Origin of the sequence: Actinomyces oris, from assembly GCF_001929375.1 — a bacterium.
Taxonomy (GTDB): Bacteria; Actinomycetota; Actinomycetes; order Actinomycetales; family Actinomycetaceae; genus Actinomyces; species Actinomyces oris_B.
The window spans coordinates 1-57,671 of record NZ_MSGO01000036.1; the positions used below are offsets into that span (position 1 = coordinate 1).

Consider the following 57,671-nt stretch of genomic DNA (forward strand, 5'->3'; position numbering starts at 1 on the left):
GGCCGGTGCTCTTGGCTCCGTCGGTGGCGGCGTCTGCTGCGTGGCCGGTGCTCTTGGCTCCGTCGGTGGCGGCGTCCGCCGCATTACCAGCACGCTTTGTGCTGGTTGCCGCCGCGCCTGCGGCGCTGGTAGCTCCCTTGGCTCCGTCGGTGGCAGCGTCTGCTGCGTGACCGGCTCCCTTAGCCCCTTCGGCCGCATGGCTGGCGCTCTTGGCCCCGTCGGTGGCGGTGTCTGCCGCTTTGCTGGTGCTCTTGGCGGTGCTGGCGGCGTCGTCGAGTTTTACTCCCCAGCGGCCTTCGTTGGGGTTGGGGCGTGGGGTCTTGGGGGGTGTGGGACCTTTGCTGGGTCTGTATACGGTGGGTTTGGCTCTCCCCATGTCGCCGGCCTGGCGCATGTTGAAACCTGGTAGGCCGGCCAGTGCGTACTGGGGGTTCCTCAGGGAGGACGCGAGGTCCTTGGCGGCCTCCACCTTCGTGGTGACGGCCTTGCTGACCTTGGCCGGGATACGGGTGAAGGCCGCAGCGACGTCGTCGAACAGGCGGCTGGCCTTGCTCAGCAGGCCCTTGAGGTTCTTGGCGGAGGTCACCACGTCGGTGACTTCCTTGGTCAGGCGGGTGACCCAAGAGGACACGTCGGTGGTGATCGAGGTCACTGCCCAGGGGGCGGCTGCGCCTGCGGTGAGGACCGTGATGGCTGCCTTTGACATCAGCTTGCCGATGACGTCGGCGATCGCGTCGCGGACCAGGTCGTGCACCATGCGCACGATCATTGAGGCCACCGTCAGTCCCCCGGAGATCGCGCCGGCCAGCTCGCTGGTCATGCGCAGGTGGGATGCGGAGCCGGCTTGCAGGGTCTTGAAGGTCGCCACCGCCAAGGACTCCTGACCGGCCAGACGACTGGAGCACACCGTATCCAGATTGGTGGCGCACGAGTTCAGCTTGGTGCCGATATTCGTCCACGTCGAGGCAGCCGCAGCCACCGCGTCACTATCGCCGGCAAGCTCATTGAGCCAGTCCTTCAAGGGAGACAGGTGCTCAATGACCCAACCTAGCCCGGAGGACAGCGCCTCACCCAGAGGATCCATCACCGCCGCAGCCGCGTCAGCGACTGTGGCCGCCGTCGCCAGACCACCGGCGACCCAGCTCTTGGACTCAAACGCCTCCTTAAGGTCGGCGCCATCCTCCAGTAGGCGAGAACCAGTCCAAACGGTCTCCGACTCTTTGACCTCAGCGACAAGCTCGTTACCCATCGTCGATCACGCTCCCAGTCGGCGCGCACCGGCGGCGGAGTTGGAGTCGGCGCCCTCCAGGGCGGTGGCGGCGCCACGCAGGGCGGTGGCACTGTTGCGCAGCCCCTTCTCAGCCGAGACCATCATGGCGTCGGCCGCCGTCTTCACCAACGTGTAGGTCGGCAGGAACAACGGTGAGCACATGAGGCCGAACGCGTTATCCGCCAGTGCCGCACCGGAAGCATCCCGAGCCTGAGCCACGCCGGCGGCCACCGCATCCGTATCCTTCGCCCCCGAACGCAAAGTCTCTCCATTAACCCGAATATCCGCCATCACAGGCCCTTTCTTCTCTCTCTCGTGTCCTTGATGTGATCCCGTTGAGAACAGTCAGTACCGCCCTGCCCGCCCAGATCCTCCTGAGCAGGCGGAAGGCCACCGGGGCTACATGCCGGGGAAGATGAGGCCGGGAGGCGCGCTGCGCCTCTTGTTGCGGCTCTCCTCGGCCTGCTGGGCACGCCGGGTCGCCCCCACCTTGGGGCCGGCCATCTGCTCGTAGGCCTCCAGCATCGCCTGGCCCAGCCCCGTGTCCGCACCGATATGACGATCCACGATCGCGTGGATCCTGGTCGCCGCATCGCGGCGGCCGGTGTCGATGGCCTCCATGACCGCTGCGGAGAGCTGGGACGGACTGAGCACCTGGCTCGCCGCCGTGAAACGCACATCCCGCACGCGCCCTGCGGCGTCAACGACCACCGTGACCTCGCCGCCCTTCGACGTGCCCTCAACCTCCAGCGAGTCGGCCTGCTCACGCACCCGCTCAGTCGCCTCGCTAATGCGCTGCGCCTGAGCGACCTGCTCAGCAATCCGAGACAAACGCTCCTCAACCAACCGATCAGACATGAGCCCCACCCTAACCGCAAACCGGATGCGGGAGCCTCCCACCAAACTGTCGGGTAAATAACAGGGGGCAAGTCCCCGCCTTCCTCGACACCTCGGGCGCTGATCTGCTACGAACCGTTGGTAACAAAGCCCTGCGAACGCGATAGGGGTGCTCATGGCGAGGTGTCACGGCCCCGCCCAGTGACAGCAAGCCCACCCGCCGCCCGCTCTCAGGGCTGTTCCCGGCCTCGAATCCTGCTGGCCACCAGACCCAGGGACAGCGCCACCAGTCCCGCGGCCCCGATGCCCCCCGCGAGCCGGGCCCGGCGCCACGGCGCAGGGTCGGGAACGATCGGCTTCAACAGGCTCGGTGACGGCGTCGGCACCGGGTGGGCGCCACGCGGGTTCTCCGGCCCCACCGCCGTACCGTCGTTGACGAAGTTCAACGCCGCATACGGAGCAATGAGCCCCCAGCCGGTCGCCGGGCTGGACTTGGTCGGCTCCGGCCGGATCGCCGTCGCCGTCAACCGGTACTTCCAGTCCGCCGGCGTCTCCTTCGGGTGCGCGGCCACCACGAGCGCCGCAACCCCCGCGGCGTACCCGGCCGCTAAGGCGGGGGAGGGGCGGTTCTGGGAGACCAGGCAGTCCCCCTCCCCGAAGAACGTGGTGGGAACGGCCTGGGCGGGGACCGCCACGTCGACGTGGGAGCCGTGCAGCATGTCCTTCGAGACGCCGCCACTGGCGTCCAGGCTCGTCACCCCCAGGACGTTCGGGTAGGCGGCCGGGTAGCGCACCTCGGCCCCGTTCGCGTCCGTGGCGGGTGGTGGAGTGGAGGCCGTCGCACCCCCGCTCGGGCGCTTCGTGCTCTCCGCGGCGCCGGCTCCTGCCACCACGAGTGCCCCGACCTCAGTCGCGTGATTCACCGCCGCCTGAACCTCGGGCTCGTCCTGAGTCAGCATGTGGCCGACGACGATCACCTTGGCCCCGTTGTCAGCGGCCCACTGAATCCCCTGGGCGGTGCGCGTCGGCGTGGGGCCGACGCCCTTCTTCACCTGGTCGTCGGAGGTCCCCTGGTACACCCGTACCGGCATGATGGTGGCGCTCTTGGCGATCCCGACGACGCCGGAGCCCTCCACCTGGCGGGCGGCGATCATCCCCGCCACCGCGGTCCCGTGGCCGCTGTCGTCGACCTGGCCGTCTCCCCGGCCCAGGAGATCGATCCCCGGAGCCATCGCTCCTTGAAGGTGGGGGTTGTTCGCATCCACGCCGGAGTCGACCACGGCCACGACGACGCCCTGTCCCTCTGTCACGCCCCAGGCCTGCTCCACGCCGATCTGCTTGAACACCGGCGGGCTGGTCGTCAGCAGTGACCCCTCCCCGCGCTGGCAGTCGGCGACCTCGGCATCGATCGGCGGAGGGCCGGTCTGAACCTGCGGGGCGGTGGTCGGTGTCTGCTCCGATGCGGCTGACGGTGCGGACGAGGGCGCCGGTGCCGCCGGGGCCGCCGCATCCTGCGGGGCGGGGGCGGCTTCCTGCGTTGAGGCCGGTTGGGGATTCGGCATGGGAAGCCGGGGCAGGAGCGCGCCGCCGGCGACGCCGCTCACGCCCGTGACCGCGGCGGAACCGGCGAGTGACGTCGTCCCCATGACGGGCGACGTGGCCAACAGGATCACCGCGGGAACGCACGCCGCCAGGCGGCGCGGGGAACGCTTCACTTGTCCTGCACGCCCTTCCACACGGCGGCCTTCGACAGCTCCGGCCCGGCCGGGAACAAGGAGATCCATGGGGAGGGAATGTTGGACACGTTGCTCATGGTGTAGCCGAGCTGCCTGACCGTGTCAGCGGTGGTGCCTCCCAGCGCCCAGACGCGACCGGCGTCCGTGAGCAGGAAGACCTGACCGGCGGAGCCACCGGAGGTCGCTCGCACCAGAGCGCCCGTTCCTCCCTTGACTGTCACGCCTCCCTTGTCGACCTGATTGCTCGCGCTGATCGTCGAGGTCATCTGACCCGAGGCGTTGACCTGGAGGACGGCGCAGGCGCTCTGGTTCTCAGTGACGCCCTTGCCCAGCGTGTCGGGCCAGTCGGAGGGGGCCGACGACGTCGTCGTGCTGGCCTGGCTCATGTCGGAGGCGTTGACCTGCTGCTCAGTGACGTTGGGGGAACCGAGCTTGTACATGGCGAGCTCGACCTCGTTGAGGCGGGCGACCCGACCGTCGGCTCGCACCAGGTAGTGGCGCTGAGACCCCGAGCCGTCGGACACCACGAGCAGGGAGCCGGCGATGGGGTTGGAGATCGAGGAGGACAGGGTAGTCACCGGGGTGCCGGCGTCCGACAGGGAGAAGGGCTTGATCGTGCTCCCCTGGGGAAAGAGGTTGATCCAGGTGGCGTCGACCGGGACCACGGGATCGGCGTCCAGATTCAGGGCGTGGAGGGCGGCGTCCAGGTTCTCGGAGGGAATCGGGTAACGGTGGCCGTTGGCGATGAGGTAGTGGCTCTTGCCCACAGACACCAGCGCATGCCCCACCGAGCCCATGCCCGAGGGCGCTGAGCCGACGAAGGTCGAGGTCGCGCCCGCGGTGGAGGAGCAGGCGGCCCATCCCCGGGGCACCAAGGACTTGGCGGCGGGCAGCGATTCCGGGGCATCGGCGATCCCCACCTGCGAGCCCCTCTCGATACCGTTGAGCGTGTCAGCGCCGGCGGTGGTCTGCTTGAAGGAGCCCGGGTCGGACAGGAGGCGGGCGCTGGCGATGTTGGTGACCGGGCGCAGGCGTCCGCGGATGGTCACGTAGCGCGTCCCCTCGTTCTTCACGACGACGAGGGTGTTGTTCTGCCAGTCATTGGGCAGCGGGGAGGTGAATCGGCCGATGACCAGTGAGACCAGAAGGATGACCAGTGCGATCGCGATCCCGCCGATCACCGGTCGGAGCATATTGCGCGGCTCCAGCTCCCGGCCCCCCGGTGTCCCCGCACTGAAGGCCATGACAAGACGCTGGCGGTTGAATCGCTGCGCACTGAGGATGTCCTTGTTGGAAGCCATCACAGCACTCCGATGACCAGGGCGGCCAGGGGCGCGATGGACAGCAGGACCAGGATCTCGATGACATCGGTGAGGCGCGCCAGCCTCGGACGGTACGTGGGCCCGAGGACATTGAGAAGAAGGACCACGACGCCCACGACCCCGACCAGCACGACCATGGGCATGACGACGTCGGCCCGCTTGAGGACGATCACGAGCACCAGCGTCGCCAGGATGAGCATGCCGCCCACGACGCCGGCCGTCACATCCGCCCGTGAACGGACCGCACGAGTGCTCAGCATCGCGGCGACCGCGATGGCGGCGACCAGGGCGACGCCGTCGTATCCGACCGAGGCGAGAGCCGGAACCGAGGCCAGCACGATCATCGAGCAGGCGATGCGCACGGACAGCACCAGCCCGTGCATGTTCAGGATGCGAGATGTCAGCGCCGCCTTGATCGGCCCCTCGTCCTCGGCCCGGTGATACCCCTCTGGTTGGTCGGGCAGGCTGATGGTCACCGGGACTGAGGCGAGCGCGAGCCACGGGGTCAGGAGCGAGATGCCGGCAGCGGTCGCGCTGACCAGTGCGAGAACCGGTGCCAACCGGTAACCGAGCGCCTGAGTCCCCAGCCCCGTGGCCATCATGGCCACGCACACGAGCAGAGGGCCGGCGAGCAGCGGACGATCGCGGTCCAGCAACGGTATGCAGGCGCCCAGGAGCGAGGCGCCGACGGCGCCCGCGGCCGCCATCCTCAGCCCGGTCGGCGGTCCCTGGAACCCGGTGTGGAGGGTCACGCCGGCGAGCACCGCCGCCGTGATGACCAGTGCCCAGGCCCCCTTCTCCTTCAGCTGCCTGATGGCCAGCGCGGCCAGGATCAGCAGCACCGCCGCCACCGCCGCGCACGCCGGGGTCACCCAGCCTCCGGGCCCCTGGCGTAGGAGCAGGGCGCCTCCGGCGGTGAAGAGCAGGCACGTGGCGCCCACCGACAGGGTCAGCGTGTCCTTGGGGTCCCAGGCGACCTGCTGGCGTTCCACCGCGGCGGCAACCGCTTCGGTCAGATCGTCGTAGCGGTGCTCCGCCTCCGTGCTGCGCAGGTCGAGCGTCAGCACCTCGCCCGCGCCGACTCGCTGATCCGCCAGTGACAAGGAGTCGTCAAGAACACGACCCGCCTGCGTGGTCAAGCACATGCCGTAAGCCGAGGCCTCCTCCCCCAGCCCTTCAAGCTTCTGCGCCAGGGCCGGAACCACCTCGACCAGGGGCAGATCGACCGGTAGCGAGATGTCCACCGGGATGCGCTCGTAGACGACGGTGACGGGCATGAGGGAGGAGCTGCGCCGAACACGCGAGGCGGGAGGAGGCAAGGCGATTCTCCTGGAGAAACGGGACGAGGGCGAGTCATCACCAGCTGCGGATGCAGCCGAGCGACACCCCATCGTAGATCACGAATCGGGTGTCAGGACTAGGGGGGAGGAGCGGGCAGGTGCGGCGAGGCTGACCACACTGATCTCGATCACATTACGTGAATTAATACCGCGATCGGTTGTCTTGCGCTAGTCTGGGCGGGCCAGAGAGCAGCATATGAACGCTTGAGGTCCTCAGTGCAGGTCCGTGGTTGATGCTGTTCACATACAGTGACTGTTGCGAGCAGTCCTCAGAAAAGGAGCCTCATGGCTGAGAATCTGAAGTCAGAGAGTGGCGTACTTGCCAAGGCGAGCCAGACCGTGGACACGCACCGCGCCGAGCAGAGCGCGATCGGCCAGCGGGTTCAGGCCGCAGCCGCCGAGTCCCAGTCCGGTTGGCAGGGGCAGGGCGCGACCGCCGTCGCCCAGGTCGTTCAGCAGTACGGTGAGGACAACCGTCGGATCGACCAGGCGCTGGCCAAGCTCTCGGAAGCCCTGAAGACCACCGACCAGGCCTACCAGAGCACTGAGGCGGAGTCCGCAGCCGGTGCCCAGCGCGTCGGCGCCAACGCCGGCGGCTACCACAACCTCCCCGCCTGATCCTCCTCTACGCACCACACCTTAATTCTTCCTATCAGGAGACAATATGTCGGACAACATGCTTGTTAACTACGGATCGCTGGACACGCTCGCTGCTGCGATGTCTCAGGGCTCCGCCCAGTCCCAGGCCGACCTGGACGCCATGGACGCGGAACTGCGTCCCACTCAGAGCGGTTGGAGTGGTGAGGCGCAGCAGCAGTACACCATTTCCATGAACGAGTGCCGCGCGGCCATCGCCGACCAGCAGCAGCTGATTCAGCAGCTCGGCACCCACGTGAACACCTCCTCCGAGAACTACAACTCGACTGACCAGCAGGCGGCCGGCACTTTCGCCTGATCCCCTCCGTCGTCACCCCCGACAGTCTTTCGGTGCCCTGAGCCTTCGAGGCTCAGGGCACCGTCGTGTTGTAGAGAAGAGAGAGGAGCGCGCGGCTGTCACATCGCTTTCGGTTGGCGACCTCTGGGCTGCACTGAGGGCGGTCCGGCGGGGGCGGAGGAAACCGGTCCTCCAGAGGCCGAAGGCGTCGGCGGGTACTGCCCCGAAGAGGAGGAAGCGGCGGAGGCGGCCGACGAGGGCGGTATCACCGGGGGCTGAGCGTGCTGTGGGCCGACCGGTCCACCAGGAGCATCCGGGGTGCCGCTGCGGATCCCGCGGGCAGCGGCGTACACCCCGCCGGCTGCAGACGGAGCAGAACCGACCGCTGGGGGTGGCGGGGATGCCGTCTGCTGCCGAGCCGGCTGAATGCGAGGCGGCAGCGACGGCGGCAGAGAGGGGCTCGCCGGAGCCGGAGCCTGAGGGGCCGGGGCGCTGGGTGGCGCCGACGTAGCGCTCGGAGCGGCCCCGACGGGCATCGACGACGTCGGAGGGCCGGGTGGGGCGGCGAACACTGACGGAGTGATCGGGGAGGAGCCGGGCGCCGCCGGGACGGGAGACGGGGGCAGGGAGGCCGGAGGCGGGGTCGGCGCCACCGGGGAGTGAGCCGTGGAAGGCGGTGGCGCGGGAGAGACCACAGGTGGTGCGAAGCGCGACCGAGCAGCACCTGAGCCGGAGGCGGCAACCGGTGCGGGGGCCGCAGGGACCCCGGTGCCTGCGAAGGCACCCGTGTAGGCCGGGCCGGCCAGACCGGGGCGCTCTTGCACAGGCGGCGCCGGGGGCTGAAACACGGGCGCGCCGGTGGCCATGGGGCCGGCGGAGGGCTGCCGCCCCCCGCCTTGCACGGGTCCTCGGGTCATCACCTCGGGAGCCACGGGCGGCGTCGCAACAGACTTCGAGCCGCGCCTGCTGCGACGCGGCTTGGTGCGAGTCCGCCCTGCCAGGCCTTGCTGCGCCTGCTCCGGCATCGCTCGCCGTGTCACGGTCAAGGTCCTGGTGAGACGATCCAGAAGGCGTTCCCGGTCCTTGCCCGACTGACCCGCTGACCTGTGGGGGCTGATCTGGAAGGGGAGGAGGAGGGGCAGAAGAACTCTCACCAGGGCTCGCCCGATCCCCGGGGCGGCCCCCTGCTGCGGGACCACCACCGTGGCCGACACCGTTGCCAACCCGGCCGTTCTCCCGAAACGAGCAAGAACCAGGCTCTGGGCCACGATCACCTGAGCGAGCAGGATCCAGGGCAGTGCCTTGACGTTGAGCGCCAGCATCGGGACGAGAACGACGACGATCAGCAGGAGGAGGTCGACGACGGCGGCGACCACCGCCTCCCCGGTGGTGAGAGGACGCCAGTCGCTGCGAGTGCGCGCGCGCTTCGCCGCACGTGCGACGGAGGTCGGCATGATTCTCATAGTTGCCTCATAACGTCGATCAGTCCCGCTGCGATCACGGCCGAGGGGAGGGTCACCACGGCGGCGAGCGTCTGGAAGATGTCACCGAGTCGGCCCCACCATGCCGACCGAACGGTACTGAGGAACATCCCCACCGCGAAAGTGCCCGCTGTTGTGAGGAAAATGATGAAAGCGACTGCTTGGCTCCAGTGCCGGGTGATGACTCCCTCCCCGCCGTCGACCCACAGCAGAACCAGCACCAGGACGATCGCGACGGCGACGACCAGCCTCGGCATGAGGCGCAGCACCCGCGAGTGAGCGGTACGCGGGCGTAGAAGCAGAAGCAGCATGACGCACACGATCTCGACCCGAGCCCCCCAGGCCGTCACGCCGTCGGCCAGCGCCGTCTGGATCGTCGTCGGCAGGCTGAGTAGCACCAGGCTCCCGAAGGCGATCTCCAGCGCGACCGAGGACACCGTCGTCTGAGCCACGGACTGCGAGACGGAGCGAGGAGACACCTCCCGCGAAGGAGGCATCGTGGGTTGGCGCACCGAACGCCCCATGACCCGCAGCTGAGTCATATCCAGCAGCTGCTGATTGGGGACTTGCACGGCGAAGCCCGGGATCAGCAGTCCGCCAAGGGCCCCCAGGGCCATGAGCACCACCAGGACGGGAACGCGCGAGACCCCCGTAGCCGGCACGATCGTCCCGACGGCGGCCAGGAAGAGCCAGGCGCCCGCCGAAACTGCTTCACTGGCGCCCCTGCGGGCGATCCACAGCAGCAGGGCCGCGGCTCCCGTGCCCCACATGGCGAGCAGCGCGACCAGTAACCGAGAGTCCGGGCTGGAGACGGGGGCCAGAAGGGCGCCTGCCGCTCCCCCCGCCAGGGGGACGGTCAGCGCGCCCAAGGCCTCTCGCACCGCTGATCGCTGTCTGGCGGGCCTGAAGGCCGCAGCGACCAGGAGAACCATCAGAAGGCAGGCTCCCGCGATCTGCAACGCGGTCGGGAGGAGCCGGCCGTGCCCGATCAGGGGCGGCAGCCCCCCTAAGAAGAAACAGAGAACTGCCACCAGGACGACCGCGGTCTCCCCGACTGATGCGCGCAGAGCACTCTCGAGGTCGGCGTCCGTGGTCTCATAGCTCCGTAGGCCGGCCCGAACCGGCGTGGTGATGAGAACAGTGCCCTCGAGGACGTCGGTTCCCACGGCTGCCTCGGCGTCCACCACTGTCCCGTCGGCCGTCGTGATGAGGAACCCGCTGGGCTGATGAGCCTTCGGCGGAGGCACGAGCGCACCAATGGACACTCCGGTGCGTGCCGCCATGTCGAGCCGTTCGCCCTCGTGGACGAGGGTGACGCGGGTGCTGGTCGCATTCATCCGAGGATCAGTACTCCGAGAGGGTTGGGGGGAGAGAAGGTTGCCGAGGTGCGGACAAGCGTGACTCTATCGATACTATGACGTCAGCACCCGGCTGGGTGGGCTTCACCTCGGTCGGTTACTTCTCACGAAGTCGAACCTGTCATCCCACGTGCAGTGCACCCTCCCCACCCTCATGAACACCGAGGAGCAGAACGTGACCATCGACACTTCCGAAGCGTCGACCGAGACGATCGAGCTCAAGGCCCCGCCCAACGCCATCACACCGCAGGACGCCACCAGCTCGCTGACGATGGTGCTGCCGCTGACCGGGTCGATGGGCGTCATGGTGTTCATGGCCATCTCCAATAACAACAACCCGCGCATGCTGTTCATGAGTGGCGGGATGGTCGTGGCCATGCTCTCGATGGTCGTGCTCAACGTGACCCGCCAGATCCGTCAGCACCGTAACAACGTCACGAACCAGCGCCGCGAGTACCTCGGCTACATCTCAGAGGTGCGCTCCGAGGTCCGGGAGGCGGCCAAGAACCAGCGCCGCACCGCTGTCAGCCACCTGCCCGAGCCGGAGGCCCTTCCCTACCTGGTGCAGCACGGGGCCAGGGTGTGGGAACGGCGCCAAGGGCAGGACCACCTGCTCATTCGGCTGGGGCGCTCCTCCCAGCCGCTGGCGGCGACCATCGAGGCCGAGGAGGTCGGCCCCCTGAGCACCCCGGACCCGGTGTGCCTGTCAGCGATGCACCGTTTCGTCACCACCCACACCGAGGTGGACGCCCTCCCCTTCGGCATTGAGCTGAGCGCCTTCTCCCACATCGAGGTGGTCGGCCCGCTGAGCGAGGCTCGCGCCCAGGTGCGGGCCATGCTCGCGCACATCCTGGCTCTGACCTCACCCGCCCTGGTGAGGCTGGTCGTCCTCACCTCTCAGGAGGCGGATGCCGAGTGGGACTGGGTGAAGTGGGCGCCCCACGCCTGGTCCGATTCCGTGGCGGACGCCGTCGGGCCATCACGGCTCATGGCGCACTCCCTGGACGAGCTCACGGACAAGCTGCCCGAGGACCTCAGCGCGCGGGGCACCTTCTCCTCGGCCGCGGGGGAGCCGCCGCTGCCCCACATCATCGTCCTGGTCGACGGCGGCACACTCCCACCCAGCGCCCCGCTGACGGCGGAGCGCGGGCTTCAGGGCGTGACCGTCATCAGCGTCTCCGAGCGTGCGGAGCAGCCCCTGGTCCTGCCCAACCGCCTGCGCCTGGTCCTCAGCCCCTCCGACAGCCAGTCCGAGACCGTCCTGAGCGGGACTCTCGACGAGACAGTGGTCCCCATGAACGTCGAGCTCGCCGGACAGGATCCCAGCCCGGCGCTGGCCGACTCCATCAGCATCAATGGTGCCGAGGCCGTCGCCCGTCGGCTGGTGGCGCGCTACCAGGCGGCCGGGGAGGACGTCACCCCCTCGGCCCCGGTGGGAACCTCCGACCCCGAACGCGCCGAGGACCTGCTGCGGCTCCTGCACCTGGGAGACGTGAGGGACTTCAACCCCGACACCCAGTGGGTCAAGCGCACCGGCGCCGAGCGCCTCAACGTGCCCTTCGCGGTGACGCCCGAGGGCGAGCCGGTGGCGCTCGACATCAAGGAGTCGGCGGAGAACGGCATGGGCCCCCACGGTCTGCTCGTGGGCGCCACCGGTTCGGGTAAGTCGGAGGTGCTGCGCACGCTCGTGCTGGCCCTGGCCCTCACTCACGGACCGGACCAGCTCAACTTCGTCCTGGTCGACTTCAAGGGCGGCGCGACCTTCGCCGGAATGTCCGAGCTCCCGCACGTCTCGGCGATGATCTCCAACCTGGAGAGCGAGCTGGGACTCGTCGACCGTATGGCCGAGGCACTGCGCGGTGAGATGAACCGTCGTCAGCAGATGCTCCACGACGCCGGAAACTACGCCAACGTCATGGACTACGAGCAGGATCGGGTCAAGGGCAAGCACCAAGGCGACCCGCTTCCGGCGCTGTTCATCATCCTGGACGAGTTCTCCGAGCTCCTGTCCGCCAAGCCGGACTTCATCGACACCTTCGTGGCCATTGGTCGACTGGGACGATCGCTGCAGATGCATCTGCTCCTGTCCTCCCAGCGACTGGAGGAGGGCCGCCTGCGCGGCCTCGACTCGCACCTGTCCTACCGCATCGGTCTGCGCACCTTCTCCGCCAGCGAGTCCCGCACGGTTCTGGGATCCCCGGACGCCTATCACCTGCCTCCCCTGCCGGGAAGCGGCTACCTCAAGAGCGACACCGAGACGATGACTCGTTTCCGCGCCTCCTACGTCGCCGGCAAGCCCCCGGCCCGACGCGCCTCGCGGGCGCTGCAGCTGCCGGGAGCCGCCAAGGCGGCCGACACGGCTCGAGGCGCCGTCGAGATCCTGCCGTTCACCGCCCAGGACGTCGAGGTGGAGATCCCCGACGAGGAAGTGACCATCGAGGCCGAGGAAACCGCTGCGCCCGAGCCCGAGGCCTTCCCGCAGGACGCGGCCTACGCCGACAGCACCACCATGGACATCGCCGTGGACCGGATGGCCGGCCACGGCATCCCGGCTCACCAGATCTGGTTGCCGCCGCTTGAGGTCAGTGAGACCTTTGACGCGCTCATCTCCGATCTGGTGGTTGACCAGAACCTGGGCCTGACCTCGCCGTCGTGGCGGGCGCGGGGCGACCTCGTGGTGCCCCTGGGCGTCACGGATGTCCCCCTGGAGCAGCGTCGCGAGACGCTCACCGTGGACCTGTCGGGTGCCGGTGGCCACGTCGCCGTCATCGGCGGGCCCCTGTCCGGGAAGTCGACGGCGATGCGTTCGCTGGTCATGTCCTTGGCTCTCACCCGCACGCCGGCCGAGGCACAGTTCTATGTCATCGACCTGGGCGGCGGAACCTTCTCGACGATGCTGGATCTGCCCCATCTGTCCGGAATGGCCACGCGCGATGAGCCGGACATCGTGGCTCGGATCATGGCGGAGATCGCTTCCTTGCTCGACGATCGTGAACGCTACTTCCGGGCCAACCGGATCGACTCGATCCAGACGTATCGGCGGGAGCGGGCTGCGGGGCGCGTCGACGACGGGTACGGAGACGTCTTCCTCGTCATTGACGGCTGGGCCACCCTCAAGACCGATTTCGAGGATGTGTCCATGGAGGTGCAGAACCTGGCTCCGCGAGCCCTGGCGCTCGGTGTGCACTTCGTCCTGTCCTCCAACCGATGGATGGACCTGCGAGCGTCGATTCGCGACGCCATCGGAACTCGGATCGAGCTGCGCCTGGGTGACCCCGCGGATTCAGAGATCAACCGGAAGATCGCCCGCCAGGTGCCCGAGGGCAGGCCGGGGCGCGGGCTGGATCGGCAGGCGCGCCACATGCTCGTGGCGCAGCCGCGCATTGACGGCGACCACGACGACTCCACCCTGGCGCAGGGGATTCACCACGCCTGCCAGCAGCTCGCCAGCGCCTGGAAGGGGGCACCCGGTCCCAAGCTGCGCCTGCTGCCGACCCAGATCGACCTGGCCGAGCTCCAGGCCATGGTTCCCGCCGATGCCGGCCCCGTCATCGGTATCGACGAGGCCCGCCTGGAGCCGGTCACGCTGTCCATGCAGCAGGATCCCAACCTCATCGTGCTGGGTGACGCCAAGAAGGGGAAGACCACCTTCCTGCGCGCTCTGGCCCGCGAGCTGATTCGCGGCAAGACGCCCGACGAGGTGCGGATCCTCGCCATCGACCTGCGCCGCAACCTGCTGGGGGAGATTCCCGAGGAGTTCCTGCTCGCCTACCTCTCAGTGCGTGACATGGCCATCTCCGAGGTCAATGACCTCACGGGCTACCTTCAAGGGCGTCTGCCCGGCCCCGACGTCACGGCTGAGCAGCTGCGCAACCGCTCGTGGTGGAGGGGCCCGGAGATCTACCTCCTCGTGGACGACTACGACCTGGTGGCGACGAATACCTCCAACCCGCTTGCGCCCCTGCAGCCCCTGCTGGCGCAGGCTCAGGACATCGGTCTCCACCTCGTGCTCACGCGCCGCATCGGTGGAACGATGCGCGCCATGTACGAGCCGATCATGCAGACACTCGGCGATCTGTCCACGCCGGGCATCATGCTGCCCGGCAACCCTGATGAGGGGCCGCTGCTGGGACGACAGAAGCCGCAGCCCGGGCCGGCTGGGCGGGCCCGGCTCATCAGCCGTGATGGGGTGCGCACCCTTCAGCTCGCGTGGACCCCGCCGACCATGTGAATGGAAGACCGTGCCTGCCGGCTCCTCCTGCCGGATGCGGGCGCGGGGCGGCGAGGCGTCGCGCGCCCGCACGGGGCGAACCCGTGGCACGTCAGGGCAAGTCGAACCCTGCCGGGGCAAGCCGAATGCCTCGAAGCCGTGTCCCGAAAAGCGCCGGCAGTCCACTGCTGTGCCGCCCCCGCCCGAAAGAGTCTCAGTACCCGCCCCTCCACAGCGACTGGGGCTGGTGATACTGGTTGACGGGGCTCTGCACGCCGTGGGGTCCGGTGATGCTCGCGACGCCGTAGAGGGACTGGCTGCCACCGGCCGGGGGAGCGGCGGCGGATCTGCGCCCGGCGGCCAGTGCCGAACCGATGAGGAGGGCCCCATGACCGATGATGATCGCCATCACCGTCTCTGTGCTGGATCGATTAAAGGCGTACTCGCCAATGGTAGGTAATCCGTAGACGAGGACGACGACGATGTTATAGAGCGTCAGGAGCGAGGTGGCGCTTGTGGACACGATTCGGAAGGATCTGCTGGAGGGGCGCCGCATTCCCAGAAATACGCCGATGGCGGCCAGGGAGGTGATGACGGTGAGAATGAGTAGTCCCGGCACGAGGGGGAGGCCGGCTCCCCCTGATTCCGAGAATATGAACCAGGCGCTGGTCGTGTGCTGACTGAGGCTCTTTCCCGCCGATATGTACGCGTAGGCCGTTATGCTGAAGTGTGAAATGTGCGCGGCGTTGTTGATGAGCACGAACTGGCAGGCGCCCACGGCCAGGGTGGTGGGCCATGGTTGCGGAGTCCTTAAGCGCTGATTGAGGCGCACGGTGAGAATGGCGCCTACTGCGGTGACAATGAACAGGAGTGCCGTGGTGACGTCCTGCACGCCGTCGTACGGGTTACTTTTGATGCCGTCGATGGGCATGATGAGGACCCCGTAGCCGAACCATAGTGCAAGCCCCAACATTTCGGTGACCGGCTGGTTGCGGAACAGGTTTCGCAACCCGAAGTAATGCCACCAGATCACTGGCGTAGCGATCACGAACAGGAGCGTGGCCAATATGTAGTTCATCCACATGCTGCCCAGCTCCAGATTGAGGAGAACAGTAATGTAGATGACGAGCTCAAGGGCGCAGGCAACGATCATCATGACCAGCGCCGCCGCTTTCTCGCCACGCCACGGCACGCGGTGGGCTGTGTCGATGGACCAAGGTGAGGCCTCCCCCCGGGACGCATAGCCCGGCTGCAGGACTCGGGGTGCGGTGGAGTAGCCCGGTGCGGTGACCGCCCCGCTTAAGTACGCGAACCCGGTGCCCGAGCCCGCGCCTTGCTGGTACGGCTGCTGATACGGCTGATACTGCGGAGTGAGGGTGGGAGCGGGCGCAGGCGGATTGGGGCGGCCCAGGAAGGCGGAGGCCCGGGAGGATCGCAGCACCGACTGTGTCGGAATCGCGCTTTGCTCGGGGGGCGTGTACGCGCCGTGACCGGCCGGCGTCGGCGCCCGCCCGTAGGTCGCCCCGCCCTGCGGGGCGCTCACCGGGGGCGAACCGTAGGCGGCCTGCGGCGTGTGCGGCGGGCCGCCGTGTCCCTGTGGCGGCTCTGGATAGGCGGGTGGGTAAGTCATGACAAGGTCCTGATGATCGTGGCTCTCAGTTCCAGAGCTGCGCCTGTACCCCCGAGTCCTTTCTGGGCTTACGGCCCCAAGGAGCGGCAGCTCAGCTGCGTGTGAAGTGCGAGATGAAGTTACGGATGATCTGTCCGGCGTCGTGTGTCTCGGAGGACCGGGCCTGAGTGAGGATGTCCTCGCTCATGTCCGGGTCACCGTAACCGGCCTCGTCGTAGATGCTGACGCGCCGCTCGAACTGGACGGCGTCGAGCTCGGGGTTGAACTGGCAGGCATAGACGTTCCTGCCTACGCGCAGCATCTGGACCGGGCAGTCCGGCGAGCTCGCCAGCAGGGTCGCGTGCGCGGGCACCTCTCCGACGCCCTCGTAGTGGCCGGCGAAGACCGTGACCGCCTGGGGGAGCCCCTCCAGGACCGGATCCTCGCGGCCCTCCGCCGTCAGGAACAGGTCGACGGCGCCCAGCTCCTCACCGAACTCCTCCTGCGTCCCGGTGCCCAGGTAGGCGGCCAGCACCTGGAGCGCGACGCCGGTGGCCAGGAGGGGGATGCCCTCTTTGAGAATCACCCCGAGCAGCTCACGGATCTGCTCCTCGACATTGAGCTGACTGCGGGTCTTCTCCGCTGCCGGCGTGTCCGCGTTGTAGGGGCTGGCCCCGATGAGCACCCCGGAGACATCGGCCGCGGTGAAGGAGTCGAGGAAGTCGACCTCCTCCAGGGCGATGTGCTGCAGGTCGTCTCGCGACAGACCGCTCTGAGCCAGGAAAGACTCGTACTCGTCCTGCGCCGCCTCGTGCTCGGGGCGCGTGGTCACCATGATGAAAGGCTTCACGGGACCACTGTAGGGGACCGGTTGGCCCGGTGTGGCCGTCCGGCCCCTAGCCCACGAACAGCACGAGAATGAGGAGGCAGGGCCACAGGACCACGGAGACGCCTCCCAGAATGAGCCCCAGCCAGGCCAGTCCCTCACCGGAGTCATAGCTGTGGTGCAGGCGCCGCAGCGCGCTGATGCCCAGGATGATCGCGGCGACGCCGACGAGAGGGATGAAGCTGAGCAGCCCGCACACCAGGGCGGCCGTCGCCCCGGAGTCGCTGCGGGGGCGGGGTGCGGTGTAGCCGGGGCCGGAGAAGACCTCTGCCGGGTCGAGGTTCTCGGTGCCGGGGAAGACGAATCCGGCAGGGAGCCCGTCGACGTACCGCTCCGAGCTCGGCGAGAAGCGCGGCGCGCCCTGTCCTGGCGTGGAGGTCCCGACGGTGCTCATGACCACATCATGCACCGCCGGTGCCCGGGGCGGCATCCTTCCCGCGGACGAATCGGGCGCTGCCCGCCGGGTACCTGCGAGGAGCCCGGTCCGCGTGCCTCCCGAGCAGGGGCTATGCTGAAGTCCCGGCAGGCTCTGCCGGGTCCTGCCGAGCGTCCCGCGGGTCTCCCGCGAGTGGATTTCCCACGGGACACAGTCATTCCCCTCATTGCTCAGGCAGGAGTTCACTCGTGTCCTCTTCTCCCTCTCGTGGCTGGCGCCTGCACGGCGATGGCCGGTCCATCGCTCCGGGTGAGGTCGTCGCCCCCGGTGAGCGCCTCACCTGGCCGCGCACCATCGGCATCGGTGTCCAGCACGTCGTCGCCATGTTCGGCGCCACCTTCCTGGTGCCGCTGCTGACCGGCTTCGACCCGGCGACGACGCTGTTCTTCACCGGCGTGGGCACCCTGCTGTTCCTGGGCATCACCTCCGGGCGTCTGCCCAGCTACCTGGGCTCCTCCTTCGCGCTCCTCGCCCCCATCGGAGCCGTGACCGGCTATACACGTGACAGCGGCGTCCCCCTCGACCCCCACAAGGCCGCCCTGGCGCAGGGCGGGATCATCTCGGTGGGGCTGTGCCTGCTGGTGGTGGGCGTCATCGTCCACCTGGTCGGGTCCGCCTGGATCGACCATCTCATGCCGCCGATCGTCACCGGCGCGATCGTGTCCCTCATCGGCTTCAACCTGGCTCCTGCGGCCTGGGGGAATGTCACGAAGGGACCGGTGACCGCGGTCGTCACGATCGTCTCGATCCTGGTCATCACGGTGCTGTTCAAGGGCATCATCGGGCGCCTGGCGATCCTCATCGGCGTGCTCATCGGCTACGCCACCGCGGTGCTGCGCGGGGAGGTCAACTTCGACGCCGTCGCCAAGGCCCCTGTCCTGGGGCTGCCCGACTTCCAGGCTCCGGCCTTCGACGTGCGCTACCTGGGCCTGTTCGTCCCCGTGGTGCTCGTCCTGATCGCTGAGAACATCGGCCACGTCAAGTCCGTCTCGGCCATGACCGGGGAGGACCTCGACGACGTCACCGGCCGCGCCCTGTTCGCCGACGGACTGTCCACCATGCTCGCCGGCACCGGCGGCGGCTCGGGCACCACCACCTACGCGGAGAACATCGGCGTCATGGCCGCCACCCGCGTCTACTCCACCGCCGCCTACGTGGTGGCGGCGCTCAGCGCCCTGGGCCTGTCCCTCCTGCCGAAGTTCGGCCAGATCATCGCCACGATCCCGGCCGGCGTTCTGGGCGGGGCCGCCACGGTCCTCTACGGAATGATCGGCATGCTGGGGGTGCGCATCTGGGTGCAGAACCGCGTGGACTTCTCCGACCCGGTCAACCTCAACACGGCGGCCGTGTCCATGGTGGTGGCCATCGCCGACTACACCCTGGTCTGGGGGGACATGACCTTCAAGGGCATCGCCCTGGGCTCGGCCGCCGCCATCGGCGTCTACCACGCCATGCGCTGGATCTCGAAGCTGCGCGGCACCAACCTGGAGCAGGCCTCCCCGGCCTCGGCCCCCGCCGGCACCGAGTTGGAGGGCCCGGCCTACTCCAGCCGCGCCGCCCACGCCCCCTCGGCCGCGTCGGCGGCGGAGGCTCCGACGTCGTCGAGCACCGATGGCGCTTGAGGGCGCCGGTGACAGCCACGACTGAGTCCCCTCGCTCCCCTCAGGCGGTAGGTGCTGCGGAGAGAAGGGGCGGAAGAGTGGCTGCCTGCGTCATCTGGACGCAATGCACGAGGGTGGGGTGCTACTGGAGGGAGGGCCGGGGCACTCCACGTAGGTGGGGCCTTCGTGCAGTACGCACAACCCCTGACCAGCTCAGCCCCACCCTCGTGCACATTGGTCGGCTCGGGGCGGGAGGGGGCCGGAGCTTGCGTTGAACCGTGACCTCCGGGCCCCTGCGCAGGAGCCCGAAGAGGTCCGTGCAAGGGAGAGCACGGCCGGCCCCGGGGTGAGGGTGCCGGGCTCCGCCGCCATGACCCCGCAGAGTCAGTCAGTCCCACGGCTCGGTGTCCACACCGCTGGCCCGCCAAACCTCTTTATTGGCTCGCTGTCGCATCCAGCAGAACCGCCCCATCCTGGAACCGCACCCGAGCCGGCGTCTCAGACGCAATGACGCTCGGAATCGGGAACTGCGTTTCCCGTCCAGAACGTACTTCTCCTACAGATGACTGAGGTCAGGCCCCAGTCGTCTGGGGGACAACGCAGTCCTCGTCGAAGAAGTACGTCCTCGATCGGGGCAAGGAGCCGTCGTCGGGACGCTCCCGCCCGGACTGGGCGACCCCGGATCAGCTGGGCTTCTTCGTGGCGGCCTTGTCCACCGGGACGCAGTCGCTGGGGGCGGTGATGGGCTTGCCTGCGCCGAGAAGCTTGATCTCGTCCGACTTCAGCGCGTTCTGCAGGTACTCCTTGCCCAGGACCACCGAGACCGTGGTGTCGTTGTCGGACAGACTGTTGTCGAGCTGCACCGTGGACTTGGGGAAGATCTGGGCCAGGGAGTAGGCGTTGATCAGGCCGCCCTTGGAGGCCATGATCTGGACCTCGCCGCTGTAGATGCCTCCGGGCCAGTCATTCGCCGAGGTGACGGTCAGGCCCGCCTCCTCCAGCTCCTGCTGCACCGTGGCGGCCAGCCCCACCGTTTCCGAGCCGTTGTAGACGTTGATCTTCTCGATCGCGGTGACGTCGACGGTCTTGGCGCCGCTGGGTGGGCAAGGCTGGGGCACGTAGGTCGCCGTGCTCTTGGGCTGCGAGAAGCCCGGGTTGTAGGCGGGCAGGATGCCCAGCGATACCAGGAGGCTCACGGCGACCGCGACCACCATGACGGCCAGGATGGTGCCGATGACAGTGGCCTGACGGTGCTGCATGTGCCGCCGGTACTCGGTGCGCGGATCTGCGGGACTACTCACGTGATCCAGAGTAATGGACGACGGCGCTCATCGGGTGGTGGTGGGGGCGATGTGACACGGGCCCGAGCCGTGGGCGGCGGTGCCGGGCGGGTCGGTGGGCGAGCCGGTGAGGGTCAGGCGCTCGGCGGTGCCGGGGCGAGCCGCGGCACCCCCTCCTCCGTGACCTCCAGGATGCGGGCGTGGATCGCGGTGCGCCCCTGCAGGGCGGCGCGCAGAGCCCGGTGCAGTCCGGTCTCCAGGTAGAGGTCCCCCTTGAAGGAGACGACATGGGCGAACAGGTCGCCGTAGAAGGTGGAGTCGTCATCCAGGAGGCTGCGCAGATCGAGAGTCGCGCGGGTGGTGGTGAGATCGGCCAGGCGGATTTGTCGAGGTGCGATGACGGCCCAGTCGCGCTGAGTGGTGACCCCGTGGTCGGGGTAGGGGGGCCTCTCGCGTACTGCCTTGAAGATCACGGCAACATCCTAGTGAATGAAGCGGCCGAAGGTGCATGGGGGAGCCGTGGGCCGTCCAACATCGACAACATCGACAACACCGAGTCCGCCCGGGGTCCCGGTCCGCCGGGTTCGACCTGTCCGGCCCTTCCGAGGAGGGGAGTCCCTTCCGTTATCTGTCTCACTAGTCGGAATGTGGCCGACAGGACGGCGATTTCGTCACCTCTCTGTGATTGGCGTTATCACTGCGATATCTGGTGGTTTACCGGGAAGGTGGGATGTCTGATGCCGGAAATCGGCGCGACGCCTGACCTTCGGACTGTTCCTCTCTTCTCCCGGGCTCTAGTACCGTGTTCGCTGCACCGACCTCGACCGAAAGGATGCCGCAGTCATGACCATCGCGGTCCGCCGAAGCGGCTTCACCATTCCCGTGTCCCTTGTTGTTCTCACCTCGACCGCCATGCTTCTGGCCGGTTGCCAGTCCGGTGGTGCCTCCAACGCCAATCAGCAGGGCACCACGGGCTCATCGTCATCTGCGAAGGTGCAGTCGACGGCCAGTGCCGAGGCGACCTCCGGGCAGAAGGCGGGGCACGCCTCTCCTCGTATCCCCAGTCCTACCGGCAAGGGCCCCGCCGACTCCTCCGCGTCGCAGCCCTCCGGCTCCCAGTCCCGCCCCGCGAGCCCGCGGGCCAACGAGCCCCGTCCCGCCGCCAGCGGGAGCGGCGCAGCCAAGACGGCGGCCCCCGGCAAGACGGAGGTTCCGGGCCAGCAGAACGGTGGTGCCTCCAAGGCCCCGCAGGCTCAGGGGAAGACGGACGACACCGGCAGGTCCTACGCCGGAGCCACTCAGGCGCCGCACTCCGCGGCACCCGAGACTCAGAAGCCCTCGGAGCAGGCGCCGGCCGACAAGCCGGCTGACAAGCCCGCCGACGTCCAGACCAACAAGCCGGCTGACAAGCCCACCGACGCCCAGACCGGCAAGCCCGCCGACAAGGGTGCTCCTGCGCAGACGCCCGCTGAGCCGGCCGCCCCCGCCGGCGAGCAGCCCAGCCAGGCCACGTCCTTCGTCCCGGACAACCTCGTCTCGGAGAAGACCGCCATGATCGTGTCGCCGTCGGGCAACATCGGCTGCGACCTGTCCGCCCACCACGCGGGCTGCGGCGTGCTGTCCTACCGCTCCAACGGCACCTTCGGCAAGGATGAGTCGGGCTCGCCCAAGTGGTGGTTCGACCTCAGCTCCGGTGGGACTCCGCAGCTCGCCGGCCGTAGCGAGGGCGCCTTCTCACTCGATGAGGCCTTCCGCGGTGGCGGTTCCTCGCCCCAGGTGGTGGAGTACGGTCAGTCCGTCACCTTCGGCTCCTGGGTGTGCAGCTCCGAGGAGAACGGCATGACCTGCCGCAACACCGAGACCGGTCACGGCGTCTTCCTCAGCTCCGCGCGCTACGAGACCTTCTGACCCGAACCCGGGGCATTCCCGGTACGCCTCTGTTCGCCCCGGTGACGTGTCACCGGGGCGAACCTGGCTCAGGCGGGCTGCAGCGGACCGGTGAGGTAGTGTTGGATCGTCGGTCCTACGACCTCCACGAGGTGGTCGATGCTCGCGCCGGCGATGGGCTCCAGGCGCAGCACGTAGCGGATCATGGCCAGCCCCACCAGCTGGGAACCGACCAGGGCGGCCCGTTCGCGCGCCAAGGTACTCGACAGACCCGACTGCTCGAGGGCCTCGGCCATCGGCGTCGCGATCTGCTCGGTGGCGTAGTTCTGGATCGCCTCCGGGCTGTGGATGTCGGCGGCCATCCATTGCAGCAGGGTGCGGAAGGTCGCGCCGCCGGCGTCGTCGTCCCAGGCCGTCAGCGACAGGCGCACCAGGCGGGGACCGGCCGAGAGGAGATCCCCGCCGATGGCGGTGGCGATCTCCTGGCTCGCCCGCGCACGCAGGTTGACTGCCGCCCCGAACAGGTCCCCCTTGGAGCCGAAGTAGTAGGACACGAGTGCCGGGTCCACGCCGGCTGTGCGGGCCACCGCCCGAATGGTCGTGCCCTCATAGCCCTGGGTCAGGAAGGACTCGCGCGCGGCGGTCAGGATCGCTTCCTGGGTGGAGGACGGTCGGCTGCCGCCGCCATCGCCGGGGCGACGTCTGGGGCCTCGACGGCGCGCGCGGCCAGGGCGGCGCTCGGGTGGCTCGTCGTCGAGCGGGGCGCCGGGCTGCGGCGCGTGAAGAGCATCACTGGTCACTCCAGGAGGTTACGGGCGCCCCGGCTGCATGTGATGGCCGCCGCCCGGCCGACTCAAGTAGTTCCGGAGGAACGCGGCGCTTGATCGGGTTCGGCGATCCCGGGAAAGTGTGACAGCCGCCCTCATTTTAGGGAAGGCTGTCGACGCGATATTCAGTATTGTTCAGAGCTCCGGGGTGCGCTTCGGCATCGGGGCGGCGGTTCCTGAGGGGGCGGGAGCTACTTCTTGGAGTTCTTGGCCGAGCCCTTGACCTGGGACTTGTCCCCCTGGGCGACGACGCAGCTGATCTTGCGGTCGCCCTGGGCCCAGGTGCCCTCACCGGGCGTGAGGTACTCGACCTGGTAGCTGGACTGGCTGGACTCGATCCCGACGTACTTGGTGAAGTCCTCGCCCAGGCAGAAGCCCTGGCCCAAGGACTTGACCGCGCGTTCGTTGGGGAGCTCCTTGATGTCGTCCCCGAAGGTGGTCTGGGCGATGACCTCGTAGGTGTGCGCCTTGGAGCAGTCGACCACGGTGACCTCGCCGATCGCGTTCTCCCCGCCGGAGTCCTTGCTCACGGTGTTGTAGCACTGCCCGACCTCGAGGTCCTTGGTGGCAGTGGTGGTGTCCGAGGAGAGCATGCCGCAGGAGGTCAGTCCCATGGCGACAGCTGCGGCGACGGGGAGGGTGAGAAGCGTGGTCCGGGTGCGCATGGCTCGAACCGTAACAGTCGGGATGGCCGGATTGTGCCGGTTTTCTGCATGCTCCTGGCCGTGGCCGGAGAGGCGGCTGAAAAAATCCGGGATAAGGACCGGGTGGCGACATGAGACGGAGAAACGGAGAGTCGCCACCCGGCCGGAGTGGGAGGCGGGACGGTGTTCGCGAGGCGTGGGAAGGGAGAAGTGGTCCTTCTCCATCAGTGGTCCGCCCGTGTGCGGCCGTCCTGCTCGATGGGGACAGACTAGGAGTTCTTGACGGAATTATTCAATGGTGTGTTGTCCCGGTTCTGGGCGAAGCAGACCAACGAGCGGTCCCCCTGGTCCCAGGAGGACCTCAAGGGGGCGAGGGCCGCCACTTGATACTTCTTGGCCTTGGAGGCGGAACCGACGTAGCTCTCCAGCACCGGAGCGCAGACGGCGGTGATCTTCTCCGGGGTGTTCGCCTCGGTGTAGGTGGAGGCCGTGGACTTCCCCGTTCCGACCACCTCGTACTGATGGGGGGCGGAGCAGTCGACGAGCTTCGCGCTCGTAGCGCTCGTTTCGCCGTTCTTGGGCTCGTCGACCAGCTCGGAGACGCAGTTGCCGGTCTTGAGGTCGTGGACGTCCACGGTCTTGGCGCCGCCCTCCGTCCCGGCACTGGAGCCGGCGGAGGCATCGGCCTCAGGGGTGGCCGAGGAGCCGCCGTCGGAGCCCCGGGAATCCTTGCCCTGGGGGGAGCCTGAGGGGTCGGCCTTGGCCGAGGAGGAGGGGCCAGTGGAGGGAGTGCTCACCGCCTCTTCGTCGCAGGCGCTGAGGCTCACGGCGAGAAGGAGCGCGGTTGGCAGGGCGATGAGGGATGAGGCTTTCGTGCGCATGGGGCCATCGTGGCAGGAGCGGGAGGCCGCGTCGATGGGGAGGAAACCCGATCTGGCGCTTGTTGCGGGCCGCGGAGGAGAGTACAGAAAAACCCCGGAATCACAAGGATTCCGGGGCGGTGGCGGAGGATGGGGGATTCGAACCCCCGAGGGCTTGCACCCAACACGCTTTCCAAGCGTGCGCCATAGGCCACTAGGCGAATCCTCCAGGCGCTCCACGCGGCGACAACCACGTGCAACGAGAGAGGAATATATCGGACCGCCCATCCCCGGGGCCAGCCCGGGGCGGTGGGATCTGTCACGCGAGGCGGGTTTCGTGGCGTCGATCCCGCCAGGACGCACCGTAGACCTTCAGGGCGCATCTCCCGGGACCGTCCTCGGACCCTACGGTGCGTCCTCGAGCTCAGGGGCGGGGCGGGCGCGGCGGAGCCGCATGCGGACGGTTCGCAACCGGGGGCCGGATCGGGTAGTCTCTCGCTCGGCCCCTCGTGCGGCGTCATCCAGTGAATCCCCCAGGACCGGAAGGTAGCAAGGGTAAGCAGGCTCTGGCGGGTGCGCGAGGGGTCCTCACGTGGCCGGGCAGCGATGATCAACTCCCGACGGCGACCTTCCGCGGGCCCTTGGCCGCCAGGCCGCCCCGGGAGAGGACCTCGGTGGAGTAGGCGGCGTTGCGGGAGGCAAGAGCCTCGGTGACGGGCATGGTTCCTCCGTTCCTCCAGCCGGCGACGCGCCGGCCCGCCCATCGTGCCTGACGGAACCCGACCCGCCCGGAGCCTCGCACGGTGTCGGCCCGGCCGATTAGGCTCGGGCCGTGACCACCGCTCTGTACCGCCGCTACCGCCCCGACGCCTTCCAGGAGGTCATCGGGCAGGACCACGTCACCGCTCCGCTCATGGCGGCGCTGCGGGCCGACCGCGTCACCCACGCCTACCTCTTCTCCGGCCCGCGCGGCTGCGGCAAGACGACGTCGGCGCGCATTTTGGCCCGCTGCCTCAACTGCGCCCAGGCCCCCACCGACACCCCCTGCGGCACCTGCCCCTCCTGCCGGGACCTGGCCACCGGCGGCCCCGGCAGCCTCGACGTCGTCGAGATCGACGCCGCCAGCCACAACGGCGTCGACGACGCCCGCGACCTGCGCGAGCGCGCCGCCTTCGCCCCGGCCCGCGACCGCTACAAGATCTTCATCCTCGACGAGGCCCACATGGTCACCGCGCAGGGCTTCAACGCACTGCTCAAGCTCGTCGAGGAGCCGCCCGCGCACGTGAAGTTCATCTTCGCCACCACCGAGCCGGAGAAGGTCATCGGCACCATCCGCTCGCGCACCCACCACTACCCCTTCCGCCTCGTCCCGCCCGACGTCCTCGAGGGCTACCTCGGCCACCTGTGCCGGGCCGAGGGCGTCGAGATCGGCCCCGGCGTCTTCCCCCTCGTGGTGCGCGCCGGCGGCGGCTCCGTGCGCGACACCCTCTCGGTCATGGACCAGCTCATCGGCGGGGCGCACGACGGCGGCGTCGACTACCAGCGGGCCGTCGCCCTGCTGGGCTACACCGACACCACCATGCTCGACCAGTGCGTCGACGCCATCGCGGCCTCCGACGGCGCCGGCGTCTTCCGGGTGGTCGACCGGGTCGTCTCCTCCGGGCACGACCCCCGCCGCTTCGTCGAGGACCTGCTGGCCCGGCTGCGCGACCTGCTCGTCATCGCCCTGGCCGGCTCCGAGGCCGGTGCGGCGCTGGGCTCCCTACCGGTCGATGAGCTCGAGCGCATGGACCTGCAGGCCCGCACCATGGGGGCCGCTGCCCTCTCGCGGGCCGCCGACACCACCGCCCAGGCCCTGACCGCCATGGTCGGCGCCACCTCCCCGCGCCTCCAGCTCGAGCTGCTCGTGGCCCGCCTGCTCATCCCCGCCGGCGGCGCCGCCAGGGCCGGCGGTGCTGTAGCCGCGGGGGGCCCGGCCGGGCGGGCTGGGAGGGCGGGGCCGACGGCGTCGCCAGCCCCCGGTGGCGCAGGCGCCGGCGCGGTCGGCAACACCGCCGGTGCCGTGCCGACCGGCTCCGGACGCGAGACGGCCGCCCAGATCGCCCGCCAGGCCTCCGCGGAGGCCGCTGGACGGCGCGGAGGCCAGCGGCCCGAGAGCGCCGGGAGACCCGGGGGAGTCGGGAGCCCGGCGCCTGCCGCCCCTCAGACACCCCGCTCCGACGACGCTGGTTGGGGAGCGGCCCCGGCCGCCCCCTCGACGCCCGCCGCAGGCCCGACGCCGACCGCACCGGCCCCCCAAGCCGGCCCCGCCGTCAGCTGGGACGGCCCGCATGACGGCGCCTCAAGCCCGGGCCCCGCCGCCTGGGCGGCGTCGGCCGCCTCCGCCTCGCCGGGTCCCTCCGCACCCTCGGCCGCAGTGGCGCCGACCCCGCGACCGGCCGAACAGCCCTCACACGCAGCCGAGCCGGCCAGCGCCCCGGCCGCCCCGAGCGCGCCACCAGCACCCGATGGCCAGGGACGTGCCGGTTGGGGAGCGGCCCCTGCCGCGCCCTCAGCACCCGTCGCCCAAGGAGGCGGCGCCGTCGGCTCGGGCGGGGGTGAGGCGGCCGACGCGGAGATGATCCGCACCCGCTGGGAGGAGGTTCTCGAGGCGGCCAAGCGCTCGCGGCGCGCCACCTGGGCGCTGGTGGGCCCCAACTCCCGGCCGGGCACCGTCTCCGGGGGCGTCTTCACGCTCCTGTTCGCCGCCCCCGGCCTCGTGGGCGCCTTCGAGAACGGTGGGCACGGCCCCATCTTCTCCGCGGCCCTCCACCAGGCCCTCGGCCTGCGCCTCGAGGTGCACGCCATCGTCGCCGGCGACGACGGGCCCGGCGGCCCCGGCGGCTCGGGAGGCCCGCGCGGACCGCAAGGCCCGGGCGGCTCCGGCGGCTCGGGAGGCCCGCGCGGACCGCAAGGCCCGGGCGGCTCCGGCGGCTCGGGAGGCCCGCGCGGACCGCAAGGCCCGGGCGGCTCCGGAGCTGCCCCCACCAGAGCCGAGGCGGCGCACACCGCCGGCCACGGCGTCGGCCACGGCGGGCCGCAGGGTTCCTACGGCGGTGGCGCCCCCGGCGCAGGACCGAGCGGCCCCGGACCACAGGCCGGCGCCTTCGACTCGGCGGGATCGGCCGCCAGCGGCGGGGCGGAGGGCGTCAACGGCGTCGGGACGCACGCCGGCGGCCGGGGCCCGGTCGAGGCTGCGGTCCCCGGCGTCGGCAGTGGTGCCGGCAGCTCCGGCCCCGGCGTCGCAGGTGCGGGGCCGCACGGCTCCACCGGTGCGTCAGTCGCAGAATCCGCTCCCGACCCCCGGTCGCCCGCTGCTGCTCCGGTGCAGCCCACCGACGTCGAGCCGGCCGGCCGCCCCGAGGAGCACCGGCCCGTCTCCACCACCTGGGACGACGGCTCGCCGATCATCGAGCCCCCGCCCGAGGAGGACTGGGGAGCCGATCCCTACGCCGAGGACTCCGGGTACCTCGGTGGGTCCCTCAGTGCCGACGAGCCCACTGGCCTCGCTCAGCCCACAGACCCCGCTGGGCACTCCGCCGCCCCCACCGAGTTCCAGGCAGTCTCCCCGGCATCCCCGGTCACCTCCTCCTCCTCCGCCTCCACGTCCCCGGCGTCCGCCGCCCCCACGGCGTCGCAGACATCTCCGGCTCCCGCGAGCCCCACCGATCCCGACGACGGCTGGGGACCCGTCGCGATCCCCGGCGGCGGGCCCGCCCCGACCTCAGCGCCCGCCCCCGCCTCCGGCGGCACCGACCCGGACGACGGCTGGGGACCGGTCGCCGTCCCCGGCGGCGGAACCGTGCCCGCCCAGTCGGCGCCAGCCTCCGCGCCCTCGTCCCCACCGCCCGGGGCCGCGCCCTCCTCAGGGGCAGGGGCGGGAGCGCCTGCGTCCCCCGCGCCCGCCGGTCCCCAGTGCGATCCGGCCCCGACACCGGCGCCGGCGGCCTCAGCCTCACCCGCCCAGTCCCGCTCCGCCCCCGCCGCGCAGGCGCTCGACGAGGCGCCCCTGGCCACCGTCCACCGTCTGCGCGCCCTGCCGGAGATTCCCGGCGGGGCCGCGTCCGCTCCGGCGGCCCCCCAGTCCTTCCAGCAGACGCCCTCCTCCCCGTCCCCGCAGGCGCCCGGGGTCGGCAGTGCTCCCGGGGCGCCCGACGCCCCGGAGACCACCGCCGGATCCCCCGGTCTGGCCCCCGTCACCTGGGAAGGGACGCCATCGAGCCCCATCAGCCCGGGCCCACCCCCCGAGGAGCCCGGCGCCTCGAGCGCCCCACCCGAGGACGAGTCCACCTGGGCGCCGTCGGGCATCGCCGGCTCGCGCCTGGGTGCCGCCATGGCCGCGGCCCGCGCCGCCACCCAGGAGGCCGACACCGACTCCCTGGCCGACGACACCCCCAGCGAGGACGACCCTGACGCCGAGGACGCCGGCGTCGTCGGGCTCGAGGTCGTCAAACGGATCCTCGGCGCCCAGGTCATCGAAGAGGTCACCGTGACCCAGGAAGGACGCTGACATGCCCGCCGTCTACGAAGGCGCCGTCCAGGACCTCATCGACGAGTTTGGCGAGCTGCCCGGCATCGGCCCCAAGTCCGCCCAGCGCATGGCCTTCCACGTCCTGGCCGCCGACTCGGCCGCCGTCGAGCGCCTCATCGAGGCCCTGCGCGCCGTCAAGGCCAAGGTCCGCTTCTGCGAGACCTGCGGCAACATCGCCGAGGCCCCCCGGTGCGCCATCTGTCGCGACCCCCGCCGCGACCAGCGCGTCATCTGCGTCGTCGAGGAGCCCAAGGACGTCGTCGCGATCGAGCGCACCCGCGAGTACCGGGGGCTCTACCACGTGCTCGGCGGCGCCATCGACCCCATCAACGGTGTCGGCCCCGACGACCTGCGCGTATGCGAGCTCTTCGGGCGCCTGGGGGACGGCGAGGTGGAGGAGGTCATCCTGGCCACTGACCCCGACGTCGTCGGCGAGGCGACGGCCGCCTACCTCACCCGCATGCTGCGCACCATGGCCGTGCCCGTCTCCCGGCTCGCCTCCGGCCTGCCCGTGGGGGCGGACCTGGAGTACGCCGACGAGGTCACCCTCGGGCGGGCCTTCGAGGGCCGACGCCGCGTCGAGGACTGATTCTCTGCGCCGAGCCGGGCATCTTTCGCGGCCCCCAACAGAAATTCTGTCGGGCTACGCGAAAAATGCCCGGCTCGGTAAGGGTGGAGGGTCAGGCCAGGCGCACGCCGCGCGGCAGCCTGCCGGCCGGCACATGCAGGCGCCTGCTGGCCGTCACCACGCCGCCGGCCCCCAGGGCCACGAGCGCCACCAGGCTCGCGGGCCAGAAGACCAGATGCTTGGCCACGGGGCCCCCGTCGTCGCGGCTGCTGGAGGAGCCGCCATGGGAGCCCCTCAGGTTTTTGCAGTAGCCCTCGACAACCCGTTCGGGTTGCGGGTTTCGCATGCTGTCAACGCCCACCCCGGTCAGGGTCAGGAGGGAGGCCGCGTCGCCGTTGGTGTCGACCGAAGCCGGTTGCTGCGGCGCGTGGACGGTGGCGTCCCCCAGGGCCACGAAGGGGTTGGGGGCCAGCATCCACCAGATCCGCTCGGTGCGCGTGACGACCTTGGTCGAGATCACAGGCTCGGGGTCGCACACGATCTTGTCATCGGTTGAGGCGTCATGATCCACGTAGTATTCCTCCACTGTCTGGGTGCCGGTCACCACGGAGGTGGAGATGAGCGTGGCCAGGGGAGTCCCCACAGTCAGGGCAGCCACCACGAGGTAGGTCAGGACCGCCGAGGCCGAGGGGCGAGCCGCCAACGCCGAGAAGCCCAGACCGATGGCGCACACCGCCCCCAGCGTGAAGACGAGGATGACCAGGTGGGAGAGGAACGCCAGCCAGTGCGAGCCGCCCCCGAGCGTCAGAAGAACGAGGAAGGGCACCGCCACAGCCAGGAAGGCGATCGCCGCCACCCAGGCCGCCAGCAGCTTGCCGACGACGATCTCCTGGCTGCGCAGCGCCGTGGCCTGCAGCAGCGCCAGAGTCGCGTCGGCCCGGTCACCGTTGATGGAGGTCGCCGACAGCGTGGGGGCGACGATGAGCCCGATCCCCAGCACGAAGCAGACGACGATGTCGTAGAGCGCCAGAAGATAGTCGTTGGACACGCCTCCGGAGCTCGTGGTCTCGATGGCGATCACCAGCCCGCCGCACAGCAGGATGAGGACCGCCAGCCAGATCCCCAGCATGATGCGCCAGCGCGTGGCCCTCACCCGCTGACGCAGCTCGAGCACCATGATGGTGCGCACACCGGTCCAGGTCATCGGCGTTCTCCTTCCAGAGCCAGGTAGGTCTCCTCCAGGGTTCCGGACAGCGGGGCGAAGGAGACGACCTCCACCCCGGCCTCAACGGCCTCGCGCAGCAGGCTGGCCGCTGCTGCGTCGTCGGCGACCGGGAGGCGCACAGCGCCGTCCTCCTCCGCCGTGACGCTCAGTTGCGCGGAGTGCGCCCACTGGCCCAGACGCCCGGCGTCCAGGGCCCGCATCCGCCAGGTCCGCTGTATCGGAAGCGGGGCTGCCGCGCCCGAGCCCGCCTGGCCGGGCGTCGGGCCCCACCCCGGCGGCGAGGCGACGGCGGTCCCGTGGGACATGAAGACGACGCCGTCGACCATCTCCTCCATCTCCGTCAGGATGTGGCTGGAGAGCAGGATCGTGGTGCCGCCAGAGGCCAGGTTGCGCAGCAGGACGCGCAGGTCGGCGCGCGAGCGCGGGTCCATGCGTGCGGCCGGCTCGTCCAGGAGCAGGACCTTGGGGGCGTGGATGAGGGCGCGGGCCAGACCCAGGCGCTGCTTCTGGCCGCGGGAGAGGACCCGGGCGGGCGTGCGCGCCATCTCGTCGAGGTGGACTAGAGCGAGCATCTCAAGGGCTCGGGGGCGGGCGGCGGCGGCATCCATGCCCTGGGCAGCGGCGAAGGTCAGGAGGATCTCGGTGCAGGTCAGGGAGTCCCAGGTGCCGAAGGCGTCGGGCATCCAGCCCACGGCGCGGTGGACCTCGCGCGACTGGGTGACCGGGTCCAGGCCTGCCACCCGGATCGTCCCGGAGTCCGGGGCCAGGAGGGCCGCCAGCATGAGCAGCAGCGTGGTCTTGCCTGCGCCGTTGGGGCCGACCAGGCCGGTGACGGCGCCACCGGGCACCGACATGTCCAGCTGGCGCACCGCCGGAGCCTGCCCGAAGAAACGGGTGAGCTGGGAGACTTCAATGCTCATGCGGGTAGGTTACGTCGTCGGCCGGGGCCGGCGGGCGGAACTCGGGACCGCCTCACTTCGACCAAAACTTCAGAAACGACCCGGAGCCGCGTCGTTTCTGAAGTTTTGGTCGAAGTGTGCGCCGGGAGCTGCGGACCGGAGGATCAGCTACTGGGTACGTACCACGTGGCTCGCGGGTCTCGCGGTGACTGCCCTCTTCGCTCCACCAGCCCCTCTTCGCGCAGTGTCTTGAGCCACCGCAGGACCGTAGGGCGGGATGCGTTGACGCCCGACACGATCTCCCCCGTGCCCAATGGTCCGGTGCTTCGCAGGAGCGCGACGACCTCGAGTGAGCCGTGAGGCAGTCTCTCAATGACGTCGCTCGAGATGGCCGACGTCGCATCCAGCCTCACGATGACGCTGGTTGAGGTCTGACGATAGTGAGGGTCAGCGAGACCGGCTTGGCGCATGTCGTCAACCATGCGCCGAATGCCCTCGCCGAGCTCCTGCGTGATCCCGAGGTCCGCGCACACCCTCGCGATGCGCGGGTTGCGTGCGTATCGCGCGATCTCGAGCGGGCGACTCGGATCGCTCATCCCGGGAAAACGGCCCGGGCTGGAAACCTCGATGCGGTGCGGGAAGATCGAGACGCGGATGTGGTCCCCGGCCATCGAGTAAGAGCGGTGGACAACGGCGTTCACCACGGCCTCCAGCCAGGCGTCCCGGGGGATGATGTCCGTGGGGCCGAAGATCCCCTCGTTCTTCAGGGCCCTGCGCTTGGGGGCCCACTGGTCGATGAGCTCGGCCGCTCTGGCGATGACGTCTGGGATGGTGCCCTCGAGACGTCGATCGCCGTCGGCCTCCATGGTTTGGCGCGCTCCGGTGCCTGTCTCGTCCTCTCGGTAGCGTAGGACGCGCACCAGTGCCTGCGGCAGAAGCTGCTCGGGAGCAGTGCCGAAGAGCAGGAGCGCGGCGATGGTGGGCCTGCCGTCATGTGTCAGGAGGCTGCGGCTGCATAAGACGTGGATGTCGTCTCCGTGTGCGCCGATCTCCGCTCGTAGTCGATCGATCGCCTCTCCGCTCAGGTCGGCCATCGTGATGCCGGCGGGCTGGGCCTCATACGTCTCGGCCTCCCGGTCGTAGACGAGCTCTTCCCACATCGGGCCGTCAAGCTTCACGGTGGAGTCGCCCATGCGCAGGAAGGCTGTTCCGTCACTGCGCCGGTGTGCGTGTCGGCTGGGAGGTACCTGGGCGACGAGAAGATGGTCTTGCGCGCCATCGTCGTTCATCACCGAGACCTCCCGGAAGTGGACGCGCAGTGGTGGGGCCACCATGGTCATCGGTACCTGGCGAAGCCTGTTGGTTTGAGAGGGGGTGGAGTCGGTCCCCTCGACCCGCTGCTCGCTCAAGCCGACGACGACGGTTCCTCCTTCCGCGTTCGCCATTCCGATGATGGCCTTGGCGAAGCTCTTCTGATCGACGCGGATGGATTTGCGCTCGAACCACTGGTTCTCCGACATCTGAGCCAGTCGTTCGCCGCGCTCGTTGATGGGGAGGTTGAGTAGCGCATCGATGTCGTCGTGGCCCATGGGTCTACTCTAACAGTTTTAGAGTACGTAAGAGTAGGTGCGAGTGGTTGAGGCTCGGGACCGCCTCACTTCGACCAAAACTTCAGAAACGACGCGGCTCCGGGTCATTTATGAAGATTTGGTCGAAGTGTGCGCCGGGAGCTGTGCGCCGGGAGCTGTGCGCCGCGGGCTGGGCGCTGGGGCCGCGTGATGTGCAGGCAACACGGCGCACCGTATGCTTGCCCCAGCCACGTCGTCGTGGGCGCCGCACGGCGACGGCTCCATCCCCGGAAGCCCCTGCCAGGACGCCCGCGCCGGCGCGGAGCACCTGATGCTAGACACGCACTGATTCCAGGACTCGAGGAGCGCCATATGGCACTGGTCGTCCAGAAGTACGGCGGCTCGTCCGTCAGCGACGTCGACGCGATGCGGCGGGTCGCCCGGCGCATCGTCGCCACCCGGCAGGCCGGCAACACGGTCGTTGTCGTCGTCTCCGCGATGGGGGACACGACCGACGAGCTCCTCGACCAGGCCGCCGCCCTGACCACCGACGCCCCCGCCCGCGAGATGGACATCCTGCTGTCCGCCGGTGAGCGCATCTCCGTGGCCCTGCTCGCCATGGCCGTCTCCGAGCTCGGCGTCCCGGCGCGCGCCTACACCGGCGCCCAGGCCGGCGTCCTCACCGACTCCAAGTACGGCAGGGCCTCCATCGTCGGCGTGCTGCCCGAGCGCGTGGCCCGCTCCATCCAGACCGGGTCGGTCGCCATCGTCGCCGGATTCCAGGGCATCAACGAGGTCGAGGACACCACCACCCTGGGACGCGGCGGCTCCGACACGACCGCGGTCGCCCTGGCCGCCGCCCTCAACGCCGACGTCTGCGAGATCTACACCGACGTCGACGGCCTGTTCACCGCCGACCCCCGCATCGTCCCCACCGCCAAGCGCATCGAGTCCCTCTCCAGCGAGGAGACCCTGGAGCTGGCCGCCCACGGCGCCAAGATCCTCCACCTGCGCGCCGTGGAGTACGCCCGCCGCTTCGGGGTGCCGCTGCACGTGCGCTCCTCCTTCTCCGACCGGACCGGGACCTGGATCTACGACGGCCGCCGCAAGGGCGCCTTCGTGCCCTCGGTCGTGGCCACCCAGCTCGACGATGTCGTCGCCGCCGACACTGACAGCGCCCCGAGTGGCGCGAGCCCGGCAGCCCCGGCCTCGCCCTCAGACCCCGCCGGGCTCGACGACGGGCCCTCGGCCAGCGTCGTCGACACCGCGCACCGCAATGCCATCGCCGCACGGGCCCAGGCCCGCCCCCGCCCGACCGCCAAGGAGGACCACGTGGAAGCCCCCGTCATCTCCGGAATCGCCCACGACCGCAGCCAGGACAAGATCACGCTCGTGGGCGTGCCCGACGTCCCCGGCGCCGCCGCCCGCATCTTCGCGATCGTGGCCGGCACCGACGCCAACATCGACATGATCGTCCAGGACGTCTCCGCTGAGGGAACCGGTCTGACCAACATCTCCTTCACCTGCCCCGACGGCGACTCCGCCACCGCCCGCGAGGCCCTCGAGGCCGCCCGCGAGGAGCTGGGCTTCCGAAGCCTGCACTTCAACCCCGACATCGGCATCCTGTCCCTGGTGGGGGCCGGCATGCGCTCCAACCCGGGGGTCTCGGCGCGCCTGTTCGGCTCTCTGAGCGAGGCCGGGGTCAACATCCACATGATCTCCACCTCCGAGATCCGCATCTCGGTGGTGGTCGACGACGCCGTACTCGACGAGGCCGTGCGCGCCGTCCACTCCGCCTTCGGCCTCGACGCCCAGGCCGCCGAGGCGGTCGTCTACGGAGGGACTGGACGATGAGCAATCCTGTGAACACCTACACCGGAGTGGCCGACGGCGTCTGCGTCGCCGTCATGGGGGCCACCGGCCAGGTCGGCCGCGTCATGCGCGCCATGCTGGCCGAGCGCGACTTCCCCGCCCGCTCGGTGCGCTTCTTCTCCTCGGCCCGCAGCGCCGGGACCGTCGTGGACTTCCGCGGCGCCCAGGTCGAGGTCGAGGACGTCGCCACCGCGGACCTGAGCGGCGTCGACGTCGCCATCTTCTCCGCCGGGGGCGCGGCCTCGCGCGAGCACGCCCCCCGCTTCGCGGCGGCCGGGGCCGTCGTCGTCGACAACTCCTCGGCCTGGCGCAAGGACCCCGAGGTGCCGCTCGTGGTCAGCGAGGTCAACCCGCACGCGCTGCGCGAGCGCCCCAAGGGCATCATCGCCAACCCCAACTGCACCACCATGGCGGCCATGCCCGCCCTCAAGGTGCTGCACGAGGAGGCCGGGCTCATCCGCCTCATCGTCTCCACCTACCAGGCCGTCTCCGGCTCGGGGCGGGCCGGGGTGGCCGAGCTGGCCGGGCAGGTGCGCGCCGTCGTGAACGAGGACATGGAGGGCCTGGCCCTGGACGGGCGGGCCGTCGAGTTCCCCGCGCCGGAGGTCTACGTCGACACCATTGCCTTCAACGCCGTGGCCTGGGCCGGCGGCGACGCCGGTGACGGCTCCGGTGAGACCGACGAGGAGCAGAAGCTGCGCAACGAGTCCCGCAAGATCCTGGGGATCCCGGACCTGCTGGTCTCCGGCACCTGCGTGCGCATCCCGGTGTTCTCCGGCCACGGGCTCAGCATCAACGCCGAGTTCGAGCGCGAGATCAGCGTCGAGCGGGCCCGCGAGCTGCTGGAGGCGGCGCCCGGCGTCACCTACCAGGACGTGCCCAGCCCCCTCAAGGGTGCCGGCCGTGACGGCACCTTCGTGGGGCGCCTTCGCGCCGACCAGGCCTTCGCGCCGGGCCACGGCCTGCAGTTCTTCGCCGTGGGGGACAACCTGCGCAAGGGTGCGGCCCTCAACGCCGTCGAGCTGGCCGAGCTGGTCGCCGCCGAGCTGAGGGACTGACTTTTCTCTTTCGCCGAGCCGGGCATTTTTCGCGGCCCCCAACAGAAATTCTGTAGGGCTACGCGAGAAATGCCCGGCTCGGTGTCTGCGTGGTCAGCGCGACCGCCGATCGTCCCAGGAGCCCGGTGTAGAGTCCCGTCCATCAGAGGAGAGGAGGTGTCCTGTGAGCAGACAAGTGAGTGTCACTCTGCCGAATCACCTGGCGGACGAGCTGGAGCAGCGCGTTGCCTCGGGTGCTTACACCGACCGCAGTGAGGCCGTCACTGATGGGCTCCGAGAGCTGTTCGCCCGCGAGGAGGCCGTTGATGCCTGGCTGCGCGGCGATGTGGCGCCGGCCTATGACGAGCTGAGGGCTGATTCCTCGTTGGTCCTGGATGCCTCGCAGGTGCGTGCCCACATCGCGGCCCATCACTCCTGCCGGACCTCCGAAGCGTGAGGGCGATCTGTGACTCGGCGTGTGGGGTACTCTCCGCAGGCACAGCGCCATCTGACCGATCTTTACGACTGGATCGCACACGACTCGGGCTTCCCCGATCGCGCTGAGGCCTACGTGACCGCGCTGATGGACCGGTGCGATGCGCTGGCCGACTTCCCAATGGTTGGTCGTGCTCGTGACGACATCCGCCCCAGTCTGCGCACCATCGGGTTTCGCCGGCGTGCTGTCATCGCTTTCGCCGTCACCGATGAGATGATTGAGATCCTCGGCATCTACTACGGCGGGCGCGACTACAAGCCACTTCTGCATGCTGACGATGAATGACTGAGCTTGTGAACCTGTGAGCAGCATAGCTCTCCGAGCCGGGCATTTCTCGCGGCCCCCAACAGAAATTCTGTAGGGCTACGCGAGAAATGCCCGGCTCGGCGTCTGTGCGGCCGACGTCGGACCGGGGGATACTCGCCGTCAGCGTCCCGAGGCACGTTCCTCCAGAAGACGGTCGATGCGCTCGCTCAGCTCGCTGACCTGCTGCTGCAGGGCTGCCACCTGCGCCTGCGTGGCGGCCTCCTGCTCGGCGTTCTCCTCCTCGACCAGCGAGACGATCCACGAGGCCAGGGTCGCTGTGACGACGCCGGCGAGTGCCACCCCACCGATCATGAGCAGCGCCGCGATGAAACGCCCCTGCGTGGAGACCGGGAAGGTGTCGCCGTAGCCGACGGTGGTGATCGTCGTCAGCGCCCACCACAGGGCCTGGCCGAAGGACCGGATCGAGGAGCCCGGCTCATGACGCTCCGCATCCAGCACAGCCAGTGCCGAGGTGAAGATGAGCAGGGCGGCGCTGCCGGCCGTGTACAGGGTGATGCGCCCGCGCAGCGCGGTGCCGGCGCTGCGCTGCATGATGCTCACGAGCGTCACCAGGCGCAGGAGCCTGAGCGGCCGCAGGATCGGCAGAACAATGATCGCCAGGTCGGGCAGGTGGTGGAGGAACCAGCGGCCCCGGCTCGGCGCCAGTACCAGGCGGACAAGATAGTCGACGCCGAACAGTGCCCACACGGTGCCGATCACGAGCTCGGCCGCCTCCTTGGCCGCGCCCTGCGCGTTGGTGAGCACCTCCCAGGCGTAGACGCCCAGGAAGACGACGGCGGCGCCGGCCAGCGGCCACTCCGCGGCGCGCTCCCACGCCCGCAGCCGAGTGCCAGGGCTGATTTCTGACGGCATGGTCCGATGGTAGACGGTGCTGGGGATAGAACCATGTCGCCCTCACCGGTGGGGAAGGCCGACGCCGTCGGGGACCGGAAGGACGAGGACAACGCTTCTCAGGTCGACTTCGGCTCGGGCTCCGAGGCCGGTGCGGGAGCCGTCTCGTCCTGCTCGGTTGAGGTCCGTATCAGTTCGACGGCGCGCCAGACCTCGTCCAGCCAGGTCTCGACCTGGGTGCGGGCGTCGTCGAGCCTTGAAGGTTTCACGGTCAGACTGAGGCGAGGGATGACGGCGGGTGCCGTCAGTCTGGCGCCTTCTTTAGGCGGGGCGTAGACGGCCTGGAGGTGTATGCGGCCCCAGCGCGCTGGTGTCTCCTGGATTCGGAAGTTGTCGCGACCAGAGGGGAGAGCAAGATTGAATAACTCCAGGTTCGCAACTGCTATGCCGTGTTGGTTCAGGCGCACCATGCTGGAGCGGCGGCGCATAGCCGCGCAAACCAGGACGACGAAGAGCGCAATGTGGAGCAGGAGCAGGGCCGCTGTGGCCTGACCGACCAGATTCCGGGTCGACTCGCTGTAGAGCAGGGGGTGCGGGACGGCCATCAGATTGATCGGGGCGGACACCAGCAGCGTGGCCGCGAGCATCCCCCACAGCAGGCCCACTGCGCGTCTGCCGGGATTCTGTGCGACGTGAAGGAATCGCGCCGCTACGACGTCGCGGTGTGACACGGTTGCGTCCTTGGGCAGCCATCGGTTCGTGCCTATGAAGGAGAAGACGGTGCCGAAACAGAACGTGGTCAGCATGAAGCTGTGGACGGTGGTCATGACAAACAGGATGGATATGATCTCAAGTCCCGGGCGCCCTTCCTCTGGGCGGGCCATGGCTTCGTCCAGGGAGCCCAGGGCCCAACCGGATATGAACAGGATGAGCGGATAGAGGGCGGCGGTGCCGACGGCGGTCAGCGCACTCAGGTATCCGAGCGCCTTGGCCCCAGCGCCGGGACGTGAACGGATGTAGATCGCCATGGTTCCCCCTCCTGAAAACTGATAGCAGGTCGGTTGCAGCATAATTGGTTCGGTGAGGCCATTCGACGCCGTCGGGGACCGGAATCCTGCCCCCGGGTGCGCAGGGTGTCCCCGGCTGGGGCGGTGTGCGCCCGGCCGCGTGGAATGTCCCCGTCCGTCTTGGAAGACGGGTGGGCTCAGGTGAGCAGGACCTTCAGGACGGCAGGGGCGGCGAAGCGGCGCGGCTGCGAACCGGTCTCGACGACGTCGAGCACCCCGATGTCAGCCAGCTGGGCAACCAGGCCGTTGGCGCGCCCGTACGAGATGCCGAGGGCCGCCTCGACCTTGCGCACCGTGAAGCTCGGATTCGCGACCGCGAAGTCGACGAGGTCAAGGGCGTGTGCGGACCGCAGGCTGGAGGCGCGCACCGTCTCCTTGAGGCTCTGGTGCGCAGCGGCCAGGGCGAGCATCTGATGACGCGTGCTGGAGGCCGCCGCGGCCAGCCCCTGGGAGAAGAAGGCCAGGAAGGTGTCCCAGTCGCCGTGGGTGCTGACTCGCAGCAACGCGTCGTAGTAATCGGCGCGACGCTCCTCGAACCACGGCGAGACCGTCAACGTGGGTTCGCTGAGAACTCCCGAGCTCAGGAGGGTGAGTACGATGAGGAACCGCCCCAGGCGCCCGTTGCCGTCCCGGAAGGGGTGAAGAGTCTCGAACTGGTAGTGGGCCATGCCCGCGGCGATGATCGGGTCGATGTCTCCAGTGTGGTCCTCATGCAGCCAGTCGACGAGGGCACGCACGCCGGCGCGAAGATGATCCCCAGGAGGTGCGGGAACGAACCGGCTTGCATGGATCGGGGCCGTGCTGTGCGCACCGGGCCGGCGGCCGATCATGACCTGGGTGTCGCGCAGGCGACCTGAGGCCGACTCAAGGGGAGTGCCCCTCATGAGCTCGCCCTGAAGGTCTTCGATGAGCGACAGGGTGATAGGGCGCCCCTCCTGTGCCCACAGGAAACCGCTGTTGGCCATGCGGACGTAGTTGAGGATCTCCGTCATCTCGGCGGTCGCGGGGGCGTCGTCGTCGGCGGTGAGCACCTCGCGCAGGGGGGCGTATGTGCCCTCCAGGGCCGACGTCGACTGAGCCTCGCGCCGTAGGGACGGGGATCGCAGCAGGTAGGGGTTCGGCAGCTGCTGGGCCGTGGCGTCGAGGGCGGCCAGTGCACGGCCGGCTGCCGCCACCATGCGGTAGGTGCCTCCGCTGAGGGGCGGCTCGTCGGAGCCGAGTGGGGTGGGGATGAAGGCCTTGTGCTGCCAGTTGCCGGTCACCGGGTCGGAGCCGGTGATGTCGACCAGTTCCCCCATGGTGTCGTTGACGAACATGCTCACGTCCATGATGTCATCCTAGTGGCGGTTGTGTGACATCTAAAGAGGGTGGATTGCACACATTGGCGACTTGTCGAACATCTCGGGTGGGTGTGTGTCTGGAAGCGGGCATGTGTGGGGCTGTGCGCCGGTGACTGCCGCCGTGGGGTTCCGTTGTGGACGGGGCCTTCGACGCCGTCGGGGACATTTCTGTGCGGTCGGGGGCGTTCGACGCCGTCGGGGACCGGAATCCTGTCCCCGGACGCGCAGGATGTCCCCCTCCGCAGCGGCGTGCACCCGGCCGCGCGGAATGTCCCCGGCCGCACTGTGCAGCGCTGGGTCAAGTGGTGGAGCCACCACTCGTGGGAGGGGCGTTGCCTGTCTGGGGCTGGTCGTGGTCAGCGTCTGCGTCGGGCGCCGACGGCGGGGTCAAGCGATGGGTGCATCACTCAAGGGAGAGGGTTCTCTGCCTGGGACTGGATGTGCTCAGGGGCTGCATCGTGGTGCGGTGGTGCGGGTGATGACTGGTGAGTCGGATTCGGCTCAGGCTGCGAGGGTGGTGCGTCGGCTGTCTCCTCCTGCTCGGGTGGGGTGCGCACCAGTTGGGCGGCCCGCCAGACCTCGTCGAGCCGGGCCTCGACCCGAGAGCGGGCGTCGTCGAGCCGTGAGGGCTTCACCGTCAGGGTGAGTCTCGAGAGGAGAACTGGCCTGGCCGGCTCGGCACCTGCGGCAGGTGGGTTGTAAACGGCCTGTACCTGGACGCGCCTCCGGCGCGTCGGAACCTCCTGAACTCCGAGCTCGTCGCGGCTGGAAGGCAGGGGGAGGGTGAACGCGGCCAGGCTCGCGGCCGCCATGCCGTGTGGCGTCATGCGCACCGCGATTGCCCGCCGGCGTACGGCGGCGCATGTCAGGACCACGAACAGCCCGGCAACAAGGAAGATCATGCCCCAGACGGCCTTGTCGAACAGTTCTTGGGTGGATTCGTTGAAGATCAGGGGGTATGGGACGGCTATCACGATGAACGGGGAGGCCACCAGCAGCATGCCCGCGAGCATCGCCCATAGCATGCCCGCGGCGCGGCTGTTGGGGTCCTTAGCGACGTGGAGGAACCGTGCCGACGCGATATCGCGATGGGTCACGGTTGAGTTCTTGGTGAGCCACCGGTTCGTGCCCTTGAAGCAGAAGACTGCCCCAAAGGTGACGGCGGTCAGCATGAAGCTATAGGTGGTCGTGACCGTGACTATCTGAGCCGCCCCATTACCTACGCTGCTGCTCTCGCTGGGGTATCTCGCAGCTTCCTCCATGGAAGCCAGTGCGTAGCCGGCCAGGAACAGGGCAGCCGGGAGAAGGAGCACGATGCCGACAGCGATCAGAGTGAGCAGGCACCCGAGCACCATGGTCCCGGTGGTGGGGCGGGAGCGGATGTAGATCGCCACGGGTCACCCTCCTGAAAATTGATAGCAGGTCAGTTGCAGCATAGTTGGTTCGGTGGGGGCGTTCGACGCCGTTGGGGACATTTCTGTGCGGTCGGGGGCATTCGACGCCGTCGGGGACCGGGATCCCGTCCCCGGACGCGCAGGATGTCCCCCCTCCGCAGCGGCGTGCACCCGGCCGTGCGGAATGTCCCTGGCCGCAGGAGGTGGGTGGGGGCGGGCGGCGCAAGCAGGAGGGCGGCGCAGGCAGAAGGGGTTGCGGCATCGGCAAGAGGATGCAGGCCGGCGGGAGGCCGGGAGGCAACGGCGGGAGGATGCGCGGTACCGGCAGCAAGCCGGGCGGCCCCGTCACGAGGATTGCCGGCCTCAGGAATAGGCCGGGCCCCGGCCGTGTTGGCCGCAGTGGAACCCATCTGTCTCCACAGTCTTGAAAGGAACACCCATGGCCACCAAGAACATCACCGGCCCCGAGTTCAAGGACACCATCCACGGCGAGGGCATCACCATCGTCGACTTCTGGGCCTCCTGGTGCGGCCCGTGCATGCGCTTCGCCCCCATCTACGAGAAGGCCTCCGAGGCCAACCCGGACATCACCTTCGCCAAGGTCGACACCGAGGCCGAGCAGGACCTGGCCGGGGCCCTGGGCATCTCCTCGATCCCCACGCTCATGGTCTTCCGTGACAATGTGCTGGTCTACCGCGAGGCCGGCGCCCTGCCCGCCCCCGCGCTGGACTCCCTCATCACGCAGGTGCGCGAGCTCGACATGGACGAGCTCAAGGCCAAGATCGCCGCGGAGGAAGCCGCCTCCGGCACTCAGGCCTGACCCGTCACGCACCGCGGGGCCGTCCTTCGGCCCCTGTAGCTGTCCGACGTCGCCCGGGAACCCGCCGTTTCCGGGCGACGTCGTCGTCTGTTACCCGGCTCGCCCACCCAAGGGCAGAACATTACGTTTTGATATCCTATGATGGCCCGCGTGAAGTTGGAGTCCCACGTCAGTCACGCTGTCAGAGCCCGATGGGCGGTCCCCGTCGGCGCCTCGGGCCGCGACGCACTGGTACGCCACCTCGTCTACGCCTTCCTGCGCTCCGACCCCGAGGGGGCCACGGACTGGATCGACTCGACGGTCCCCACCGACCCCGACGAGCTGCGCACCATGCTCGACTTCCTCCTCACCGCCCGCCCCCCGGCGCCCCTGCCCGAGGACATCGCCGCCGACCTCGACACCCTCCTGGAGGCCGAGGCCGCCGAGCGCGGCATGGTCGACGCCACCGAGATCCCGCCCCTGGCCATCACCGACCACGTCCCCGGCCTGCTGGGCCGCAACGTGGCCTTCTGGCGCGGCGACCTCACTCGGCTGCGCGCCGGCGCCGTTCTCAACGCCGCCAACTCCGGGATGCTCGGCTGCTTCGCCCCCGGGCACCGTTGCATCGACAACATCATCCACGCCGTCGCCGGGCCGGCCCTGCGCGCCGAGTGCGCCCGCTACATGACCTGGGCGGAGACCTTCGACCCCACCCGCCGCCAGGGCGGGGAGCCCGCCGGCCGGGCCGTCTTCACCGGCGGCTACCACCTGCCGGCCCAGCACGTCATCCACTCGGTGGGGCCCGTCATCGAGGACGGGCGCAAGCCCACGCTGCGCGACCGGCGCCTGCTGTCCTCGTGCTACACGAGCGTCCTCAACGTCGCGCACGCCGCGGGGCTGGGCAGCGTCGGCCTGTGCTCGCTGTCCACAGGCGTCTTCGGTTACCCCAAGCGGCAGGCCGCCCTGGTGACCCTGGAGACGATCGGCCGCTGGCTGGCGGCCCACCCCGACTCCCGGATGCGTATCGTCATCAGCCTCAACGCCGACGTCGACGTCGCCGCCTACGAGGCCGCCCTCGCCCCGCCGCCCTGGAGGCCTTAAGGGGCGGGGGTTCTCCACTTTCAGCGCGCCCGAGGGGGCGCACTGCACGAGGGCCGGGAACCACTGGAGGAGGGCCGGGTGCACTCCGTGTAGGTGGGGCTTTCGTGCAGTACGCACAACTCGCGGCCAGTAGATCCCCAACCTCGTGCAGTACTGTGCGGTTCCAATTGCTGACGGCGAACCCGGTCCGCTGGTTATGCCTGCAGGCCAGGCCCTCCGAGGGGCGGTCAGTTCGCCTGGGCCCGGGCCGCGGCGCGGGCGGCCGCCGGGGCCGCAGCCGCAATCGCCTCCAGCTCCGCCTCGCCGTGCGCGGCCGAGACGAACCAGGCCTCGAAGACCGACGGCGGCAGGCCCACCCCCGCCTCGAGGAAGGCGTGGAAGAAGGGCCCGTAGCGCCAGGTCTCCTGGGAGCGGGCGGCCTCGTAGTCGCTCACGCCCCGCTCGGCGGCCCGCCGCCCGAACATGAAGGAGAACAGCGAGCCCGCCCGCTGCACGCGGTGGGGCACACCCTGCTCAGTCAGGGCCGCCGAGACCACCTCACCGATGGTCCGGGCGCGGGTGGCCACCGAGGCGTAGACGGCGTCGTCGGCCAGCTGGAGCGTGGCCAGGCCGGCCGCCGTGGCCAGCGGGTTCCCCGAGAGCGTGCCCGCCTGGTAGACGGGGCCGTCCGGCGCCAGCAGGTCCATGACCTCCGTGCCTCCGCCGACGGCGGCCAGCGGCATCCCGCCGCCCACGACCTTCCCGAAGGTCACCAGGTCCGGCACCCAGGCGGCGCGCTCGCGCCAGTCGGCACCCGGCCAGGAGGGGGCATCGGCATCGGCGGGCTCAGTGGCCAGGCCCGGCAGGTCCACGGTCCAGCCGTCGACGGCCTCCAGGCCCCACCAGCCGGCCGGGCCCACGCGGAAGCCGGTGAGGACCTCATCGAGGATCATGAGCGCGCCGTGCTCGGCGCTCACCCGGCGGATCGCGGCGTTGAAGCCGGGCGCGGGCGGCACGATCCCCATATTGGCCGGGGCGCCCTCGGTGATGACCGCGGCGATCTCGGCGCCCCGCTCGGCGAAGCAGGCCTCCAGGGCGGCGACGTCGTTGTAGGGCAGGACGATCGTCTGGGCGGCCACCGCCGCGGGCACACCGGCGCTGCCCGGCAGGCCGCCGGTGGCCAGGCCCGAGCCGGCCGCCGCGAGCAGGCCGTCACTGTGCCCGTGGTAGCAGCCCGCGAACTTCACCACCAGGTCGCGGCCCGTGGCGCCGCGGGCCAGGCGCACGGCCGTCATCGTCGCCTCGGTGCCGGTGGACACGAAGCGCACCTTCTGCGCGGCCGGTACCCGGCGGCGCACCTCCTCGGCCAGGAGCGTCTCCGTGGCGGTGGGGGCGCCGAAGGACAGGCCGCGGGCGGCGGCCGCCTGGACCGCGGCGACGACCTCCGGGTGGGCGTGACCCAGGAGCGCCGGGCCCCAGGAGCCCACCAGGTCCACGTAGCTGCGGCCCTCGACGTCGGTGACGTGGGCGCCGCTCGCCGAGGCGATGAACCGCGGCGTGCCGCCCACCGAGCCGAAGGCGCGCACGGGGGAGTCGACGCCCCCGGGGATGACGGCGCGAGCCGCCTCGAACAGGGAGGTGTTGGTCGAAGCGGCGGTGCTGGAGGGCCGGCCTGTGGGCTGCGATTGCTGAGTCACGGTGATCCTGTCGATGAACTGGTCAGGGCCGGTTCGGGCCAGCCGTACCGGGTGGGACTGCCTCTCAAACTACCTGACTGAGGCCGTCTGCCGTGGCGTTGAACGTGGCGTTGACCGGTTGGGAACGCGGGAGAGGTGAAAGTGTCCGTTGTGGCGACTTTTCAGGTGGTCGTCACCGACTCCTTCTTGCAGTATCCCAGGTCAGAGGGTGGTTACTTCCAGATACTGAATGAGGTGGGAGTTGAAAAGTCGCCACCGTGGACACTTTGGCGACGTGATGACGCTGGGGACCGTTGGCTATGACGGGCAGCGAGACCGGTCCGAGGAGCTGAAGCGCCTCGAAGCAGGTGGGAAGGACGTACTTCCGGGCGCGCTGGGGAGACGTCGCTAGTTGTACTTCCCCGTGGGGCCGGAGGCGTGTCCATAGCGAGTACTTTGCCTGGTCGGGGCCCCGGGGCGCCCCCGTTGCCGCAATCTGTTGCAGGACCTACCTCAGGGCCGGGTTCTCGGCGATCTCCCGGGCCCAGTAGGTCAGGACCATGTCCGCCCCCGCGCGCACGATGCCCAGCACCGACTCGGCGATGACGCGCTCGCGGTCGATCCACCCGCGCTGCGCGGCCGCCTCCACCATCGCGTACTCGCCGCTGACCTGGTAGGCGGCCACCGGCACCGGTGAGGCGGCGGCGACGTCGGCCAGCACATCCAGGTAGGGGCCGGCCGGCTTGACCATGACGATGTCCGCGCCCTCTGCGATGTCGAGCATCACCTCGCGCATGCCCTCGCGGCGATTGGCCGGATCCTGCTGGTAGGCGCGCCGGTCGCCGGTGAGTGTGGAGCCCACGGCCTCCCGGAACGGCCCGAAGTAGGCCGAGGCGTACTTCGCCGAGTAGGCCAGGATCGCGACGTCATCGTGGCCGGTGGCGTCCAGGGCGGCGCGGATCGCGGCGACCTGCCCGTCCATCATCCCCGAGGGCGAGACCATGTGCGCCCCGGCCTCGGCCTGGGAGATGGCCATGGCCTGGTAGGTGGCCAGGGTGGCGTCGTTGTCGACCTCGCCGGCGCGTGGGCCGCCGGGGCGAATGAGGCCGCAGTGGCCGTGGCTGGTGAACTCATCCAGGCAGGTGTCCGCGCACACGACGACCTCGTCCCCCACCTCCTCGCGCACGGCCGCGATCCCGCGGTTGAGGATGCCGTCCTCCGCCCAGGCCGCCGTACCGGCCTCGTCCCGGGTCGCGGGAACGCCGAAGAGGTCGATGGCGCCGATGCCTGCCTCGGCGCAGGCGGCGGCCTCGCGGCGCAGCGAGTCCAGCGTGTGCTGGACGACCCCCGGCATCGCCTCCACGGGGCGGGGGACGTCAATGTCCTCGCGCACGAACACCGGCAGGATGAGGGCAGCCGGGGCCACGACGTGCTCGCGCGCCAGGCGCCGCATCGCCGGGGTGGTGCGCAGGCGCCGAGGGCGGACCGCGGGGGCCTGCGGGTCGGGGACGGAGCGGCGCGACAGGAAATCGGCGGCCGGTCGGAGGGCGTCTGTCATGAAGTGCTCCTGGTGGTCGTCCAAAGTGTTGGAATGACTGGGATGGTGCGGATTGGGTTTGTGAGGGGGTCTGTGCAGGGGACACTCGCGTCGGACTGGGAGGCTGCGAGGTGGTTCCGTGTCACGAATGGCGACTTTTAGTGTGCCGAGCGGGGGCTGCGGCTCCTGAACTCATCGGAGTATCCGGCCCTGACCTGGGCGAACACCTGAGAGGTAGGTGTCCCAGGGATTGTGGTGGCGATGAAAAGTCGCCAATCGTGACACTTTTGCCGGTGTGCGGCCATCACGGCGGCTCCTGAGGGGCAGGAGCGGGGCCCGTGGTGGCCCGGGTGGCGTCGATAGTGGCCTGGAGGACCCCCTCGGGCGTGGGGGAGGGGGCGACGGCAGCGACCGGCAGGCCGAGCCTGCGGGCGGCCGCCGCCGTGGTGGCGCCAATGGCCACCAACCCAGTTCCCTGCGGCGGGCCGAGCAGATCCAGGACCGCCCGCGTCGTGGACGGGGCGGTGAGCACGACCGCGTTCACACCGCCAGTGCCCCACGTGCGCTCCAGGTCCGGGGGCAGCTCGTGGGCGTCGGCCGTGACGGTCGTGTAGGCGGCCACCTGCTCCACTTCCCAGCCCGCCCGCCGCAGGCCGTCCGCCAGTGCCGGGTCGGCCAAAGCCGAGGCCGGCAGCAGCACCCGCCGCGCCTCCTCCGGGTCGCCTTGAGGAGAATCGGGAGAATCGCCGAAGGTGTGGGCTCTCCCGTCGGAGTCATCTGGGTCGGAGGTGCTGGGGAAGTTATGGGGGGCCGTGCCTGAATCCGGGGCTCGGGTGGGGGGTGGGGTGGCTCCCGGCCCGCCGGCGAGGGCGGGCTCGTCCAGGAGGGCGGCGGCCGAGCCTCGGGCCACCAGGTCCGGGGCGGTGCCGGTGAGCTCGGTCCAGGCCCGCGCGGTTGCCGGCCCGACGACCGCCACCCGCATCGGTGGGATGGTTGAGCGTGGTTGGTGCTGTTCAGGTGGGGTTGTTGGGGTGTCGTGGTGGGTGCCGGAAGTGTCGGGTTCTTGGCGGAGCCCGTGTTCTCCGGTTGTTGGGCCGACGACTGTCACCCGTGTCGGGGTGGGTGCTGTGGTGGATTCGTGTTGTCCGGGTGGGGGTGCTGGGGTGCGGGGAGATGCGGCGTGGTACTGGCTGCTGGGCGCGGTGGGTTCTTGACGGAGCCCGTGGCCCGCGGTCGCCGCGCCGGCTCCGGCTTCCGCGAGCAGGTACGGCGCCAGCGCCTCAACGGTCCGGGCCGAGGTGAGCACCAGCCAGGCCGCCTCGCCCGCCATGATCCTGCGCGCAGTCGCCTCCAGCGCCGCCGCCTCACCCGCAACTGTCCGCGTCACGGCAGCCCGCAGCACCCTCGCCCCGGCCCGCTCCAGCGCCGAGGCGATAGGGTCGCGCTCCTTGAGACGCGGCAGCAGAACCACCCGCCCCGACAGTGGCGCCCCGCCGCCTTTCCGGGGGTTGCCCGTGAGGCGCCCGGCCGAGTCGTTGCGTGAGGTGGACTGCGTCATGGCCTCAGTCCCGCCGGGGCTTGTTGGCGTGCAGGTCGACGATCTGGTCGGCACCGTCCTCCAACAGGATCTCGGCCGCCCTGACCCCCAGCGCCTCGGCCGCCCGAACCGTCACCGTGTCCCCGGGAGCCCCCGGCCCCCCAGCGGTCTCGGGCAGCTCAGTACTCAGCTCGCAGCCGACCTCCTGGCCACCATCGAGCGAGGTGACCACCGCCCGCAGCACGAGCACCCGCGGCGAGCGGCGCGAGGCCGCTGAACCGCGCGGCCCCGTCGCCCCGGCGCCCTGCCTGGCCCTGGTCGCGGCGGCGTCATCGCCGCGGAAGCCCTCGTTCCAGCCGGTTCCGGGTTCGGCGTGCTCCTCCCGCGGCTCCTGACCGGCGCCCCGCAGGTGCGCCCAGGCCCCCACCGGTGCCGCGCAGCCCGCACCGAGCCGGGCCATGAGCGACCGCTCCGCCGTCACCGCCAGGCGCGTGGGCTCGTCGTCGAGCACCGCCACCGCGCGGGCCAGCTCCGCGGAGTCCTCGCCGGCTCGCGCCTCGACGGCCAGGGCCCCCTGAGCCGGCGCGGGCAGCATCGTCTCCAGGTCCAGGACCTCGCTCGCGCAGTGCTCCAACCCCAGGCGCCGCAGCCCCGACAGGGCCAGGACCACCGCGTCCAGGTCGCCGGCGGCATCGGCCCGCGCAGGTGCCACCGGCTCATCGGTGCCGACGCCGACCGCCTCCAGCCCCCGCACCCGCGCCAGGCGCGTGGGCACGTTGCCGCGCAGGTCCACCACCTCCAGGTCGGGGCGGGCGGCCAACAGCTGGGCGGCCCGGCGCGGCGAGCCGGTGCCCACGCGGGCCCCCTCCGGCAGGTCGGCCAGGGCCAGGCCGTCGCGGGCGCACAGGGCGTCGCGCGGGTCCTCCCGCGGCGGCACGCAGATGACCGCCAGGCCCTCGACCGGCTGGGTGGGCAGGTCCTTGAAGGAGTGGACCACCAGGTCCACCTCGCCGTCCAGGAGGGCGTGACGCAGCCGGGCTGCGAAGACCCCCACCCCGCCGAGCTGCCGCAGGGGCGTACGGTCGCCGTCGCCGTCCGTGCGCACAGTGACCAGGTCAATGTCCAGACCGCCAGAGCCTCCGCCGGCCGCCATCAGCGCCTCGGCGACCTGTCCGGACTGGGTCAGCGCCAGGCGCGAGCCGCGCGTGCCCAGGCGAAGCCGCCCGGATTCCGTCCCCGTCGTGGTCATGCATCCCCTCCTCGTGCGCGGTTCTCCATCGTCGCGTTCGTACCGTAGGGCTCGCCTTCGTGCCTTGGGGGTACGAACTCGCGACCTAATATACGAACGCGACACCTGCCCCCGTCCTGGCGCGGCGCTTCACCGGCCATGGGAGCCCGCCAGGCGCCCGGCCGCGGCGCGGGCGTGCTCGACGACGGCCGCGATCCCGGTCCCGGCCACCCACGCCCCGGTGACCTCCAGTCCCGTCACCGGCGCCAGCTGCTCCTCCAGGTGCCTCGTGCGCTCCCGGTAGGCGGGTGTCACCGGTGGCAGCGTCCCGTCCCAGCGCACCAGCATGTGGTCGATGACCGTCTCCGGCTCGATCCTCACCCCGGTCAGGGCCGCCACGTCACCGAGCGCCACCTGCAGATCCACCTGTGGGCGCGGCTGCCCGGGCCGACCGTAGGACAGGCGCAGCGCGTGGACGTCCGGGCCGTGCAGCGCCCGCAGCTCGGCGCCGACCCACGGCCACTTGGCACTCAGGTGCGACAGCGCCTTGGCCCGCACCGGGCAGGCCACCGGGCGCGCAGACCTCCCACCGGGAACCATCCCATCAGAGACCAGGCCAGAGGCCCCGGGGCCGGCCGACGCCGCCGCGGCGGGGCCGGCGAGCTCAGCGGGACCAGCAACGCCGGTGGGTGCCACGAGCAGCCCCGAGCCCACCGGCTCACCACTGAGCTCCGGCGCCCGCGCCACCAGCGTGAAGCGGGCGATCGGCGCCCCCACTGGCACGGTCAGGTCCGTCGCGCTCGCGGGCAGGCCGGGAATCCCCCGCAGCAGCCGCAGCGCGGCCCCCGCCGAGCACGCCACGACGACGTGGTCGGTGGCCACGACCTCCTGCGAGCCATCGGGCACCGGCTCATCCGACGGCGTCGGCCCCCGGCGCGTCGGGGCGATCCCCACCCGCCAGGCGGCCGGCGCCTCCCCGCCCGCGCAGTCCTGGCCGTCGCCTGGCCGCAGCCACTGGGCGCCGGTGCGGGTGCGCACGCTCCCGCCTCCGGCCTCGATGGTCTCGCGCAGCGCGTCGGTGAGCCGGAACAGCCCGCCCTCGACGGCCGCGTCCACGCTCCGACCGCCCGCCCCGTCCTGGCGGGCCCGACGCCGCTCCAGCACCGCCGCCACAGCGGCACTCAAGGAGCCCAGCTCCGCCGTGGCCCGCCGCAGCCCGGGCATGACGACGTCTGCCGCCAGGTCCGCGGGGTCGGCCGAGTGGATGCCCGCGACGATGGGCCGCACGAGGCGCTCCAGGACGCCGGTCCCCATCCGCGCGGTCACGAAGGAGGCCAGGTCGCCCGGATCCTCCGGGCCGGTGCCCGCGGTGCCGGGCAGGTCGGCGTCCTGTGCGGCCCGGCGCGCGGCCTCTTCCCCGATGATGGCGACGACGTCGGCCGCCAGCGGGTCCGCCGGGATCCCCAGGTAGGCGTGGTCAGGGAACCGGTGCAGCCCCCACTGGGACGAGCCTGCGCCGGCGCCCGGCGCGAGGGGCGGCAGGAAGAGCCGGGGCCGGCCGTGCGGGGCGGCGGTGCGCAGCCCCAGGTCGGCGAGCATCGAGGTGGCCGCCTGGCCGCGCACGACGAAGCCCTCGGCCCCCAGGTCCATGCGCGCCCCGCCGATTCTCCCGGCCGCGACGAGCCCGCCGGTGTAGCCGCGCGCCTCAATGAGCAGCGGCCGCAGCCCGGCGCGCACCAGGTCCCAGGCGGCCGTCAGCCCCGCGATCCCGCCACCGATGACGAGCGCGTCCCACCGCCGCTCCCCGACGGCCTCCCCGCTCATGCCTCCCACCCGGCCAGGGCCACGGACTCCCAGTCGGCCGAGCCGTGCACCCGCGCCACGATCCGGGTGAGGACGTCCGCGTCGGTGGCCGGCGGCACCCCGTGCCCCAGGTTGACCACGTGCCCCGGCGCCGCGCGCCCGGCGGCCAGCACCGCGTCGACCTCCTCAGCCACCAGCGGCCATGGCGCCGCCAGCAGCGCCGGGTCGAGGTTGCCCTGGACCGGGCAGGCCCCCGCCTGCGGGTCGGCCCCGGCCAGCGTCTCAATGGCCTCACCCAGCTCGATGCGCTCGTCCACGCCGACGGCGTCGACCCCCGCCTGCCGCATGAGCCCCAGCAGTCGGGTGGTCCCGGTCCCGAAGTGGATGAGCGGCGCAGCCTGACCGGTGGTGGGGGACAGGGCGCTCCGGGTCGTATCCAGCGCGAGCGCCGAGTAAGGGGCCACGTGCTCGCGGTAGGCGCGCGGGGACAGCGATCCCGCCCAGGAGTCGAAGAGCTGGGCCGCGGCCGCCCCGGCACGCACCTGGGTGGCGATGAACTCGCCGGTCAGGCGCGCGCACCACGTCATGAGCCGGTCCCAGGAGTCGGGGTCGGCGCGCATGAGCGTGCGCGCCGCCAGGTGGTCGCGACTGGGCCGGCCCTCCACCAGGTAGGCCGCCAGCGTGAAGGGCGCCCCGCCGAAGGCGAGCACCGGCGTCCACCCCGCCGAGCCGGCGCTGTGCTCCAGCCCGGCGCGCGCCCGCTCACTGAGCCCCTCGCGCACGCCCGGCGCCTGCGGACTTCCCAGCTCGACGACGACGCGCCGCACCGCCTCCTCGATCGCCCCGACCCCCTCGGCGCCGGGGCCGTCACCGAAGCGGCGGGCGACCAGCTCACTGACCTCGCGGCCGCTGCGCACCGGGGCGTCGAGAACCGGCCCGACACCCTCCTCGATCCGCACCCCGACGCCCGCCAGGCGCAGCGGCACCATGATGTCGGAGAAGAAGACGGCGGCGTCGACGCCGTGGCGCCGCACCGGCTGCAGCGTCACCTCCGCTGCCAGCGCAGGATCCAGGCAGGCCTCCAGCATCGGGACGCCGGCGCGCGCCCGCAGCGCCCGGTACTCCGGCAGCGACCGTCCCGCCTGACGCATGAACCACACGGGCGTTCGCACGGGTCTCCGCCCCGCCAGCGCCTCCAGGAGCGCGGGCCCCGCCGCCGGCCCGGGCGTCACCCCGTCGGCTCCCGCACCGGCCCCGCCGCCGGCCCGGTCGCGGCCCTGCGCCGCCCGCTCGGGCCCCATTGAATCATTGTGTGAACTGCCGGTGACGAAATCGCCGTTATCGGGCGAAGAATGCTGACGCCGCGTGCTTTCCCTGCGATAAGGGAACTGAATGCGAGACATATGCGGTTGCCTCCTGTAAGCAGTGGTCAGAGGGGGTTTATTTCGCGTGATAATGCGGTGTTTCAGGCATTGATCAGGTGCTGACGGGGTGTCAGGAATGTGGTGGTGACACATTGTCATGATGTCGGGTGTGCGTCGCCACACCGCTATTGTGCCCGATTGTGCCCGCACCCCTCGGTGATGTTTCAATAGCCCACGTTGTGACTACTCATCTTCTCTCCGCCGATCACCGCCTGCCGGGCCTTGACGTCGTCGCTCGGCTCGGCGCGGTCGCCCCAGGGCTGGGGCCGGACCTCCTGGAGGCGGTCCCCGCGCTGCGCGGGGTCCTGGTCCTGTCCACCTGCAACCGCCTGGCCCTCCTCATCGACGCCGACTCCTGGGCCGACACCGGCTGCCCGGCGGCCCTGCACCCGGATCTTCCTCCGGCGGACGCGAGCCGGCCCGCGGCCTCGGACCTGGCCGAGACCATCACCGCCTTCCTGGCCGAGCGCGCCGGGCTCCCCCCGAGCCGCCTCCTGCTGACCCACCTGGTTGGGGCGAGCGCCCGCCGGGAGATGCTCGCCATCGCCGCGGGCCTGAGCTCGATGGTGGTCGGTGAGGCCCAGATCGTTGGCCAGGTCCGCCGCGCCGCCGAGACCGCCGCCGCCGAGGGCACGCTCAGCCCCGAGCTTGTGCGGGTCGTCGAGCGTGCCTCGGCCACCGCCCGCCGGGTGGCCCACGAGACCGAGCTGTCCGGTCAGGGGCGCAGCGTCGTCGCCGTCGGCGTGGATCAGGCCGCCGGTCACCTGCCGCCGCTGGAGGACTGCCGCGCCCTCATCGTCGGCACCGGCTCCTACGCCGGTGCCACCGTCGCCGACCTGCGCGCCCGGGGCCTGCGCGACATCGCCGTCTACTCCGCCTCCAACCGCGCCGAGGCCTTCGCCGCCGGCCACGGCCTGCGCGCCGTCCCCACCGGTGCCCTGAGCCAGGCCATGAGCCGCGCCGACCTCGTGGTCACCTGCCGCGGCACCGGCGGGCCGATCCTCACCACCGACGTCGTCGCCCCCGTCGCCGCCGACCGCCTCGGCTCGGCCGGGGGGAGCGGCCGCCCGCTCGTCATCCTCGACCTGGCCCTGATCCGCGACGTCGACGAGGCCGTCGGTGCCCTGCCCGGCGTCGTCCACCTCGACCTGGCCCGCGTGCGCGACGCCGTCCCCGAGGCCGCGGCCCAGCAGGTGACCGCCGCCCGCGCCATCGTCGAGGCCGAGGCCGCCGACTTCGAGCGGACCCTGGCCGGCCGGGCCATGGACCCCCTCATCACCGCCCTGCGCGCCCAGGTGGGCCGCGTCGTCGCCGAGGAGGCCGCCCGCCTGCGCCCCCAGGCCGCCAGCCGGCTCGCCCTGGCCGTCCCCGCCGTCGACGGGCGCGCCGGAACCGGCGTGAACGGGGTCAACAGCGCCGACGCCGCCGCGGGGGCCTGCCCCCATCGTCACCTCGCTGCCGAGCCCGGCTTCGAGACCGCCGGCCAGACCGACGGCGAGCCGATGGTGTCCCTGGCGCAGGCCGAGCGGGCCCTGCACCACCTGGCCGCCCGCCTCCTCCACCAGCCCACCGTCATGGCCCGCCGCGCAGGCCAGGAGGGCCACGAGGAGGCCTACCGGCAGGCCCTCGAGCTCGTCTGGGGCCTGGAGAGCGCTGGAGAGAACCATGACTGACATCACCGCGCCCGTTTCCGGGCCCACCCAGGAGGCTCCCGCCCGTCCGGACGGCGGCCCGACGGCTCACCCGGGCACCGGTCTCGCCGGAGCCCCGGACAGCCTCCCGGCCGCCGACCCGCTGGCCCCCTACGACGCCGTCCTCCTGCTGTCCTACGGCGGGCCCCGCCGCCCCGAGGACGTCCTGCCCTTCATGCGCAACGCCACCGCCGGCCGCGGCGTGCCCGACTCGCGCCTCCTGGAGGTCTCCGGCCACTACCAGGGCTTCGGCGGCGCCTCCCCGATCAACGCGCGCAACGCCGAGCTGCGCGACGCCCTCCAGGCCCGCCTGGCCCAGCGCGGCTCAACGCTGCCGATCGTCGTCGGCAACCGCAACTGGCACCCCTTCGTCAGCCAGGCCCTGCGCGAGCTGGCCGACGCCGGGGCCCGGCGCGTCCTGGCCCTTCCCACCGCGGCCTTCGGCTCCTACTCCGGGTGCCGCCAGTACCGCGAGGACCTGGCCGGCGCCGTCGCCCTGCTCGCCGACGGCGCGGACGGCTCCACCGGTGACGGGTTCGAGGCCGACGCCGCCGCCCGGGTCGGTGGGGACGGGGGCGGCCCCGTGGAGCTCACCATGGACAAGACGCGCCCCTACTACAACACCCCCGGCCTGCTGCGGGCCAATGTCGACGCCATCGTCGAGGCCTACGGGGCTCTGGCCGAGCAGGGGGTGGCGGCCGCGGACGCGCGCCTCGTGCTCGTCACCCACTCCATCCCCCTGGGCATGGAGGCCGGCTCCGCCCCGGGGGAGGGCCCCGAGAGCGCCCACGGCGCACCCGGCACCTCCGGGACAGCCGGCACCTCCGACGTCGACGGATCGAGAGGAACCGGGCGGCGGGAGCCGGGTGTGGCCGCCGACCTGTCCACGGAGGTCTCCTACGTCGCCCAGCACGAGGCGCTGGCCGCCGTCCTCGTGCCCGAGGTCGCCCGCCGCCTCGGCCTGGAGACGGTGGAGGCCGACCTCGTCTACTGCTCGCGCTCCGGCCCGCCGCAGGCCCGCTGGCTCGAACCGGATGTCAACGACCACCTCGAGGCCCTGGCCGCCGGGCACCTGACTGACGCCGGCCCCGCGGGCAGGCCCGGGGGCGTCGTCGTGGCCCCCTTCGGCTTCATCTCCGACCACATGGAGGTCGTCTTCGACCTCGACACCGAGGCCGCCCAGACCGCCCGCGACCTGGGGATGCCGTATGTGCGTGCCGCCACCGTCGGCACCCATCCGGCCTTCGTCGACTCCCTCGTCGACATCCTCTTCGAGCGCGCCGCCGCCGCCCGCGGTGAGGACGTCCGGCCCGACTCGACCACCGGCGTCGGCCCCTTCCACACGGTGTGCCCGGACTCGTGCTGCCGCCCCGGGACCCGCCACCCCGGCCGGCCCAACCAGCCCAGCCAGCACGGCCGCCACGGGACCGACGGCGCCGGCCTCCGATAGCCCCAATCCCAGTAGCTCCACAGGAACTAGGAGAAGAAATGAGCACCGACACCCGCAGCCAGCACGGACACCCCGGTGGTCACCCCGGTGAGGGCGGCCTGCACCGCTTCGAGGACGAGGAGCGCCGCCCCCACCGCGACCCGCGCGACGCCACCGACGTCGACCTGGAGGCCATCAACAACCAGTACCACTACACCCTTTACTCCGTCTTCCGCCTGACCCGCCCGCTGCCCGCCTCCCAGCCCGAGCGCGAGCACCTCCTGGGGGAGAGCGCCAACTTCGTCGAGGCCGGCGGCGTGACGACGCGCGGCTGGTACGACATCGGGGGCCTGCGCGCCGACGCGGACCTGCTCGTGTGGTGGCTCGACGACGACCCCGAGGTCCTTCAGGACGCCTACCACCGTCTGCGCGGCAGTGCGCTGGGCCGCTACCTGGAGCCGGTGTGGTCCTGCATGGGGCTGCACACGCCCGCCGAGTTCAACCCCCGCCACGTGCCGGCCTGCCTGGCCGGGGTGGCGCCGCGCGACTGGGTCATGGTCTACCCCTTCGTGCGCTCCTACGAGTGGTACCTGCTCGAGCCCGAGGAGCGCTCGCGCATGATGGCCCAGCACGGGCGCCACGGCTTCTCCAAGTACCCCGACGTCAAGGGCTCGACCCTGTCCACCTTCGGCCTGAGCGACTACGAGTGGATCCTCGGCTTCGAGGCCGACAGCCTCGACCGGCTCGAGGGGGTTCTGCACCACCAGCGCTACACGGAGGCGCGCATGCACGTGCGCGTGGACACGCCCTTCTACACCGGGCGCCGCGTCAGCCCGCAGGAGTGGGCCCAGCGCCAGCCCTGGGCCTGAGCTGGCCGGGGACAATCGACGCCGTCGGGGACACTCCACTCCAGACGGGGGCATCCTGCGCGTTGGGGGACAGCATTCCTGTCCCCCAACGCGCAAACAGTCCCCGTCGGTGCGAAATGTCCCCGGCCATGAGGGTGGGCGGCACGCAACCTGACCAACCTGGTTGACCAGGTCGCCTTCCCCTGGGACCATCAATGCATGAAGACGGTGAAGGTTCAGGAGGCGAAGACGCATCTGTCGGCGCTGTTGGTGGAGGTCGAGCAGGGGGCGACCATCAACATCGCCCGAGGGCGTCAGACGGTGGCGCGCTTAGTTCCGGCCGGGGGCGAGCGGGAGCTGGGCTTCGGTGGATACCAGCTGCCGGACACGTTCTTCGACGAGCTGCCGGAGGAGGAGCTGAGCGCCTGGGAGGGCGCATGAAGGGCTACCTGCTCGATACGCACGTGCTCATGTGGGCGATCAATGAGCCCTCGCGTCTGGGCGGGAGGGCTGTCGAGGTGCTGCGAGACCGAGGGAATCTCGTGGTGGTCTCCGCCGCCAGTGCATGGGAGCTGCATACCAAGAACCGCATTGGGAAACTGCCTGGAGCGGGGCCGTGGCTGGATGCTCTCGAGGGGCACGTGCGACGGCTCGGAGCGGAGTTCTTGCCCATCGAGTGGTCGCACGCGCGCTTGAGCGGGCAGCTTGAGTGGTCGCATCGCGATCCCTTTGATCGGATGCTGGCGGCGCAAGCGATGTACGAGTCGCTTGCGCTGGTGACGCGCGATCGGGCCTTCGAGGAACTGTCCGGTGTGACGATCCTGTGGTGAGTGGTCGTTGCCCAGATGTACTTCCCCGTGAGGTTGTGAACGCGGCTGGCGGGGGCCGCCCAGGGCGGGGAGACCTC

At 70.5% G+C, this 57,671-nt stretch carries 46 protein-coding genes, 1 tRNA gene, 1 other RNA gene and 1 pseudogene; 19 read left to right on the plus strand and 30 right to left on the minus strand.

The genetic code is table 11. The annotated features are described in order from the left end of the window. The 6 genes and pseudogenes from BKH32_RS14445 to BKH32_RS08010 all read right to left on the minus strand — a co-directional run. Positions 1 to 1,249, minus strand: a pseudogene (locus BKH32_RS14445) (hypothetical protein); the annotation flags it as partial. Between the two features lie 6 nt (positions 1,250 to 1,255). After that, positions 1,256 to 1,561 (minus strand): type VII secretion target, encoded by a 306-nt coding sequence (locus tag BKH32_RS07990; RefSeq protein WP_075249446.1) that lies wholly within the window; start codon positions 1,559 to 1,561, stop codon positions 1,256 to 1,258. Positions 1,562 to 1,669: 108 nt separating this feature from the next. Then, positions 1,670 to 2,128 (minus strand): YbaB/EbfC family nucleoid-associated protein, encoded by a 459-nt coding sequence (locus BKH32_RS07995; protein WP_075249447.1) that lies wholly within the window; start codon positions 2,126 to 2,128, stop codon positions 1,670 to 1,672. Positions 2,129 to 2,337: 209 nt separating this feature from the next. Further along, positions 2,338 to 3,822, minus strand: coding sequence for a S8 family serine peptidase (locus BKH32_RS08000; RefSeq protein ID WP_075249448.1), 1,485 nt, complete (start codon positions 3,820 to 3,822; stop codon positions 2,338 to 2,340). Then, positions 3,819 to 5,144 carry a type VII secretion protein EccB gene (gene eccB / locus BKH32_RS08005; protein WP_075249449.1) on the minus strand — a complete coding sequence of 442 codons (1,326 nt, stop codon included), beginning with the start codon at positions 5,142 to 5,144 and terminating at the stop codon, positions 3,819 to 3,821. The genes BKH32_RS08000 and eccB overlap by 4 nt, the downstream gene beginning before the upstream one ends. Then, the gene (locus tag BKH32_RS08010) at positions 5,144 to 6,484 is read right to left on the minus strand and encodes an EsaB/YukD family protein (protein ID WP_081376749.1); all 1,341 of its coding nucleotides are present in this window, start codon (positions 6,482 to 6,484) and stop codon (positions 5,144 to 5,146) included. The genes eccB and BKH32_RS08010 overlap by 1 nt, the downstream gene beginning before the upstream one ends. 306 nt (positions 6,485 to 6,790) lie before the next feature. Here BKH32_RS08010 and BKH32_RS08015 point away from each other — a divergent pair, with 306 nt between their 5' ends. Beyond that, complete coding sequence (locus BKH32_RS08015) at positions 6,791 to 7,123, plus strand: WXG100 family type VII secretion target (RefSeq protein WP_075249450.1); 333 nt, start codon at positions 6,791 to 6,793, stop codon at positions 7,121 to 7,123. Between the two features lie 46 nt (positions 7,124 to 7,169). Further along, on the plus strand, positions 7,170 to 7,460 hold the full coding sequence (locus tag BKH32_RS08020) for a WXG100 family type VII secretion target (RefSeq protein WP_075249451.1): 291 nt from the start codon (positions 7,170 to 7,172) through the stop codon (positions 7,458 to 7,460). 98 nt (positions 7,461 to 7,558) lie between these two features. On the opposite strand, the gene BKH32_RS13600 is transcribed toward BKH32_RS08020, so the two are convergent. Next, complete coding sequence (locus tag BKH32_RS13600; RefSeq protein WP_143222772.1) at positions 7,559 to 8,893, minus strand: hypothetical protein; 1,335 nt, start codon at positions 8,891 to 8,893, stop codon at positions 7,559 to 7,561. A 5-nt stretch (positions 8,894 to 8,898) separates the two neighbouring features. Further along, entirely contained in the window at positions 8,899 to 10,257 is a 1,359-nt protein-coding gene (locus BKH32_RS08025) for a hypothetical protein (protein WP_075249452.1), read from the minus strand. 175 nt (positions 10,258 to 10,432) lie between these two features. On the opposite strand from BKH32_RS08025, the gene eccCa reads away from it, so the two are divergent. Next, positions 10,433 to 14,509 carry a type VII secretion protein EccCa gene (eccCa, locus tag BKH32_RS08030; RefSeq protein WP_075249599.1) on the plus strand — a complete coding sequence of 1,359 codons (4,077 nt, stop codon included), beginning with the start codon at positions 10,433 to 10,435 and terminating at the stop codon, positions 14,507 to 14,509. Between the two features lie 193 nt (positions 14,510 to 14,702). Here the strand turns inward: eccCa and BKH32_RS08035 are convergent, their stop codons facing one another. The 3 genes from BKH32_RS08035 to BKH32_RS08045 form a co-directional block, all read right to left on the minus strand. Further along, entirely contained in the window at positions 14,703 to 16,118 is a 1,416-nt protein-coding gene (locus tag BKH32_RS08035) for an annexin A7 (RefSeq protein ID WP_075249453.1), read from the minus strand. A gap of 91 nt (positions 16,119 to 16,209) precedes the next feature. Further along, a complete protein-coding gene (locus BKH32_RS08040; protein ID WP_075249454.1) occupies positions 16,210 to 16,947 on the minus strand; it encodes a glutamine amidotransferase-related protein in 738 nt (245 codons plus the stop codon). A gap of 46 nt (positions 16,948 to 16,993) precedes the next feature. Further along, the gene (locus BKH32_RS08045) at positions 16,994 to 17,377 is read right to left on the minus strand and encodes a DUF4190 domain-containing protein (RefSeq protein WP_075249601.1); all 384 of its coding nucleotides are present in this window, start codon (positions 17,375 to 17,377) and stop codon (positions 16,994 to 16,996) included. Between the two features lie 230 nt (positions 17,378 to 17,607). Between BKH32_RS08045 and BKH32_RS08050 the strand changes: the two genes are divergently transcribed. Beyond that, entirely contained in the window at positions 17,608 to 19,041 is a 1,434-nt protein-coding gene (locus BKH32_RS08050) for a uracil-xanthine permease family protein (protein ID WP_075249455.1), read from the plus strand. Positions 19,042 to 19,703: 662 nt separating this feature from the next. On the opposite strand, the gene BKH32_RS08055 is transcribed toward BKH32_RS08050, so the two are convergent. Continuing rightward, entirely contained in the window at positions 19,704 to 20,279 is a 576-nt protein-coding gene (locus tag BKH32_RS08055) for a LytR C-terminal domain-containing protein (RefSeq protein WP_081376750.1), read from the minus strand. A gap of 155 nt (positions 20,280 to 20,434) precedes the next feature. After that, positions 20,435 to 20,773 (minus strand): hypothetical protein, encoded by a 339-nt coding sequence (locus BKH32_RS08060; protein WP_003788121.1) that lies wholly within the window; start codon positions 20,771 to 20,773, stop codon positions 20,435 to 20,437. Between the two features lie 370 nt (positions 20,774 to 21,143). Here BKH32_RS08060 and BKH32_RS08065 point away from each other — a divergent pair, with 370 nt between their 5' ends. After that, complete coding sequence (locus BKH32_RS08065) at positions 21,144 to 22,208, plus strand: hypothetical protein (RefSeq protein WP_075249457.1); 1,065 nt, start codon at positions 21,144 to 21,146, stop codon at positions 22,206 to 22,208. A gap of 68 nt (positions 22,209 to 22,276) precedes the next feature. On the opposite strand, the gene BKH32_RS08070 is transcribed toward BKH32_RS08065, so the two are convergent. The 4 genes from BKH32_RS08070 to BKH32_RS08085 form a co-directional block, all read right to left on the minus strand. Further along, a complete protein-coding gene (locus BKH32_RS08070; RefSeq protein WP_075249458.1) occupies positions 22,277 to 22,987 on the minus strand; it encodes a TetR/AcrR family transcriptional regulator in 711 nt (236 codons plus the stop codon). Positions 22,988 to 23,205: 218 nt separating this feature from the next. Continuing rightward, positions 23,206 to 23,679: a septum formation family protein gene (locus tag BKH32_RS08075; RefSeq protein ID WP_075249459.1), complete on the minus strand. Its 474-nt coding sequence runs from the start codon at positions 23,677 to 23,679 to the stop codon at positions 23,206 to 23,208. Positions 23,680 to 23,927: 248 nt separating this feature from the next. After that, positions 23,928 to 24,539 carry a septum formation family protein gene (locus tag BKH32_RS08080; RefSeq protein WP_075249460.1) on the minus strand — a complete coding sequence of 204 codons (612 nt, stop codon included), beginning with the start codon at positions 24,537 to 24,539 and terminating at the stop codon, positions 23,928 to 23,930. A 120-nt stretch (positions 24,540 to 24,659) separates the two neighbouring features. Further along, a tRNA-Ser gene (locus tag BKH32_RS08085) sits at positions 24,660 to 24,747 on the minus strand. A 269-nt stretch (positions 24,748 to 25,016) separates the two neighbouring features. On the opposite strand from BKH32_RS08085, the gene ffs reads away from it, so the two are divergent. The 3 genes from ffs to recR all read left to right on the plus strand — a co-directional run bounded on the left by ffs (position 25,017) and on the right by recR (position 29,677). Next, an RNA gene (ffs, locus tag BKH32_RS08090) (signal recognition particle sRNA small type) lies at positions 25,017 to 25,111 on the plus strand. A gap of 239 nt (positions 25,112 to 25,350) precedes the next feature. Next, entirely contained in the window at positions 25,351 to 29,067 is a 3,717-nt protein-coding gene (locus BKH32_RS14450) for a DNA polymerase III subunit gamma and tau (RefSeq protein WP_075249461.1), read from the plus strand. A gap of 1 nt (position 29,068) precedes the next feature. Next, on the plus strand, positions 29,069 to 29,677 hold the full coding sequence (gene recR / locus BKH32_RS08100; protein ID WP_075249462.1) for a recombination mediator RecR: 609 nt from the start codon (positions 29,069 to 29,071) through the stop codon (positions 29,675 to 29,677). A 91-nt stretch (positions 29,678 to 29,768) separates the two neighbouring features. On the opposite strand, the gene BKH32_RS08105 is transcribed toward recR, so the two are convergent. The 3 genes from BKH32_RS08105 to BKH32_RS08115 all read right to left on the minus strand — a co-directional run bounded on the left by BKH32_RS08105 (position 29,769) and on the right by BKH32_RS08115 (position 33,369). Next, positions 29,769 to 30,860, minus strand: coding sequence for an ABC transporter permease (locus BKH32_RS08105; RefSeq protein WP_075249463.1), 1,092 nt, complete (start codon positions 30,858 to 30,860; stop codon positions 29,769 to 29,771). After that, the gene (locus BKH32_RS08110; RefSeq protein WP_075249464.1) at positions 30,857 to 31,801 is read right to left on the minus strand and encodes an ABC transporter ATP-binding protein; all 945 of its coding nucleotides are present in this window, start codon (positions 31,799 to 31,801) and stop codon (positions 30,857 to 30,859) included. Before BKH32_RS08110 ends, BKH32_RS08105 begins: the two co-directional genes overlap by 4 nt. 143 nt (positions 31,802 to 31,944) lie before the next feature. Next, the gene (locus BKH32_RS08115) at positions 31,945 to 33,369 is read right to left on the minus strand and encodes an ATP-binding protein (RefSeq protein ID WP_075249465.1); all 1,425 of its coding nucleotides are present in this window, start codon (positions 33,367 to 33,369) and stop codon (positions 31,945 to 31,947) included. A gap of 351 nt (positions 33,370 to 33,720) precedes the next feature. Here BKH32_RS08115 and BKH32_RS08120 point away from each other — a divergent pair, with 351 nt between their 5' ends. From BKH32_RS08120 to BKH32_RS08135, 4 genes are all read left to right on the plus strand, one after another. Then, positions 33,721 to 35,202 carry an aspartate kinase gene (locus tag BKH32_RS08120; protein ID WP_075249466.1) on the plus strand — a complete coding sequence of 494 codons (1,482 nt, stop codon included), beginning with the start codon at positions 33,721 to 33,723 and terminating at the stop codon, positions 35,200 to 35,202. Next, positions 35,199 to 36,278: an aspartate-semialdehyde dehydrogenase gene (locus tag BKH32_RS08125; protein WP_075249467.1), complete on the plus strand. Its 1,080-nt coding sequence runs from the start codon at positions 35,199 to 35,201 to the stop codon at positions 36,276 to 36,278. The genes BKH32_RS08120 and BKH32_RS08125 overlap by 4 nt, the downstream gene beginning before the upstream one ends. 163 nt (positions 36,279 to 36,441) lie before the next feature. After that, positions 36,442 to 36,714, plus strand: coding sequence for a ribbon-helix-helix domain-containing protein (locus BKH32_RS08130; RefSeq protein WP_075249468.1), 273 nt, complete (start codon positions 36,442 to 36,444; stop codon positions 36,712 to 36,714). Between the two features lie 21 nt (positions 36,715 to 36,735). Beyond that, positions 36,736 to 37,038, plus strand: coding sequence for a type II toxin-antitoxin system RelE/ParE family toxin (locus BKH32_RS08135; RefSeq protein ID WP_256691380.1), 303 nt, complete (start codon positions 36,736 to 36,738; stop codon positions 37,036 to 37,038). 141 nt (positions 37,039 to 37,179) lie between these two features. On the opposite strand, the gene BKH32_RS08140 is transcribed toward BKH32_RS08135, so the two are convergent. The 4 genes from BKH32_RS08140 to BKH32_RS08155 form a co-directional block, all read right to left on the minus strand. Next, positions 37,180 to 37,932 (minus strand): potassium channel family protein, encoded by a 753-nt coding sequence (locus BKH32_RS08140; RefSeq protein ID WP_075249470.1) that lies wholly within the window; start codon positions 37,930 to 37,932, stop codon positions 37,180 to 37,182. A gap of 98 nt (positions 37,933 to 38,030) precedes the next feature. Next, positions 38,031 to 38,939, minus strand: a complete 909-nt coding sequence (locus BKH32_RS08145) for a hypothetical protein (protein WP_075249471.1) — start codon at positions 38,937 to 38,939, stop codon at positions 38,031 to 38,033. Between the two features lie 176 nt (positions 38,940 to 39,115). Beyond that, positions 39,116 to 40,306: a Fic family protein gene (locus BKH32_RS08150; RefSeq protein ID WP_075249472.1), complete on the minus strand. Its 1,191-nt coding sequence runs from the start codon at positions 40,304 to 40,306 to the stop codon at positions 39,116 to 39,118. A 419-nt stretch (positions 40,307 to 40,725) separates the two neighbouring features. After that, the gene (locus BKH32_RS08155) at positions 40,726 to 41,712 is read right to left on the minus strand and encodes a hypothetical protein (RefSeq protein ID WP_075249473.1); all 987 of its coding nucleotides are present in this window, start codon (positions 41,710 to 41,712) and stop codon (positions 40,726 to 40,728) included. Between the two features lie 439 nt (positions 41,713 to 42,151). Here BKH32_RS08155 and BKH32_RS08160 point away from each other — a divergent pair, with 439 nt between their 5' ends. Both BKH32_RS08160 and BKH32_RS08165 read left to right on the plus strand, forming a co-directional pair. Next, a complete protein-coding gene (locus BKH32_RS08160) occupies positions 42,152 to 42,532 on the plus strand; it encodes a thioredoxin family protein (RefSeq protein ID WP_075249474.1) in 381 nt (126 codons plus the stop codon). A 138-nt stretch (positions 42,533 to 42,670) separates the two neighbouring features. Further along, a complete protein-coding gene (locus tag BKH32_RS08165) occupies positions 42,671 to 43,612 on the plus strand; it encodes a macro domain-containing protein (RefSeq protein ID WP_020992009.1) in 942 nt (313 codons plus the stop codon). Between the two features lie 227 nt (positions 43,613 to 43,839). Here the strand turns inward: BKH32_RS08165 and hemL are convergent, their stop codons facing one another. The 6 genes from hemL to BKH32_RS08195 form a co-directional block, all read right to left on the minus strand. Further along, positions 43,840 to 45,225, minus strand: a complete 1,386-nt coding sequence (gene hemL, locus BKH32_RS08170) for a glutamate-1-semialdehyde 2,1-aminomutase (RefSeq protein ID WP_430383796.1) — start codon at positions 45,223 to 45,225, stop codon at positions 43,840 to 43,842. 550 nt (positions 45,226 to 45,775) lie between these two features. Next, entirely contained in the window at positions 45,776 to 46,825 is a 1,050-nt protein-coding gene (gene hemB, locus BKH32_RS08175; RefSeq protein WP_075249476.1) for a porphobilinogen synthase, read from the minus strand. Between the two features lie 283 nt (positions 46,826 to 47,108). Beyond that, a complete protein-coding gene (locus tag BKH32_RS08180; RefSeq protein ID WP_081376751.1) occupies positions 47,109 to 48,362 on the minus strand; it encodes a uroporphyrinogen-III synthase in 1,254 nt (417 codons plus the stop codon). Between the two features lie 4 nt (positions 48,363 to 48,366). Next, positions 48,367 to 49,590 (minus strand): hydroxymethylbilane synthase, encoded by a 1,224-nt coding sequence (hemC, locus tag BKH32_RS08185; protein ID WP_075249477.1) that lies wholly within the window; start codon positions 49,588 to 49,590, stop codon positions 48,367 to 48,369. A gap of 129 nt (positions 49,591 to 49,719) precedes the next feature. Further along, positions 49,720 to 51,393 (minus strand): protoporphyrinogen/coproporphyrinogen oxidase, encoded by a 1,674-nt coding sequence (locus BKH32_RS08190; protein ID WP_075249478.1) that lies wholly within the window; start codon positions 51,391 to 51,393, stop codon positions 49,720 to 49,722. Beyond that, a complete protein-coding gene (locus BKH32_RS08195) occupies positions 51,390 to 52,673 on the minus strand; it encodes a uroporphyrinogen decarboxylase (protein ID WP_256691388.1) in 1,284 nt (427 codons plus the stop codon). The genes BKH32_RS08190 and BKH32_RS08195 overlap by 4 nt, the downstream gene beginning before the upstream one ends. Positions 52,674 to 52,975: 302 nt before the next feature. On the opposite strand from BKH32_RS08195, the gene BKH32_RS08200 reads away from it, so the two are divergent. From BKH32_RS08200 to BKH32_RS08220, 5 genes are all read left to right on the plus strand, one after another. Beyond that, positions 52,976 to 54,469, plus strand: a complete 1,494-nt coding sequence (locus tag BKH32_RS08200; protein WP_075249479.1) for a glutamyl-tRNA reductase — start codon at positions 52,976 to 52,978, stop codon at positions 54,467 to 54,469. Then, a complete protein-coding gene (locus BKH32_RS08205; protein WP_075249480.1) occupies positions 54,462 to 55,937 on the plus strand; it encodes a ferrochelatase in 1,476 nt (491 codons plus the stop codon). The genes BKH32_RS08200 and BKH32_RS08205 overlap by 8 nt, the downstream gene beginning before the upstream one ends. 38 nt (positions 55,938 to 55,975) lie before the next feature. Continuing rightward, positions 55,976 to 56,785: a hydrogen peroxide-dependent heme synthase gene (hemQ, locus tag BKH32_RS08210; RefSeq protein ID WP_075249481.1), complete on the plus strand. Its 810-nt coding sequence runs from the start codon at positions 55,976 to 55,978 to the stop codon at positions 56,783 to 56,785. Between the two features lie 198 nt (positions 56,786 to 56,983). Next, on the plus strand, positions 56,984 to 57,205 hold the full coding sequence (locus tag BKH32_RS08215; RefSeq protein ID WP_075249482.1) for a type II toxin-antitoxin system Phd/YefM family antitoxin: 222 nt from the start codon (positions 56,984 to 56,986) through the stop codon (positions 57,203 to 57,205). After that, a complete protein-coding gene (locus BKH32_RS08220; protein WP_075249483.1) occupies positions 57,202 to 57,594 on the plus strand; it encodes a type II toxin-antitoxin system VapC family toxin in 393 nt (130 codons plus the stop codon). Before BKH32_RS08215 ends, BKH32_RS08220 begins: the two co-directional genes overlap by 4 nt. Positions 57,595 to 57,671 lie beyond the last annotated feature (77 nt).

Coding starts and splice junctions, on each gene's coding strand:
- BKH32_RS07990 (WP_075249446.1), bottom strand. CDS start 1,561: ATGGCGGATATTCGGGTTAATGGAGAGACTTTGCGTTCGGGGGCGAAG.
- BKH32_RS07995 (WP_075249447.1), bottom strand. CDS start 2,128: ATGTCTGATCGGTTGGTTGAGGAGCGTTTGTCTCGGATTGCTGAGCAG.
- eccB (WP_075249449.1), bottom strand. CDS start 5,144: ATGGCTTCCAACAAGGACATCCTCAGTGCGCAGCGATTCAACCGCCAG.
- BKH32_RS08015 (WP_075249450.1), top strand. CDS start 6,791: ATGGCTGAGAATCTGAAGTCAGAGAGTGGCGTACTTGCCAAGGCGAGC.
- BKH32_RS08020 (WP_075249451.1), top strand. CDS start 7,170: ATGTCGGACAACATGCTTGTTAACTACGGATCGCTGGACACGCTCGCT.
- BKH32_RS13600 (WP_143222772.1), bottom strand. CDS start 8,893: ATGCCGACCTCCGTCGCACGTGCGGCGAAGCGCGCGCGCACTCGCAGC.
- BKH32_RS08025 (WP_075249452.1), bottom strand. CDS start 10,257: ATGAATGCGACCAGCACCCGCGTCACCCTCGTCCACGAGGGCGAACGG.
- eccCa (WP_075249599.1), top strand. CDS start 10,433: ATGAACACCGAGGAGCAGAACGTGACCATCGACACTTCCGAAGCGTCG.
- BKH32_RS08035 (WP_075249453.1), bottom strand. CDS start 16,118: ATGACTTACCCACCCGCCTATCCAGAGCCGCCACAGGGACACGGCGGC.
- BKH32_RS08045 (WP_075249601.1), bottom strand. CDS start 17,377: ATGAGCACCGTCGGGACCTCCACGCCAGGACAGGGCGCGCCGCGCTTC.
- BKH32_RS08055 (WP_081376750.1), bottom strand. CDS start 20,279: ATGCAGCACCGTCAGGCCACTGTCATCGGCACCATCCTGGCCGTCATG.
- BKH32_RS08065 (WP_075249457.1), top strand. CDS start 21,144: ATGACCATCGCGGTCCGCCGAAGCGGCTTCACCATTCCCGTGTCCCTT.
- BKH32_RS08075 (WP_075249459.1), bottom strand. CDS start 23,679: ATGCGCACCCGGACCACGCTTCTCACCCTCCCCGTCGCCGCAGCTGTC.
- BKH32_RS08080 (WP_075249460.1), bottom strand. CDS start 24,539: ATGCGCACGAAAGCCTCATCCCTCATCGCCCTGCCAACCGCGCTCCTT.
- recR (WP_075249462.1), top strand. CDS start 29,069: ATGCCCGCCGTCTACGAAGGCGCCGTCCAGGACCTCATCGACGAGTTT.
- BKH32_RS08105 (WP_075249463.1), bottom strand. CDS start 30,860: ATGACCTGGACCGGTGTGCGCACCATCATGGTGCTCGAGCTGCGTCAG.
- BKH32_RS08110 (WP_075249464.1), bottom strand. CDS start 31,801: ATGAGCATTGAAGTCTCCCAGCTCACCCGTTTCTTCGGGCAGGCTCCG.
- BKH32_RS08115 (WP_075249465.1), bottom strand. CDS start 33,369: ATGGGCCACGACGACATCGATGCGCTACTCAACCTCCCCATCAACGAG.
- BKH32_RS08120 (WP_075249466.1), top strand. CDS start 33,721: ATGGCACTGGTCGTCCAGAAGTACGGCGGCTCGTCCGTCAGCGACGTC.
- BKH32_RS08125 (WP_075249467.1), top strand. CDS start 35,199: ATGAGCAATCCTGTGAACACCTACACCGGAGTGGCCGACGGCGTCTGC.
- BKH32_RS08140 (WP_075249470.1), bottom strand. CDS start 37,932: ATGCCGTCAGAAATCAGCCCTGGCACTCGGCTGCGGGCGTGGGAGCGC.
- BKH32_RS08145 (WP_075249471.1), bottom strand. CDS start 38,939: ATGGCGATCTACATCCGTTCACGTCCCGGCGCTGGGGCCAAGGCGCTC.
- BKH32_RS08150 (WP_075249472.1), bottom strand. CDS start 40,306: ATGGACGTGAGCATGTTCGTCAACGACACCATGGGGGAACTGGTCGAC.
- BKH32_RS08160 (WP_075249474.1), top strand. CDS start 42,152: ATGGCCACCAAGAACATCACCGGCCCCGAGTTCAAGGACACCATCCAC.
- BKH32_RS08165 (WP_020992009.1), top strand. CDS start 42,671: ATGATGGCCCGCGTGAAGTTGGAGTCCCACGTCAGTCACGCTGTCAGA.
- hemB (WP_075249476.1), bottom strand. CDS start 46,825: ATGACAGACGCCCTCCGACCGGCCGCCGATTTCCTGTCGCGCCGCTCC.
- BKH32_RS08180 (WP_081376751.1), bottom strand. CDS start 48,362: ATGACGCAGTCCACCTCACGCAACGACTCGGCCGGGCGCCTCACGGGC.
- hemC (WP_075249477.1), bottom strand. CDS start 49,590: ATGACCACGACGGGGACGGAATCCGGGCGGCTTCGCCTGGGCACGCGC.
- BKH32_RS08190 (WP_075249478.1), bottom strand. CDS start 51,393: ATGAGCGGGGAGGCCGTCGGGGAGCGGCGGTGGGACGCGCTCGTCATC.
- BKH32_RS08195 (WP_256691388.1), bottom strand. CDS start 52,673: ATGGGGCCCGAGCGGGCGGCGCAGGGCCGCGACCGGGCCGGCGGCGGG.
- BKH32_RS08205 (WP_075249480.1), top strand. CDS start 54,462: ATGACTGACATCACCGCGCCCGTTTCCGGGCCCACCCAGGAGGCTCCC.
- hemQ (WP_075249481.1), top strand. CDS start 55,976: ATGAGCACCGACACCCGCAGCCAGCACGGACACCCCGGTGGTCACCCC.
- BKH32_RS08215 (WP_075249482.1), top strand. CDS start 56,984: ATGAAGACGGTGAAGGTTCAGGAGGCGAAGACGCATCTGTCGGCGCTG.
- BKH32_RS08220 (WP_075249483.1), top strand. CDS start 57,202: ATGAAGGGCTACCTGCTCGATACGCACGTGCTCATGTGGGCGATCAAT.